At 36.7% G+C, this 57,671-nt stretch carries 45 protein-coding genes (1 of these 45 running past the window's edge); 30 read left to right on the top strand and 15 right to left on the bottom strand.

From position 1 onward, the window contains the following. Together FFM71_RS08970 and FFM71_RS08965 are read left to right on the top strand one after the other, a co-directional pair. Window positions 1-1,265, top strand: partial view of a KUP/HAK/KT family potassium transporter gene (locus FFM71_RS08970; RefSeq protein WP_137611841.1) — the 3' portion only. 763 nt of this gene lie to the left of the window's left edge; 1,265 of the gene's 2,028 nt are visible here — the last part of the coding sequence; the start codon falls outside the window, past its left edge; the stop codon is at window positions 1,263-1,265. Between the two features lie 143 nt (window positions 1,266-1,408). Then, window positions 1,409-3,481: a HelD family protein gene (locus tag FFM71_RS08965; protein ID WP_137611840.1), complete on the top strand. Its 2,073-nt coding sequence runs from the start codon at window positions 1,409-1,411 to the stop codon at window positions 3,479-3,481. Here FFM71_RS08965 and FFM71_RS08960 read toward each other — a convergent pair. The 3 genes from FFM71_RS08960 to FFM71_RS08950 all read right to left on the bottom strand — a co-directional run bounded on the left by FFM71_RS08960 (window position 3,478) and on the right by FFM71_RS08950 (window position 6,360). Further along, the gene (locus FFM71_RS08960) at window positions 3,478-4,038 is read right to left on the bottom strand and encodes a cysteine hydrolase family protein (protein WP_137611839.1); all 561 of its coding nucleotides are present in this window, start codon (window positions 4,036-4,038) and stop codon (window positions 3,478-3,480) included. The two genes, FFM71_RS08965 and FFM71_RS08960, sit on opposite strands and share 4 nt — an antisense overlap. A gap of 108 nt (window positions 4,039-4,146) precedes the next feature. Then, window positions 4,147-5,250, bottom strand: coding sequence for an SIS domain-containing protein (locus FFM71_RS08955; RefSeq protein ID WP_137611838.1), 1,104 nt, complete (start codon window positions 5,248-5,250; stop codon window positions 4,147-4,149). A 30-nt stretch (window positions 5,251-5,280) separates the two neighbouring features. Beyond that, the gene (locus FFM71_RS08950; protein WP_223876511.1) at window positions 5,281-6,360 is read right to left on the bottom strand and encodes a LacI family DNA-binding transcriptional regulator; all 1,080 of its coding nucleotides are present in this window, start codon (window positions 6,358-6,360) and stop codon (window positions 5,281-5,283) included. A 169-nt stretch (window positions 6,361-6,529) separates the two neighbouring features. Here FFM71_RS08950 and FFM71_RS08945 point away from each other — a divergent pair, with 169 nt between their 5' ends. The 4 genes from FFM71_RS08945 to FFM71_RS08930 all read left to right on the top strand — a co-directional run bounded on the left by FFM71_RS08945 (window position 6,530) and on the right by FFM71_RS08930 (window position 9,602). Next, complete coding sequence (locus tag FFM71_RS08945) at window positions 6,530-7,003, top strand: PTS sugar transporter subunit IIB (protein ID WP_137611837.1); 474 nt, start codon at window positions 6,530-6,532, stop codon at window positions 7,001-7,003. Window positions 7,004-7,010: 7 nt separating this feature from the next. Then, window positions 7,011-7,802, top strand: a complete 792-nt coding sequence (locus FFM71_RS08940; RefSeq protein ID WP_137611836.1) for a PTS mannose/fructose/sorbose/N-acetylgalactosamine transporter subunit IIC — start codon at window positions 7,011-7,013, stop codon at window positions 7,800-7,802. Further along, window positions 7,786-8,634, top strand: coding sequence for a PTS system mannose/fructose/sorbose family transporter subunit IID (locus FFM71_RS08935; RefSeq protein ID WP_137611835.1), 849 nt, complete (start codon window positions 7,786-7,788; stop codon window positions 8,632-8,634). The genes FFM71_RS08940 and FFM71_RS08935 overlap by 17 nt, the downstream gene beginning before the upstream one ends. Before the next feature lie 419 nt (window positions 8,635-9,053). Continuing rightward, complete coding sequence (locus FFM71_RS08930; RefSeq protein WP_137611834.1) at window positions 9,054-9,602, top strand: hypothetical protein; 549 nt, start codon at window positions 9,054-9,056, stop codon at window positions 9,600-9,602. A gap of 92 nt (window positions 9,603-9,694) precedes the next feature. On the opposite strand, the gene FFM71_RS08925 is transcribed toward FFM71_RS08930, so the two are convergent. Both FFM71_RS08925 and FFM71_RS08920 read right to left on the bottom strand, forming a co-directional pair. After that, complete coding sequence (locus tag FFM71_RS08925) at window positions 9,695-10,012, bottom strand: MazG nucleotide pyrophosphohydrolase domain-containing protein (RefSeq protein ID WP_137611833.1); 318 nt, start codon at window positions 10,010-10,012, stop codon at window positions 9,695-9,697. Between the two features lie 74 nt (window positions 10,013-10,086). Beyond that, complete coding sequence (locus FFM71_RS08920; RefSeq protein WP_137611832.1) at window positions 10,087-10,935, bottom strand: alpha/beta fold hydrolase; 849 nt, start codon at window positions 10,933-10,935, stop codon at window positions 10,087-10,089. 179 nt (window positions 10,936-11,114) lie between these two features. Between FFM71_RS08920 and FFM71_RS08915 the strand changes: the two genes are divergently transcribed. After that, window positions 11,115-11,819 carry a glucosamine-6-phosphate deaminase gene (locus FFM71_RS08915; RefSeq protein WP_137611831.1) on the top strand — a complete coding sequence of 235 codons (705 nt, stop codon included), beginning with the start codon at window positions 11,115-11,117 and terminating at the stop codon, window positions 11,817-11,819. Between the two features lie 53 nt (window positions 11,820-11,872). On the opposite strand, the gene FFM71_RS08910 is transcribed toward FFM71_RS08915, so the two are convergent. Further along, complete coding sequence (locus tag FFM71_RS08910) at window positions 11,873-13,219, bottom strand: Na+/H+ antiporter NhaC family protein (RefSeq protein ID WP_137611830.1); 1,347 nt, start codon at window positions 13,217-13,219, stop codon at window positions 11,873-11,875. A 169-nt stretch (window positions 13,220-13,388) separates the two neighbouring features. Between FFM71_RS08910 and FFM71_RS08905 the strand changes: the two genes are divergently transcribed. Then, on the top strand, window positions 13,389-14,219 hold the full coding sequence (locus FFM71_RS08905) for a hypothetical protein (RefSeq protein ID WP_137611829.1): 831 nt from the start codon (window positions 13,389-13,391) through the stop codon (window positions 14,217-14,219). 212 nt (window positions 14,220-14,431) lie between these two features. On the opposite strand, the gene FFM71_RS08900 is transcribed toward FFM71_RS08905, so the two are convergent. From FFM71_RS08900 to rpmH, 8 genes are all read right to left on the bottom strand, one after another. Continuing rightward, complete coding sequence (locus tag FFM71_RS08900) at window positions 14,432-15,607, bottom strand: chloride channel protein (protein WP_223876510.1); 1,176 nt, start codon at window positions 15,605-15,607, stop codon at window positions 14,432-14,434. A gap of 826 nt (window positions 15,608-16,433) precedes the next feature. Continuing rightward, a complete protein-coding gene (locus FFM71_RS08895) occupies window positions 16,434-17,342 on the bottom strand; it encodes a Gfo/Idh/MocA family protein (RefSeq protein WP_137611827.1) in 909 nt (302 codons plus the stop codon). Between the two features lie 15 nt (window positions 17,343-17,357). Then, entirely contained in the window at window positions 17,358-19,892 is a 2,535-nt protein-coding gene (locus FFM71_RS08890; RefSeq protein WP_137611826.1) for an excinuclease ABC subunit UvrA, read from the bottom strand. A 686-nt stretch (window positions 19,893-20,578) separates the two neighbouring features. Then, on the bottom strand, window positions 20,579-22,474 hold the full coding sequence (gene mnmG, locus FFM71_RS08885) for a tRNA uridine-5-carboxymethylaminomethyl(34) synthesis enzyme MnmG (RefSeq protein ID WP_137611825.1): 1,896 nt from the start codon (window positions 22,472-22,474) through the stop codon (window positions 20,579-20,581). A 385-nt stretch (window positions 22,475-22,859) separates the two neighbouring features. Then, window positions 22,860-24,248 (bottom strand): tRNA uridine-5-carboxymethylaminomethyl(34) synthesis GTPase MnmE, encoded by a 1,389-nt coding sequence (gene mnmE / locus FFM71_RS08880; protein WP_137611824.1) that lies wholly within the window; start codon window positions 24,246-24,248, stop codon window positions 22,860-22,862. Window positions 24,249-24,394: 146 nt separating this feature from the next. Next, entirely contained in the window at window positions 24,395-25,237 is an 843-nt protein-coding gene (gene yidC / locus FFM71_RS08875; RefSeq protein ID WP_137611823.1) for a membrane protein insertase YidC, read from the bottom strand. A 32-nt stretch (window positions 25,238-25,269) separates the two neighbouring features. After that, window positions 25,270-25,611, bottom strand: a complete 342-nt coding sequence (gene rnpA, locus FFM71_RS08870; protein WP_137611822.1) for a ribonuclease P protein component — start codon at window positions 25,609-25,611, stop codon at window positions 25,270-25,272. 67 nt (window positions 25,612-25,678) lie between these two features. Then, the gene (gene rpmH, locus FFM71_RS08865) at window positions 25,679-25,819 is read right to left on the bottom strand and encodes a 50S ribosomal protein L34 (protein ID WP_025085419.1); all 141 of its coding nucleotides are present in this window, start codon (window positions 25,817-25,819) and stop codon (window positions 25,679-25,681) included. 500 nt (window positions 25,820-26,319) lie between these two features. On the opposite strand from rpmH, the gene dnaA reads away from it, so the two are divergent. The 17 genes from dnaA to FFM71_RS08780 all read left to right on the top strand — a co-directional run bounded on the left by dnaA (window position 26,320) and on the right by FFM71_RS08780 (window position 44,967). Beyond that, a complete protein-coding gene (gene dnaA, locus FFM71_RS08860) occupies window positions 26,320-27,696 on the top strand; it encodes a chromosomal replication initiator protein DnaA (RefSeq protein WP_137611821.1) in 1,377 nt (458 codons plus the stop codon). Window positions 27,697-27,854: 158 nt separating this feature from the next. After that, complete coding sequence (gene dnaN / locus FFM71_RS08855; RefSeq protein ID WP_137611820.1) at window positions 27,855-28,991, top strand: DNA polymerase III subunit beta; 1,137 nt, start codon at window positions 27,855-27,857, stop codon at window positions 28,989-28,991. Window positions 28,992-29,230: 239 nt separating this feature from the next. Beyond that, complete coding sequence (gene yaaA, locus FFM71_RS08850) at window positions 29,231-29,440, top strand: S4 domain-containing protein YaaA (RefSeq protein ID WP_137611819.1); 210 nt, start codon at window positions 29,231-29,233, stop codon at window positions 29,438-29,440. Continuing rightward, window positions 29,441-30,562, top strand: coding sequence for a DNA replication/repair protein RecF (recF, locus tag FFM71_RS08845; protein ID WP_137611818.1), 1,122 nt, complete (start codon window positions 29,441-29,443; stop codon window positions 30,560-30,562). Next, the gene (gene gyrB, locus FFM71_RS08840; protein WP_137611817.1) at window positions 30,562-32,511 is read left to right on the top strand and encodes a DNA topoisomerase (ATP-hydrolyzing) subunit B; all 1,950 of its coding nucleotides are present in this window, start codon (window positions 30,562-30,564) and stop codon (window positions 32,509-32,511) included. The genes recF and gyrB overlap by 1 nt, the downstream gene beginning before the upstream one ends. Window positions 32,512-32,527: 16 nt before the next feature. Then, complete coding sequence (gene gyrA / locus FFM71_RS08835; RefSeq protein ID WP_137611816.1) at window positions 32,528-35,086, top strand: DNA gyrase subunit A; 2,559 nt, start codon at window positions 32,528-32,530, stop codon at window positions 35,084-35,086. Window positions 35,087-35,676: 590 nt separating this feature from the next. Beyond that, entirely contained in the window at window positions 35,677-35,973 is a 297-nt protein-coding gene (gene rpsF / locus FFM71_RS08830) for a 30S ribosomal protein S6 (RefSeq protein ID WP_137611815.1), read from the top strand. 37 nt (window positions 35,974-36,010) lie between these two features. Then, on the top strand, window positions 36,011-36,634 hold the full coding sequence (gene ssb / locus FFM71_RS08825; protein ID WP_137611814.1) for a single-stranded DNA-binding protein: 624 nt from the start codon (window positions 36,011-36,013) through the stop codon (window positions 36,632-36,634). A gap of 21 nt (window positions 36,635-36,655) precedes the next feature. Further along, window positions 36,656-36,892: a 30S ribosomal protein S18 gene (gene rpsR / locus FFM71_RS08820; RefSeq protein ID WP_137611813.1), complete on the top strand. Its 237-nt coding sequence runs from the start codon at window positions 36,656-36,658 to the stop codon at window positions 36,890-36,892. A gap of 215 nt (window positions 36,893-37,107) precedes the next feature. Then, the gene (locus FFM71_RS08815) at window positions 37,108-37,308 is read left to right on the top strand and encodes a helix-turn-helix transcriptional regulator (RefSeq protein ID WP_137611812.1); all 201 of its coding nucleotides are present in this window, start codon (window positions 37,108-37,110) and stop codon (window positions 37,306-37,308) included. Beyond that, window positions 37,298-37,840: a DUF3278 domain-containing protein gene (locus FFM71_RS08810; protein WP_137611811.1), complete on the top strand. Its 543-nt coding sequence runs from the start codon at window positions 37,298-37,300 to the stop codon at window positions 37,838-37,840. The genes FFM71_RS08815 and FFM71_RS08810 overlap by 11 nt, the downstream gene beginning before the upstream one ends. Before the next feature lie 130 nt (window positions 37,841-37,970). Beyond that, window positions 37,971-39,974, top strand: a complete 2,004-nt coding sequence (locus FFM71_RS08805; RefSeq protein ID WP_137611810.1) for a DHH family phosphoesterase — start codon at window positions 37,971-37,973, stop codon at window positions 39,972-39,974. Between the two features lie 18 nt (window positions 39,975-39,992). Beyond that, window positions 39,993-40,448, top strand: coding sequence for a 50S ribosomal protein L9 (gene rplI / locus FFM71_RS08800; RefSeq protein WP_137611809.1), 456 nt, complete (start codon window positions 39,993-39,995; stop codon window positions 40,446-40,448). Window positions 40,449-40,454: 6 nt separating this feature from the next. Continuing rightward, complete coding sequence (dnaB, locus tag FFM71_RS08795; protein WP_137611808.1) at window positions 40,455-41,840, top strand: replicative DNA helicase; 1,386 nt, start codon at window positions 40,455-40,457, stop codon at window positions 41,838-41,840. A gap of 22 nt (window positions 41,841-41,862) precedes the next feature. Continuing rightward, entirely contained in the window at window positions 41,863-43,149 is a 1,287-nt protein-coding gene (locus FFM71_RS08790; RefSeq protein WP_137611807.1) for an adenylosuccinate synthase, read from the top strand. 478 nt (window positions 43,150-43,627) lie between these two features. Then, complete coding sequence (locus FFM71_RS08785) at window positions 43,628-44,473, top strand: NAD(P)H-binding protein (protein ID WP_137611806.1); 846 nt, start codon at window positions 43,628-43,630, stop codon at window positions 44,471-44,473. A gap of 62 nt (window positions 44,474-44,535) precedes the next feature. Next, window positions 44,536-44,967: an Rrf2 family transcriptional regulator gene (locus FFM71_RS08780; protein ID WP_137611805.1), complete on the top strand. Its 432-nt coding sequence runs from the start codon at window positions 44,536-44,538 to the stop codon at window positions 44,965-44,967. Window positions 44,968-45,506: 539 nt separating this feature from the next. On the opposite strand, the gene FFM71_RS08775 is transcribed toward FFM71_RS08780, so the two are convergent. Then, window positions 45,507-46,433, bottom strand: a complete 927-nt coding sequence (locus FFM71_RS08775; RefSeq protein WP_137611804.1) for a hypothetical protein — start codon at window positions 46,431-46,433, stop codon at window positions 45,507-45,509. A gap of 72 nt (window positions 46,434-46,505) precedes the next feature. Here FFM71_RS08775 and FFM71_RS08770 point away from each other — a divergent pair, with 72 nt between their 5' ends. From FFM71_RS08770 to FFM71_RS08750, 5 genes are all read left to right on the top strand, one after another. Next, complete coding sequence (locus FFM71_RS08770) at window positions 46,506-47,801, top strand: hypothetical protein (protein WP_137611803.1); 1,296 nt, start codon at window positions 46,506-46,508, stop codon at window positions 47,799-47,801. Between the two features lie 9 nt (window positions 47,802-47,810). After that, window positions 47,811-50,522 carry a transglycosylase domain-containing protein gene (locus tag FFM71_RS08765; RefSeq protein WP_137611802.1) on the top strand — a complete coding sequence of 904 codons (2,712 nt, stop codon included), beginning with the start codon at window positions 47,811-47,813 and terminating at the stop codon, window positions 50,520-50,522. 754 nt (window positions 50,523-51,276) lie between these two features. Then, window positions 51,277-52,728, top strand: coding sequence for an amino acid permease (locus FFM71_RS08760; protein WP_137611801.1), 1,452 nt, complete (start codon window positions 51,277-51,279; stop codon window positions 52,726-52,728). A 714-nt stretch (window positions 52,729-53,442) separates the two neighbouring features. Continuing rightward, window positions 53,443-54,603 carry an LCP family glycopolymer transferase gene (locus tag FFM71_RS08755; protein ID WP_137611800.1) on the top strand — a complete coding sequence of 387 codons (1,161 nt, stop codon included), beginning with the start codon at window positions 53,443-53,445 and terminating at the stop codon, window positions 54,601-54,603. Window positions 54,604-55,714: 1,111 nt separating this feature from the next. Further along, window positions 55,715-57,259, top strand: a complete 1,545-nt coding sequence (locus FFM71_RS08750; protein ID WP_137611799.1) for an ABC-F family ATP-binding cassette domain-containing protein — start codon at window positions 55,715-55,717, stop codon at window positions 57,257-57,259. Window positions 57,260-57,671: the final 412 nt, after the last annotated feature.

Below are 57,671 nucleotides of genomic sequence, written 5' to 3'. Positions count from 1 at the left end.
TGATGTTGATGTTGAACTATCTAGGGCAAGCTGCCTGGATAATTTCTAATTATCAGAACCCTCAATACAATAAGATTGTCGGAATCAATCCCTTCTATCAGATGCTGCCCGATAATTTTAAAATTTTTGCCATTATTATCGCAACATTAGCCGCAATCATTGCTTCACAGGCTTTAATCACTGGTTCATTTACTCTGGTTCAAGAGGCAATCGGTCTAAAAATTTTACCAAGATTAAAAGTAAAATTCCCTGGTAAAATTCAAAGTCAACTTTACATCGGAACCGTTAATTGGATGCTCTGTGCTATCACCATCAGTGTCGTCTGGGGATTTCAGACCTCTGACCATATGGAGGCGGCGTATGGTTTAGCAATCACCTTAACAATGCTCATGACCACAATTCTATTACATCAATTTTTGATTATAAAAAAGCATCCTCTGTTTGCAAATATCTTTCTAGCTGTTTTCTTTGCTCTGGAAAGTCTCTTCTTACTATCAAGTTTAATTAAATTCGTGCATGGTGGATACGTAACAGTCGTTATAACGGTGATTATTTTGTTCATAATGATTGTCTGGTACTTTGGTAACAAGCGTCGTGACGCCTACATGGCTGAGAGTGAAAATGTCTCTCTCTTAGACTTTATTCCTCAAATTGAAAAACTCAGCAAGGATGAAGGCTACCCAACTTACGCAACCAACTTAGTCTATATGTTAAAAATGGGACCTAACTATTCTGTCAAACGTTCAATCATCTATTCAATTTTGGACCAAGATCCTAAACGAGCTAAAGTCTATTGGTTTATCACCGTTAATCAAACTAGTTCTCCCTATGAATGCACCTACACCGTTGATATGATGCATACTAGAAATGTGGTTAACGTTACGATAAACCTTGGCTTTAAGAAGTCACAACACGTCAATATTTACATTCGTGAAATCATCAACAGTTTGCTAGATCAAAATATTATCGATGACCAAACACCAAATTATTCTATGGTTCCAAAACGCCGTGTCGGATCTTTCAAATTCGTCATTCAGAACCAGCAATTCCAGGATCTGGGTGTCCAAGAATCCATGCGCAGTATTGACCGATTATTAATTGGAGGTCGTCTGTTGCTGCAAAACATCACTATTCCACCAACACTCTGGTATGGTTTGGAGTTTAGCGATGTTGTTGAAGAAAAGGTTCCACTCTTTCTTGGCAGTCATTCAGATCAATACTTAACTGAAAAAGAAGTTAAAAATAGTATTAAACCTGAAAACTAAAAAAAGCGATCGCATATGCGGTCGTTTTTTACTTGGATTCGTTCCTCATGTATATTATGAAAGATTTTTAACACCATTACAAGACTGTTATTTACAGATTTTACGTATTACTATTAGATACCTAATACACAGGAGGTAACGTCATGGATAATTCTTTCAAATTGGAACAAAAGCATTTAACACTCGTCCACCAGACACTTCAGGAAACTCTTGATAGCATCGATAAATCACTGTCCATCAATGCCAAACAGGCAAAAAATTTCAAGAAAATCTCCGGTAAAGAAACAGCCATAAATTTTGACAGTTATGCTGACAACCTAGATACCTTTGCTGCAATTGAAACTATGAATAAACAAATCGATTCCTTCAATAACAAACAGACTCAACTTCAAAATACCAAGAAAAATATCTTGCGATTACTTCCAGCCCCTTACTTTGCCCGAGTAGATTTGAAATATCCTGATGAAACCGAGAAAATTTCTTTTTATATTGGTTCAGCTGGATTTTCACCAACACCCGAAGAACCAATGGTCATCGACTGGCGTTCTCCGATTGCTGATTTATATTACAATAATCGTTTTGGAAAAACTAATTACATCGCAAATGAAAGAAAAATTACTGTAACGGTCTCAAAACGCAGACAGTTCCTACTACATAACGCCGTTTTAGAGGATGTTTTTGACACTGATGTTGCCATTCAGGATCCACTGCTAGTTAAGACTTTACAACAGCACCAAAATAGTCAAATGAACTCCATTACGGCCACAATTCAGCAAGAACAAAATGTCATTATTCGTGATATCAAGAGTCCTGCATTATTAGTAAATGGTATTGCTGGCAGCGGAAAAACCTCTGTCGTTCTACAACGGATTGCTTATTTATTGTATCAATATCGTGACAGTTTAATTTCAAGCGATATGTTGTTATTAACACCAAATACCCTCTTCACCACCTACATCAACAAGGTCTTACCTAGTCTAGGTGAGGATTCACCATTACAAATGACTTTCAATCAATTATTGAAAACATTTATCAGTAGATCAATGAGTTTGGATGCTAAAACTAGTCACGTTCAAGAACTAGACAAGAAGCTGGATAATATGGTTTTATCAATCAATGATTTCAAAAACATTAAGTTGAATGATCTAACTATTTTCAGTCAGAAAGACATTCACTCATTCTTCACCCAAACACCTGCAAAACTGTCATTATCCAAACGTATAACGGCGTTATCTTCTATTCTGACAGCTGAAATCGAATCACAAATTGAGAATGATTCAAAAAATGGAAAAATTCAAGCAGAGTTATCCGATTTAACTGATTCGCAGCAAGAAAAGATTTTTGGTCGTCTAATTTCGCCCAGTTCTGATATTGCTATTCAAAAAGCAACCAAGAAAATGTTATTGTGGCGCAATCGAAATCTTTTGAACCAGATTAAACAAAAGGATTGGTTGAATACAATTCAAATTATTAAATCAATTTTGAAAACTCAGAAAGTCAACTCATTAGACTACGCATTTACACGTTTAAAATTACTAAACCTGAGTCAAAATAATCTTAAATTCGTGATGATTGATGAAATTCAGGATTACTCTTTGGATCAAATTCTATTCTTACTAACAGCATTCCCGACTGCTCGTTGGACTTTGGTTGGGGATCAATTCCAATCGATTATTGAAACCAATCATCCCTTAACTTTTAGCAATTTGAAGGATATATTTGAACAACACAATATCCCAGTTACTCAACGAAATCTATACACTAGTTATCGTTCCAGCGGAGCTATAACGCATACTTTTGTCCAACACGGTTCATCTGATTTAATTGATAAGATTAATACGATTCAAATTGGCGGCGAGGAACCTGAATTGATTGAAAACAGTAATTTCTCAAAACTGATTATTAACTTAAAATCACAAATAACTCAATTCAATAACAATGAACTTTCGGCCATAATAACAAGCGATTCCAATCTATCTCAATCAATCCACGACGAAATAAAACAGACAGTTCTGGGCACCATTGCCGAGAAATTGCCTGTATCTGGAATTATAGTTTTACCCTTAGCTTTGGCTAAAGGATTGGAGTTTGATAATGTTATCATCTCTGACGTTACCGCTGAATATTATTGTGATTCGAAATTTGGTGAAAATCGCCTCTATACTGCTTTTTCTAGGGCAGCCAAAAGGCTCATCATCAACTCGCTTGCTAATTAAATGGAACTGATTATTTCAGCCCCTAAGCTATTTTTGAAGTGCTCCAAAGCCCAGTCATGTCCAGCCTGATTAAACGACGCTACCGCCTTCTCATGGACGACAATGTGATAATTCAAGTTATAGGCATCGACAGCAGTATGGAGTACACAAATATCAGTACAGACACCAACTAAATGTAAGGTGTCTATTTTGCGTTCACGTAATTTAATATCTAAATCAGTTCCCGCAAAGGCACTGTAACGCGTTTTGTCGAATAAACGCACATGCTCATCATCATTATTGACGTCAAACCATTCTTTTAGACCACCGTACAATTCCCGTCCCCAAGTACCGCGAACATTGTGGGTCGGAAAAAGTTTAGTTTCTGGATGGTACAGGTCATTTGGTTTGTGTACATCAGTTGGCAAAAGGACCCAATCGCCGTTTTTATGCATCTTTTCAGCCAAATGAATAATCTCAGCTTCAATCTCCTGCCCAGGTTTTCCGCAAGTTAAGGCACCTTTATCAGCAACGAAATCATTCGTATAATCAATAATCAGTAACGCTTGTGAAGACATAGTAATTCCTACTTTCTTCTAGTTATTTGGTTACACTGAAATTATTCATTAAAACTTCGTTTATAGTCAATTTATCTGCATATGAATGATTTTTTAGAATATATTATTTTATACATAATTTTGAACTTGAGTCTTATTATGAACCTCTGTTGAAAAATCATTAAAAATCAAATGTGATAAATCTATCCCATGGAATTGGGTTAAATACCACGCCATAACTTGAACAACGGTTGCACCCAAAATAGGTGCTTTATTACTATCTCTAATTTTATAGAGAGTTAATTCGTGTCTCTTTTCGGTTACTGAGTCATCCGAAAAATCGGTCAAAAATACGTGCGAAGTATACCTTGATTCATACTTTAATAATTCATTCATTTTAGTGACAACATCATCAGTTCCTACAGTTTTAAAGAACAATATTCGATGATTTGAGTTTACAGATAAATATGGACCATGCATATATGCCTCCAGTTCATATCCATGGGTTGGGATTCTTACTGTTTCGGTAAACTTTGTTTCTAATTCGTGGGCAATCCCAACCATTGGACCAAAAGCAATTGTAGAAAACTGATTAGCATTTGTTAACTCTTTTTCATTACGTTTAACAAAATATGTAGTTTCTGATATGGTTTGCTCAATTTTGCATACTATGGCCCTAAATTCTATTAATTCATTCGTTTCATCCTCTGCAGAAATTTTTTCCGTCAATCTAGCAACTCTTAAACCTAATAGCATTAAATTTAAGACAGTTGCGGAAAATCCTAATGAAACATACCCTACCTTTTCTCTGCCAATTAAAATATCAAGTGTCGTATCACAACATTGCGTGATTTCAGTTCCTGGAATACTAGTAACTGCCATACTTTTTATATTTTTTACTTTTTCAATTGCTCTAATAGCATCAATTGTTGAGGTACTCTGACCACTTTGTGATACACCGATAACAAAATCACTAGAATAATTTAATTCTTCAAAATGACTATAATTATAAGGCTGTTCAATTTCGATTTTAATTCCGGTCATTTTTTCAATATAGTATTTAGCACTTAGTGCAGCGTTATTACTTGATCCTGTTGCCAATATTAACCAATGATTCATATTTATTGGCATTCCCTTTAAAGCAGAATCTATATTTTGTGGATACTGATCCAAAATTTTACTCATTACTTCTTGTTCTTTATTTATATACGTTAACATCGTTGGATTCTTCATACGATTAGCCCCTTTAATAATAATTGCTAATCACTTTTTTAGAACATTACTATATTTTTTTTCTCCACACGACTCACGAATAACTAAATCTGGAAATTCACTTTCAGCTGTTAAGAATGGTTGCCCATTGAAACTCCTAATTAATTGTTCAACAGCTATTTTACCTAATGAATTATTGTGCTGATTAATTGTTGTAATACTTGGAATATAATAATCACTATCTGGAAATTGATCAGCACTTCCGATAACGATATCTTTAGGTACATTCATACCCATTTCATGTAATCTTCTCACTGCACCTAAGGCTACACGATCATTAATAGCTACAACTGCATTTAAATCAGTTTGATTGAGAAGTTTTTCAATTCCTTGGTACCCATCTTTTAAATAGTAATCATTCAAAAGAACTGATTTATCATCATAATCTGTATACATCTTTACTAACTTTTCAAATTCAGCCAACCGCTGCTCAGTCACTCTAACTCCAGGTTTGCCTCCCAGAAATCCAATTTTGCGATACCCTAGTGAAAGAATATGTTGAACAATTAAACGCATACCAGTATTTATATGACGCTGAACGAAAATACAATCACAGTTTTCAACCTTTTGAGCGATGATAACAACAGGAATTTGCTTATTTAATTCATTTAGTGTCTTTAAATACTGTGAATCAACGTTTACGTGATCAATTTCACCACCAATAATTACTGCACCATCAACATGTTTCTCCTGAATTGTATGTAATGCCTTCACCTCTGGATCGTCAACAGCATTCATCTTGTCAGCACCTGTAGACATGGTATTAATCAAAATCAAAGTATAGCCATACCCTTCACTCACGTGTTCAATCTCTTCAATTAGACCAATGAAATAAGGATTACTTACATCGGGTAAGACAACTGCCAATGTTTTTGTTTGTTTAGAATGCAAACTTCTGGCAATCATACTTGGACGATAGTTAGTTTCACGAATAACTTTTTCAATAGCCTGTCGCTTTTCAGTCGAAACATATCCTGATTCATTCAAGACACGTGAAACAGTTGATGTCGAAGCTCCAGAGAGCTTGGATATTTCTTTTATAGTAATGTCATGTTTTTTCGTAATTAACACCTCGCTAAGAAACACTTTTAGTTTATGGGAACGGTTCCACAAATAAAAATATAAACTATTGACAGGATAAAATCAATGGGGTTATGATGAATTTGCGCTGAGAGCGCTTAACATAAAATGTGGGAACGGTACCATATTTAAGCTATTAATTTATTTAGGAGGATTTCTCATGATTAAACTTGTCAGAATTGATCATAGATTATTACATGGTCAGGTTGCTTTTGCTTGGACACCAGAGCTTGGTGTAGATGCAATCATGATTGTTAATGATGCTGCAGCAACAAATGATACGCAACGTAGCATTATCAGAATGGCAAAGCCACAAGGTGTTAAATTGGCCATCAAAACGGTTGAAGATGCAATTACTACGTTGAAGAGCGGCAAAACAAATGACTTGAAGATGTTTGTTATTGTTGGAAACGTTGAGGATGCCGTAAGTTTGCAACACGGTTATCCAGAAATAACTCATATAAATCTAGGTGGGATGAAGGCACGTGAAGGAACACATAACCTTAGTAAAGCGGTCAACTTGCTTCCTAGAGAAGAAGAAGAGATTAAAGGATTAATAAATGATGGTGTTGAAGTGGAGTTAAGACAAGTACCTGGGGATACTCCAATACCAGCTCAAAAATTAATTAAATAAGGGGTGTATTAAAATGCAAGCGCTACTATTAGGGATAATTGCTTTCGTCGCTCAACTTGATTATGCAACTGGTGACAGTATGATCTCACGTCCCATTGTGACTGGTGTTGCTGTTGGTTTAGTTATGGGCAATCTACATGCAGGAATCATTATGGGTGCTACTCTTGAATTGGCATTTATTGGGATGTTCTCTGTTGGAGCTTCAATTCCTCCCGAAGTTATCACTGGAGGTATTTTAGGTGTTGCCTTTGCAATTTCTTCCAACGCTGCTACTTCTGCAGCATTGATTTTGGCCTTACCTATTGCCACATTAGCTTTAATTCTAAAGAACCTTTATTTAGGTATTTTTATTCCATATTTGTCTAACAAAGCTGGCAAATATGCTGATGACGGGGATGCTGATGGTGTTCAACGAATGCATTATATTGCTGGATTTGGACTAGCTCTTTTACTCGCCTTGGTTGTCGCTGGATCATTCTTAGTCGGAAGCCATGCTGTTAAATTGTTACTTGATATGATTCCAGCTTTCGTACAACACGGATTAACGGTTGCTACTGGCATCATCCCAGCATTAGGTTTTGCAATGTTAGCTCAAGTAATTATGACAAAATCAGTTGTTCCTTACTTCTTCTTAGGATTTGCTCTATGTGCTTATCTAAAGATTCCTCTAACAGGAATTGCTATTTTTGGAGCAATCTTAGCCGTAATTATGGTGCAAATCATGCATTCAAAGAAGAATAATGCTGAAAAAGTTGTTACTACTGATGATGGAGGTGTAGACAATGGAGACGACTTCTAAGGATAAGAAAACACAAGATAAAAATGTACAAAAGAAAGTGACACAAAAAGATTTAAATAAAGTATTTTGGCGAACATTACAAATGGAATTTTCTTGGAACTATGAACGTCAAATGAATCTTGGCTTTGCTTATGCTATGATTCCGGTTCTAAAAAAGCTTTATGGCGATAACAAAAAAAAGATGTCAAAAGCTCTAAAACGCCATTTAGGTTTCTTCAATACAACTCCATTTATCGTTACCTTTATTACTGGTATTGTATCGGCAATGGAAGAACAGAATGCAAACGATGAGGATTTCGATGAATCATCTATTGATACTATTAAAGCATCCTTAATGGGACCTTTAGCTGGTATTGGTGATTCATTCTTCTGGGGTACTTTGAGATTACTTGCTACTGGTATCGGTACTGCGTTAGCTATTAAGGGAAATATTTTAGGACCAATCCTATTCTTACTAGTATTTAACATCCCTACTATCATTCTCAGATGGTTATGCAACAACTGGGGTTACAAATTAGGTGCAGGATTCTTACAGAAGATTCAAGCTAATGGGATGATGGAGAGTCTTACTTTCGGTGCTGCTATTCTTGGATTAATGGTTATTGGTGCTATGACTGCTTCAATGGTATCAATTACTATCCCATTGAAATTTGGTACGGGTGCTGAGACAATTAAAATTCAAACCATTTTAAATCAAATCATGCCTGGCCTTCTACCATTGGGTGCCTTTGGGATAATCTATTGGTTACTTAATAAGGGAGCAAAGCCACTTGTAATAATTGCTGGTATTGCAGTTATTAGTATTCTTGGTGCTTGGGTTGGTATTTTCTAATTAATCTTATATTTAACACGTTGTACTAGTTAATAATCTATTTTTAAAAATCATTTCTTTAATAATTTTTAGGCATAAAAAGATTGTAATTGAATATCATTTTAATCGAATTTTATAATCCTTTTACTAAAGATTCACTAGTGAAAATAGTCGAGAAATATTTGTGGAAGTGGTGTTTGGAGGCTTCCTAGTCTATGGAAAGGCTTCCAACCAATGTTTGAGTCCTCTTCTCAGGCTCAGACCGGTCCTGCACAGTCCATGAATGTTTCTGGCATACTTAACTAACGACTAACGCATTGCACGTTATGCCAAATAAAATAAATATACGCTTCGACTACTAATGCCCTATTAGATCAATAGGAAAAAGCAGATTATGTTATAATCTCCCTAACAATTGACTAGTTAGGGGCTTGTAATTTATGCGTAAAGAACAACGAAAACCGTTTAATCAAAAACATCTGATTTTTGCCATTATTGCCGTCGTTATCTTTGCTGCGTTATTGTCAGTTCTGACACTTAGATCCCCCACTAAAACTAGTGATACCAAATCATCTAGTAATGTCCCCCAGAATGAATATAAGGCTATCCGAAGTAATCTCGACAAAAAATTTAATCAGAATGGCCGGGTTGTCGCTGTCAAAGAGGAACATAATATCAACGACAGTACTAGTAAACATCCCCATACCGTCATTATCGTTACCTTGACCGATTCACAAACCCAAAAATATCTCAAGACTACTTATGAGGCAGTCCAAAATGGTCAAGCTACAGATGTTCAAAAGCAGTACATTTATTCTATTCAAAAAATCATTTCTGATGAGGCTAAAAAATTAGACAACAACTATGACGTTATTCAATTTGTTTACAAGGATGGCAAGAAATACATACCCGTTGCTAGTTCACAAAAAAATAAATTCATCATTCAACCAGTTAAGATTACTCAACCCCAACAAAAGTCTGGGACATAGCTTTTTCCGTTTCATTCATTAAATATTAAACCCAATAAAAATGAGTTGTATCACACCTAATTATTTCTTTTAAGTGTGATACAACTCATTTTTTATTTTTGAAATCTCTTAGTTAACTTATTTTGACTACGTTGTAATAGTGTTTCTGGATCAATGTCATATTTACTGCTGATCATCAAAACTTGGTCCAAAACGTCAGCTAATTCTTCTTGAAGATTATCTTCCAATTCTGCCGGAGTTTTCTTTGATTCACCTGGATGGTCGCGACCAATTTCAATTGCACGAACAGCTCGAGATAACTCACCGACCTCCTCAGTCATAAAATTCAAATGAACAAACGTAGGATATTGATACCAACCACAGGTTTTGTAAAAATCAGTTAGCCAAGCTTGGTGTTCTTTTAAATTCAAAATAGTCTCTCCTCAAAGTTATTTTTAGAAATGGGACAAAAAAACATCAGATAATTTCTGATGTTTTGCGTTTATTAATTGACTGTTTCTTCTTTTTTAACTGTAGATTCATCGAAATCAATAATCATCTTAGCAACTTCTTCAGGCTTTTCCATCATTGCTAAATGACCGGCGCCCTTGATGTCTTCCATTTTCAAGTCAGGAACACGGCCAATAGTAGCTTTGGCATCCTTAATACCTTTGTCAGTCAAAATTTGATCACCTTCACCAAAGAGTGCCAATGTTGGGATATCAAAAGAACGTAGACGCTTGTTCAAAGCTTTTTCCCCTAAATAATCAACGGACATCTTTTGCAATTGTTTAGCAACCTTATGGTCAACCTTATTAGCAGCCTCATCAACTACCTTAGAATCTGTCAGACTACTGCGGTCAAAGTTCTTGTCAAAATACATTCCAGCTTTAACTGGTGATTTGGCTAGTTTACCTAGCAATGGAATACTAGCTACAGACGAATGAGCGTCCATATCAGCGTATTTATCGGTAGCAGGTGTATTTAATAGAATAAGTTTGTTAATCGTAAAGCCACGCATTTCTGCCATATTTACGGCAACCAAACCACCAACACCGTATCCAAAAACAACTAGCTTTCTAGTTATCTTTAAACGCGCCATTGCTTCTAATAAGTTCCATGCTTCCGAATCAATCGTATAATGATCGTTCTTAGAATTAGATGATTTTCCTTGACCCAGTAGATCAAGTGCAACAATTGTTTGATATTTACTCTTTAAATAGGGAATTATGTCATTGAAATACTCAATTGAACCATTGATCCCGGGAACAAGGACGATGATACTGTCGCTATCAACGGGACCGATTAGATTTGTATTTACACTACCCTCAGATGTAGATAATATTTTTTCCAAATTATTCTGCCTCTTTAGTTTTTTGCTCATACTAAAAATATACCTAACTTATGAAGATTTTGCATGATTTCTAACGTTTTTTAAAATATTTTTATTTAATGAACGTATTTCATTGACAATTTTCCAAAAATGATTTAGATTGGACTAGACCAGAAAGATAGAGATGGGAGATCAATACAATGAAGATAATTAAAGTTAAAGACACACAAATGGGTGGTAAGGAAGCTTTCAACCTTGTTAAAAAGGACATCGAAGACGGCGGTAAAGTCCTCGGTTTAGCTACTGGTAGCAGTCCAATCACACTTTACAATGAAATGACAAGTAGTGACCTTGATTTTTCAAACATGACATCCGTTAACTTGGACGAATATGTTGGACTACAACCAACTAACGAACAAAGTTACCACTACTTCATGAATGAACACCTATTCAACAAGAAACCTTTCAAGAATTCATACGTTCCTGATGGTTCAAATCCTGACGCTGAAGCTGCCACATCTGATTACGACAAGATTATTGAAGACAATCCTATCGACCTTCAAATTCTTGGTATTGGTAGAAACGGCCACATTGGCTTTAACGAACCAGGCTCACCTTTCGATGGCAAAACAAGAAAAGTTGGTTTGACAGAATCAACAATCGAAGCTAACACACGTTTCTTCGAAGATGAAAAAGATGTTCCACGTTTCGCTTATTCAATGGGTATCGGCTCAATCATGAAAGCTAAGAAAATCATCCTTCTAGCTTATGGTGAGAACAAGGCTGACGCTATTGCTGCTACAGTTGATGGTTTCGCTACAGAAGACTGCCCAGCAAGTGCATTGCAAAACCACCCTGATGTAACACTTATCATCGATGACGCTGCTGCATCAAAACTTAAATAATTTTGAAAATTAATAAAACCGGTAATCAATTTTGATTATCGGCTTTTTTGTGTTTAATTTACTAAATCTTCCTCGAAGTGATCATAGCCATTCTCTGGGGTAACTTTTACCTTCGGGAAATCCAAGAAAACAAACAATAAACTCATAATAAGGGTTAGATAGCAGTACCAGACCCATGGCACAATCGCAATTGGTGAAATTTTAGCCATTCCACCAGCAACTAACAATTGTCCAGCATAAGGAATCAAACCCTGAACGTGCGTTGCAAACATCGACAATAATGTTGAAACACGGGCGCGAGACAATTTAAACTTTCTACCAATTTCGGTTGCTAAGGGTCCGACCGTGATAATGGCAATCGTGTTATTTGTTGTCGCAACACACAAAAGTGTCACCAAAGCACCGATAGAAAATTCAGCGCCATGCTTTGACTTAGTCTGCTTACCCAACGTATCCATTAACCATTGAATCCCACCGAGATATTTCATCAACTCGACCAACCCACCGACGATAATCGAAATAATGGCAATATCTTCCATACTGACCATTCCCGATTGAACGTATTTCATTGAATCAATCAAATTAAAATCGCCATGGATCACACCAACTACAATTCCTGATGCCACACCGATAATCATAACTGGCATGACGTTTAAACCTACTAAGGACAACACAATTACTAAGATATAGGGAACTAAATCGACCAAATTCCAACTATACGAACCAGTCAAAACCACCGTTTTAATTGGATAAATAGCTAACAAAATAATATTGATAATAATCGCTGGTAAATAAGTAATAATATTTAATTTAAATTTTTCTCGTTGCTCAACACCTTGCGTTTGAACCGAGGCAATTGCTGTGGCGGAAATAAATGACAAGTTATCACCAAACATCGCTCCACCAACAACGATTCCAGCCATCAATGCAGGATTAACTCCTGTTTTAACAGCAACATCAACTGCAACTGGCATTAAAGCGGTAATAGTACCCATCGAAGTTCCCATCGCAAAGCTCAAAATACAACCGATAACAAAAATACCCGGTAAAATCATGTTGGATGGCAAAATACTTAATCCCAAATTAGTCACAGACGAGACTGCATGCATCTTCGAAGCCACACCTTGAAAAGCCCCGGCCAAAATAAAAATAACGACCATCATAATCAACGTAGGCTCACCACCGCCTTTGCAAAAGGTCATGACTTTTTCTGAAAATGACAGTTTTTTGGTACCCTTCGGTGGTGCAATCCCGAATGCCACTATTGACGCTAAAATCATCCCCACTAACAGTGGCATACTATCAAATCTTCCTGAGACGATTCCAGTCAATGCATATAAAATCAAAAATGCGATCAGTGGCAGTAATCCTTTGATACTGCCTTTTTTTATTTCTTTCATTATGAAGCTCCATTAATTTCAAAATAATTTTCGACAAACATACCTTAAAATATTAAGCCACCTCGATTAATTAGACAAGTCATTCTTCAAGGTCACTAACAATGACATAATATGACATGTCGTGTTGATACAATTATTTTTGCAATTAAGTTACAGAGGAGAATTATTCATGAAGAAAACAATTTTTATGTTCATGGGGATTTTTGTTTTATTAGGAATTTCTGGTTGTAGTAATACTTCTGCCAAATCAGCACAACAATCACATATCCAAACAGAGCACAAACAAGCCAAACCGATATATTATCAAAACTTAAAGATGGCTGATCAAAAGAAAGTTAACTTCAATTTCAAGGCCGATCAAAATGATTATGGCTATTTTATTTCAGCCAAAATCACTAATAAATCTAACAAAACTATCAAATTTAACCGTTCTAAATTTGCTCTACAATTCATTGATAATGAGGTACCAACTGCCCTAAGTGGCGCATTGATTTTGAAACCTAATCAAACTAAGAAATTGCCTAATCTATTTCAAAAACAGAACATCAACGAACTAATTCAAACTAATTGTTTTGTGACTTATTTCCATAAATTTAAGTTGGCATCCACTCGTTCAATGTTTTCAACTGCTGACATAAATAATCTAAGCCAAACAACTAATAATAGTTCGAACCAAACTAATGATACTAATGCACAAAATGAATCTAATAATACAAACGATTCACAAGCTGTATCTTCTGACAATAGCTCCTCAACTAATACAACTCAATTAACTGAAGCTCAGGCTCGTCAAAAGTTAGCTGATTCTGGCTATGGTGACACCTCAGATTTGACAGCAGAACGAGAAGATGGTTCTTGGGATCTCTATAATGGCCTTGGCACTTGGATCGTTTATGATAATGGTGATGTTTCTTATCCTGGTAATCGTGCTTTGGATCAATACTTAAAAGACCATCCTGATGCAAATACAGATAATTCTGACTCAGACGATGTCGAATAATATTCATCTAAAGGTCGAAAGGTGAAAAACTAATATAACCATTGTTGTTACTGACCTAGAGTTAATTTATTTAAATAATCAGGAGTTTTGTTTTATTGTTTTATTATTCCTTTCATTAAAAAGAACAACAAATGAATACTCTCAGCTCTGTAAACGACATACTTAATTAAACCTTCGACCTTTAGATATTCATAAAAAAAACTGCTGATCATTTATGAATTAGCAGTTTTTTTGAACCCAATTTTGTTTTTCAAATACATTAATATTGCTACCAGAATAATTATTGGTGTTAATTTCAAAGGGAAAAATAGCATAATGAAAATTCCCGCAACAACAGGAGAAATTAATTCACTCATAATGGTTGTTGCGACAATAGCTACAATGAACAACTGATCATAACCTGGCAATAATTGTGCGATTGCAAAACCTTCAATCATTGCGGCAAAGGTTATCGGAAAAATATGTCCCCCACGCCAATTGAAATTAAGACACCATGCTAAGAAAAGTAATTTTAAAATTCCCATCACCATCAAAAATAATGGTGACTTATTAGCCCAATTTCCAATTAACAAATTCAAACTATGCTGGCCTGAAAATAATAAATCCGGTGCCAAATAAGAAATCAAGATGATTGCAATTGCTCCCATCGATACCTTTAAAAGCAACGGTAAATTCATTCTATTTATCCACATGTGGAAAACTTTGTAGAACAGTTTACAGCTTTTTCCAAAAATTATCCCCACAATCATTAAAATCGGCAATATCCAGATATCCACAGGATGCCAATTTGATTCGCCCAATTTTATGATGAATGACGGTTGATCTGTTTGGCGAATTAACAATGTAAAGGCTAAAATTCCATTGATGATAAATACTGGATAAAGAATTCGTTTTTGTTTGATGATTGATGGTATTTTAGGCGCGGTAGCGCCGACGTATTTTTGCTGAAATTTGAAAGGATCAAACAAGCGTTTTAATGTTTCATGTAATGGTAATTTTTTTAATTTATCGTATTCAAAATATAAGTACCGTACTTTATCAGCCTGCCATATTGATAAGGAAATAATGGCACTCAACAATGCTGCTTCCGGTCCGACACCCGCTCCAAAACTAAGAATAATTAACGTTATTAGCAGGTTCAAAAAGACATCATGATAATCAATTGTTTTGTTAAGTTTTAATTCCCGCAGAGAATCTTGTGATGTTTTAGGTAAATTAGGCCAACGATTTAATAAAAGGTAAAGTATTAAACTACCGATAATTACCAATACGGCTTCAACTAATCGGTTATTACTCGACCAAACTGCCTCCGAAGTAATTCCTTCCAAAATCAGAAAAAGACCAGCAATTACACCAATAATCGCACTCAATAAAAATCCATAAATCACAAGCGCAACTTTTTTAATATCACTCACCCTTTCTTGCGTAAATAAATGACATCCATATTTGCAACAATAGTGAATATATCAATTATCCACCTTTCAACTTTCAGATAAATAACCACAGGTTGAAAGGTGAAAAATTAATCTAACCATTGCTGTGACAGTCCTAAATTCAATTTATTTAAATAGCAAAAAATTACACTTGGACATTCTTATTATTAAAAAACTAGTTGGAAGAGCTGAAGGTATTCATTTGCCACGAAAGTGACGTTAGAACTTTACTCTCAAACAAACTAAGATCCGAGATCGATTTTCGGCTCGAATCGTACCGCGCAACATATGAATACTTTCAGCTCTGGAAACGGCATCATGCATCAAACTTTCAACCTTTAGTAAATAAAAAAACAGCCCCATCCCCTAAGAGATGTGACTGAATGCTTATTCTAAGAATAAGACTTATTGCACTTTCGTGCACACGGACTCGAAGTCCAATAAATGACGTAGCATTTATATGTCTACTATAACGCTTTATTACATACTTTTGTAGGTTAAATTTTAGACAAAAAAAAGGAGAAATCTACACATCTGTAGATTTCTCCAGTGGTAAGGTGCGACAAGGTTTTCCAAACGCTTTCACGCCAACCGTCTACCCTTACCTCGGTTTGGCACCGTTATGTAGTATTGCACGAATGATGGTTATAAGTCAATCATTAAATATAAAAAAACTGAAACCATAATGGTTTCAGTCTTTTTCACTTCAATTGTTTCACATGGAACATATTGTATAAAAAACAGACGTTCGTCACAATATATTGTGGTACGTTCCACTTGACTATCTTTGTAAAGAATTTACAAGATCATTACATAACTTATGACTTAAAACGGCTGACTCTGGACTGATTGGATTAGCTGTTCCATGTGAAACAGCATCCAGAAAAGCTTTAATGATGGGGTCGAAGCCTCTTGTTACTAGTGTATTTTCCCAATCTGGACGTGATTCTTGTGTTACTTTTCCAGTTTGATATGTTTGTAATAAACTCAAGTTAGTTACAACCTGACGTGCCTGTGCACCTTGAACTGTTGAAAGTTCCAGATTGCTGCCTCCAACCATATTAGTTATAACTTGTACTTGGCTCGTAGCACCTTGCAAAGTTATGTATCCTTGTTCCAAATTACCATTTTTCGTAACTAAAAAGTTATTTACATGCTTAATTTTCTCATCCATCAGATACACTGCAGTATCGACTGAATGAATCATCAAATCATATATGGCAAATTTAGTTGGTTGAACAGCATTGTCACGAATTTTTTCCGAGACAATAGTCTGTTTATCGGGAATTCGTTTCAGCTCCTGATTAAACGGTACAAAGCGTCGATTAAATCCACACGTTAACAAGAGTTTTTTGTCAGCTGCCAATTTATATAAAGCCTCAACCTCATTCAAATCTTCAGAAATTGGCTTATCAACATAAACATTGATACCTGTATTTAATAGCTGTTTAATAATTTCAAAATGTGTTGCTGTTGGCGTATGTACGAAAACTGCCAATGGTTTTTCAGCAATCAATTCATCCAAAGTTTGGTGAAAATGATTGAATCCATATTTCTGTTCAAGCATTTCTCCCTTAGCTTCATTTCTGGTCGTTAAATGCCACTCATACTCATCTTGTAGTGTTGCCATAACGGGTAAATATGCCTTTTGCGCAATATTCCCTAGACCAATCACACCAATTTTTTCCATAGTCTCACCTCAAGTTTAATATTCGTCGAACAATTGGAGATGTTCTTTAAGATACTTGCCGGTTAAACTAGCAGGATTATCTGCAATCGCTTTCGGAGTACCTGTTGCAACAATTCTACCACCATTTATGCCACCCTCGGGACCTAAATCGTTGATATAATCCGCATTGGAAATAATATCCAAATCATGTTCAATCACAATGATCGTTGCATGCTTTTTCAGAAGTTTATTGAAGACATCTAGTAATACACCAACATCTTTAGGGTGTAATCCAACACTTGGTTCGTCAAAAATGAATAATTGATTCTTTTGGCTTCGTTTCATGTAAGTGACCAACTTCATTCGTTGAGCTTCACCGCCTGACAAAGTTGGAGTACTCTCTCCTAATTTTAGATAACTCAATCCAATATCAATCAAGACATCAAGTGTATTTTCAATCTTTGGTTCGTCTTTGAAAAAATCTGCCGCTTCTCTAACTGACATATCGAGAATTTCAGCAAGATTTTTATCGTGCCATTTAATATCCAAAATATCCTTTTTATAGCGATCACCGTGACATACAGGACAAGTTTGAACCATATCTGGTAAATACTGAATATCCAGCGTAATCACCCCTGTACCGCCACAATTTGGACAGGCACCTTGTTTGTTGTTATATGAGAAATACGTTGGTGTAAATTTTTGGGCTTTTGCAGCTGGTGTCTCGGAGAACAACTTCCGTAAATGATCCAAAATTTTCGTATAAGTTCCAACAGTTGAACGAACATTCTTCCCAATCGGAACGGAATCAAATTTTACGATATTTTTAATATCAGCTGTATCGACGTCTTTAACAAATCTAGGCAGTGGTTCACCAGCAATTCTATCGTCCATTGCTGGTAACAAACTGTCAAAAATCAAGGTCGTCTTTCCCGAACCCGACATCCCTGAAACAACATTGAGTGATTCTTTACTAAACTTAGCCGTCATATTGTGGATATTATAACGGTCACCAACAGCAATACTAATAGTCCCCTTTGCAAAAGGTTTAACTGGTTTGTGCTTGATAATATCGGCCTGACCACTCAAATATGGTTGAATGACTGAATTCTTTTCACCCTCGATTTGATCAACGGTTCCTTGACCAATAATCCGGCCACCGTCCTCACCAGAATCTGGGCCAATTTCAATCACGTAATCAGCGGCAGCAATGATACTTGTGTCATGGTCAACAACTATCAATGAATTTCCGAGGCGTACCAATTCCCGCAATATTTTTATCAAGCCTTCAACATTAGCAGCATGTAATCCAACACTCGGTTCGTCTAAGACATATAAAACACCGGTCATTTGATTACGAATCGTCCTAGCTAATTGAATTCGTTGTAGTTCACCGGTCGACAGTGTATTTCCGGCTCGCGAAATCGATAAATAATTCAATCCTAAGTCTACGATTGGTGATAATAAATCCAATAATTCATTGGTTAAATTTTTGCCTAATGCTTGCATATCTTTTGGCAACCAGGCCATGATATCTTTACAAAAGTCTTGTAACTGAGAAATTGTAAAGTTAGAAACCTCTGCAATATTTTTACCAACCAATTGATTGCTGAATAATTTTGGATTAAAACGACTTCCCTGACAATCTGGACAAACTTTTACAGAATAAAATCTCTCTAGACGTTTTACAGCATTCTCATTTTTGGCATTTTTAAGGCTATTTTTCACTGCTGTAACGGCATTCTCGTACAAGGCATTCAATTTAAATGACCGGCCAGTCTTAGTAGGAACAATAACCTCTCGTTTTAATTCCTCACCATTAACGATGACATCTTTTTCATGTTCATTTAAATCTTTAAATGGCACATCAGTTCTGATACCTAATTCTTTAATGATATCCTTCTGTAATGCGCGCCCTGGTAGATTCCAAGACCTGATAGCTCCATCGTCAACTGAGAGTGTTTCGTCTGGAATGATTTTTGACAATTCAATATCCTTTAAGAAACCAGTCCCCTGACAAGTTGGGCAGGCTCCGTCCGAATTGAAAGCAAAATCTTCGGCACCAAAAGCCATGAATTTAACGCCACAAGTCGGACAAGTCATCATTCCCATTGCTTCATCAGATGCTGGTAAATCCATCACTTCAGAAATTTTCAATGTTGGATCCAAGCGGTGACCATTGGGACAAACTATTGATGACAATCGCGAAAACATCAATCTCAAAATATTTAGACTTTCAGTCATTGTACCAACAGTTGAACGTACACTCGGAACAGTTGGCCTTTGGCGCAAAGCAATCGTTGAAGGTAAATTCTTAATGTCCTTGACGTCAGAACGTCCAACTTGCGTAATTCTTCTACGTGTATACGTCGACAGTGCATTGAGATACTTTCTTGCTCCCTCAGCATAGATCGTATCCATTGCTAAAGAAGATTTTCCAGAACCAGATACACCCGTAATAGCTACAAATGAATTCAATGGTATTTTAACGTCAATATCCTTGAGGTTATTAGCATTAGCACCAGTAACTTCGATGTCATCTGGAATGTAGTTTTTATGTCTTATCGTCATAATTTCCCCTTTCAATCAATGTGTCGATTATAACATTGCAAAGGTTAGTTTACTGGGATTAGCAATTGGATGATATAACGGCGTTATATGCAATTTAAGACATCGTTATAATGATGAAATCAAATTCGATTTTTGTTTATCAATTGATATACAAAATATTTGTTAGAAAAAAAATCCGTAACCTCTTTCTATCTGGGGTTACGGACCTTCTATTTTTTATATCCAAAGTTTGAAAGTTGAAAAGTTAATATATATATATAACATTGTCGTTACAGGCCTAGAGCTAATTTATTTAAATAATCAGAAATTTTCATTTTACTGTTCCCGCTATAAAAAGCAAACTAGTTGGAAGAGCTGAGAGTATTCAATTGCAGCGAGAGTGGCATTAGGACTTTAGCTTACATCACCTGGGGTGTTGAAGACTCGCGGATTTTGCGGGGCCTCAACCGAGGCTCGAGACCGTACTTTGGCTCGGACCGTTCCGCGCAGTAAATGAATACTCTCAATTCTGGAAACGGCATGCTTAACTAAATTCAACCTTTAATTATATATTCAGTGGCTCTAAAACGAGTTCCGACAGGGCAACTCCTTCCGCTTTTCATAGATTTGTAAATCGCCCGCAAATTCGGCGTGCAATTCACAAATCTACGAAAATGCTCGGGAGCTGACCGCCCTGTCTCCACTCTCTACTTCTTTGCAATCTTTCCTTGTTCAATATAAACACTCAAAATTCCAACGTCAGCTGGATTAACTCCACTGATTCGGCTTGCTTGAGCAATTGTTTCAGGATTGATTTTGCTGAGTTTTTGAACGGCCTCAGTAGCCAAGCTTTCAATCTTTGTATAATCAATGCGATCAGGGATCTTCTTTGATTCCATCTTCTTCAATCGCTCGATACGCATCTGTTCTTTCTTGATATAACCATCGTACTTAGTTGCAATTTCAACTTGTTCAGATACTCGATTATCGACTGGAAAATCGGCTTCACCAACCATGTCAATAATATCTGAATAGTGTACTTCTGGTCTTCTCAAGAAGTGGTCAGCCAAAATTCCATCTTTCAATGGTTTCAAATCATGTGCCTTCAAGAATGGTAAGGCCTGTTTTGGTGTGATCATCTTATGTGCTAAACGATTAAGCTCCATTTCAATAGTTGTTCGTTTAATTTTGAAGCCGTCATAACGCTTGTCGCTGATCATACCTAACTTATAACCGTAGTCTGTCAATCGCAAATCAGCGTTATCATGACGCAAGATCAAACGATACTCAGCACGACTTGTTAACAGACGATATGGTTCATTAGTTCCTTTTGTTACCAAGTCATCAATCAAAACACCGATATAAGCTTCATCACGGCGCAAGATAAATGGATCTTTTCCTTGGGCACGTAACGCTGCGTTGATTCCTGCCATCAGACCTTGTCCGGCAGCTTCCTCGTAACCTGATGTTCCGTTCATTTGACCAGCTGTAAAGAGATTCTTAACGACCTTTGTTTCCAAATTCAACTTCAATTGCCATGGTTCAATGACGTCATATTCAATTGCGTAGCCGGGACGCATCAACTTAGCATTTTCTAGTCCAGCAACTGAATGTACCATCTTCAATTGAATCTCTTCTGGCATTGATGTTGAGAAGTCTCCAACATAATATTCTTGGGTATCTCTACCTTCTGGTTCAAGGAAAATTTGGTGCCTTGGCTTGTCAGCAAAACGAACGATTTTGTCTTCGATTGAAGGACAATATCTTGGTCCAACACCTTTAATTACACCAGAGAACATTGGAGCACGGTCAAGATTTTCACGAATGATCTTATGTGTTTCAGCATTTGTATAAGTCATCCAACAAGAAACTTGGTGTTGAAGATAACTAGAATCTGGCGTCTCAAATGAGAAATGGTTTGGTTCTTTATCGCCAGGTTGTTCAATTGTTTCATCAAAGTTGATTGTATTTTTATTAACACGTGGAGGTGTCCCTGTCTTAAAACGAGTTAACTTGAAACCATTCTCTTCAAGATTTTCAGAAAGCTTGATTGAAGGAATACTGTTATTAGGACCGGATGAATACATCAATTCACCAATAATGATCTTACCTCGTGAAGAAGTACCAGCAGTAAGTACAACAGACTTAGCGTGATACTTTGCACCAGTTGCTGTAACGATACCTTTGCAGACACCATCTTCAACGATTAACTTTTCAGCCATCCCTTGACGAAGTGTTAAATTAGGTTCGTTTTCCAAAACATCCTTCATTACACGGTGATACATGTTCTTATCAGCCTGAGCACGTAATGCACGAACGGCGGGGCCTTTACCAGTATTGAGCATACGCATTTGGATGTATGTCTTATCAATATTGCGTCCCATTTCGCCACCTAAAGCGTCAATTTCACGGACAACGATACCTTTAGCAGGTCCACCAACTGAAGGATTACATGGCATGAAAGCCACCATATCCAAGTTGATCGTTACGAGCAATGTTTTTTCACCCATTCGGGCAGCAGCCAAAGCTGCTTCAGAACCAGCGTGGCCGGCACCTACAACGATGACGTCATAAGTTTCTGAATCAAATTCCTTAATTTCCATTTCCTACTTCACCTTTACTTAGTTTTACATGTTGCACTAATTTAACTATTAATAAAATATTACTTTCAATTACATATGAACGATACTAATTAATTTATTACAAATATTCACATCAATTATATTCGGCAAAATAAATTTGAAATCTTAGTTTTATTGTTCCTACCAAAAAAATAAACTAGTTGGAAGATCTGAGAGTATTCATTTGCAGCAAAAGTGGCGTTATTGCTTCAGCAATTACACCACCGGTCGCGTTGAAGACTCGCGGGTTTTGTGAGGCTTCAACCGAGGCTCGAGACCGCTTTCTGGCTCGGGCCGTCCCGCGCAGCAAATGAATACTCTCAGATCTGGAAACGGCATACTTAACTAGCAATACGCAATATATAAACTATTTTCCTAAACAGAATTGCGAGAACAATTGTGTAATTAACTCATCTGCATAACTTTCACCAGTAATCTCACCGAGAGTGTCCCAACAAGCCGTCATATCGATTTGTACGAGGTCGATAGGCATTCCTGCTTCAATTCCCGAAATAACGTCATTGAGGCTGTTTTTAGCCTTACGGAGCAAACCAGCTTGACGAGCACTCGTAATGATCACGTTACTGCTGTTATCTTCAATTCCGGCGTTAAAAATCTGACTGATTGTTTGCTTAATTGTTTCAATTCCATCGTTTTTTATGGCTGACGTTTGCAAGATAATATCATCAGCCTTCAATTGGACAACTGAATTAGGAGAAATAACTGGCATCAAATCATTCTTGTTAAAAATAACGATGCGGCGCTTATCTGCTGTCGCATTCAGTAACTCTATATCGTCCTCTTCTAGTTCGCGACTAGAATCCAAGACAAGAATCACTAAATCGGCTCCATTCAAAGCCTGTTTGGAACGTTCAACACCAATTTTTTCGACCTTATCATCAGTATCACGAATACCAGCAGTATCAATCAATTTCAAAGGAACACCATCAATATTGATGTACTGTTCGACAACATCACGAGTTGTTCCGGCAACATCAGTAACGATTGCTTTTTCCTCATCCAAAAGACGGTTCAACAAACTAGATTTACCAACGTTTGGTTTTCCAACAATAGCAGTAGCTAAACCGTGTTGCAAGATTTCTCCACTGTCAGCAGTCTTCAAAAGACTGTCAATTTTACCGCTGACCATTCGTGCCTTCTCCAATAGTAATTGTGTTGTCATCTGATCAGTATCATATTCGGGATAATCGATATTAACTTCGACCTGAGCCAAAGAATCCAAAATTTCTTGACGTAAATTACTGATTAAGTGGTGTAAATTACCATCCAATTGATTGACTGCAACTTGCATTGCCTTGTCAGTTTTCGCACGAATCAAATCCATAACAGATTCAGCTTGTGTCAAATCGATTCGACCGTTCAAAAAGGCCCGTTTGGTAAATTCACCTGGTTCGGCCATTCGAGCACCATAACCCAACAATAATTGGAGTACTTTATTAGTAGCAACTATACCCCCGTGGGTATTAATTTCGACGACATCTTCGCGTGTAAATGTCTTTGGTGCCAACATTACTGAGACCATAACCTCGTCGACTAAAGAACCGTCGGCAGGATCGATAATGTGTCCGTAATTGATGGTGTGACTGGCAACTTTTGTCAAATCACGACCCTTGAAAATTCTCATAGCAACTTTTACAGCTTGATCTCCGGACAGACGCACGATGGAAATAGCACCTTCCCCAGGAGGAGTTGAAATGGCTGCTATCGTGTCATATTCCGTTACTGAACTTGGCATAATAAGCTCCTTTTCTCGATTTTTAGGCATAAAAAAAGTGCATAATCCGCCAATGAATGACGGAAAAGCACCTTGACTACTTTTCTATATATAAAATATATGAACAATTTCTAAAACATCTTAACGACATTTTTGAAAATTGTCAATTATTTACGATTTTTATAGACACGCTTCTTAGCTTTTCTAAGACGACGTTCTTTTTCTTTCTCAGCCTCTTCAGCTTCGCGTTGTTCACGACGATACTTGAATGGGTTTTGGAAAGCCAATGTCTGAAGAACTTGGAACGCATTAGTGATAACCCAGTAGATTGTAATAGCTGATGGGAATGTCAATGCTGGTACGAAGATAAAGATAGGCATGACCCAAGTCATGATCTTTGTCGTCGCATTTTGTGTTGGCTGTGAGTAGCTTGAAATGTATGTACTTAAGAAAGTAAATACAGCTGCTAGGATAGCCATGATGTAATATGGATCGGCTTTACCAAGTTGCATCCATAAGAATGTACCATCACGCAATTGGGTGGTCTTATAAATGGCTTGATAGAGAGCGAACATAACTGGCAACTGAACAACTAATGGTAAACATCCAGCAACCGGGTTCACTCCTGCTTCACTATATAGCTTCTGTGTCTCTTCACGCAGTTTCTGTTGTGTATCCGTATCTTTAGCTGAATACTTCTTCTGAAGTTCCTGCATCTGTGGCTGAATCTTCATCTGTTTATTCATACTTCTGATTTGGAACCAGTTAAGTGGTAACAGAATAACTCTAATAATCAATGTGAAGATAATGATTGCCCAACCATAACTGTTATGAACCAGTGAAGCTAACCAAAGGATAAATTGCGAGAAACTATACAAAATATAGTGATCCCAGAATCCGGTACTGTGGCTAGTAATTGGCTCGTTTAGGTTTGAACATCCAGCTAGAACCAAGACAACACTAAGTAACAGAGCGATACCTATGTATTTCTTTAAGCTTTTCTTATTCACTTTTGCACCTATATTAATTAATATTTTGTACCCTAATTTAATACTTTACCTAATTTCAATAAATGTACAATATTTTTCTTGGATTCAAACATATCTAAATCTACCGCCGGTTTTCTTGCAATAATCAAGAAATCCAATTCTGAAGGAATTTCAGGCTTCAATTCCAAAAGAGATTGGCGGATGTATCTTTTAACACGATTACGTCCGACTGCAGTATGTGAAACTTTCTTTCCGACAGAAATTCCGACACGAAAATGCTTTTGCCCCTCTTTAGGCATCGTGTACAAAACAAAATTACGGTTTGCTACGGATTTTCCCTTGGAATAGACATATTGAAACTCATTTTCTTTTTTTATTCGATAACTTTTTCTCATATGTCACCAGTCTACTCTCGTTCTGTAATAAAAAAAGACCACCAAATTGTTTAGTGATCCTTCAAAACTAAGCTGATAATACTTTGCGACCCTTTTTACGGCGTCTTGCTAAAACTTTGCGACCATTACTTGTGCTCATTCTTTTCATGAAACCATGGACGCGTTCACGGTGACGCTTCTTAGGTTGATAAGTTCTCTTTGTAGTCATCAATAAACCTCCTGACTCTTTTTTATATTTAAAATATTCACTTCTTCAGACAATTGCTTAACTATAATAGCATGTTATGCCAACTTTTTAAATAACTAATTTCCTATAAAAGCAAGTTTTTTTATAATTTTTTCGCAATTTAGTTTGTGGATAATTTGTGGAGTAATTTTACAACTTATTTTTTCCACAAGAGTATAAACAAACTTTTCCAACGAATCATTTTACTGTGTTTAGGTTTTCCACAGGTATTGTTAATTTCTTGTTTTTTGTTTGTAACGCCTGATAGTATTGACTTTTATTTCACACAATCTGTGGATAACTATGTGGACAGTTTTTATCAACAGTCTTTTTCCACAAACCTGTGGATTTAGAAAATACCCGTTGTTATTTCTTCAAAAAATAAACGTGTGTTCTGTGGAAAACTATTTAATAGAATGATAAACTATACTCTGTCATTTTAGGGACAAATTTATCCACAACCACAGATTGGGGGGAAATAATTGCAAAATATAAATAACTCAGCTGATCCAAAACTAACCGAATTTTGGGACTATTTTACAAATAAACTTAGATCTCAATTAACTTCTGTCAGTTATTCAACTTGGGTTGAAAGTGCCAATCCTTTATATATAGATGGTAATAATATTTATATTTCAGTCCCAACAAAACTACACAAAGATTATTGGGAAAGAAATTATACCGAAAAAATTGCTATTTATTCATATGAGTTAAATGGAACAGAACTGAATCCAATCATCGAAAATGATGAAGAAAACAACAAAAAAGAGGAGCAAACAGTTGCTCCTCAAGCTGAACAGTCTACAGATACTGCTCAGCCAAAGCATATTTTCCATAATTCACATTTAAATCCAAAATATACTTTTTCTTCATTTATTGTCGGTAGCGGAAATCAGATGGCACATGCAGCAGCTCTGGCTGCTGCCGAAGATCCGGGCGGGGTCTACAATCCACTCTTCATTTACGGAGGCGTTGGTTTGGGTAAGACTCACTTGATGCAAGCAATTGGCCATCAAATGATCAAACTCGATCCATTAGCCAAAGTTAAATACGTAACGAGTGAAACCTTTGCCAACGACTTCATCAACTCAATCCAGATGCGGACTCAAGACGATTTCAGACAAGAATATCGAAACGTCGATCTACTATTAATAGATGATATTCAATTCTTCGCTGAAAAAGAGGGTACACAAGAGGAATTCTTCCATACTTTCAATGAGCTCTACGAAAATGGTAAACAAATCGTTATGACATCAGATCGTTTACCTAACGAAATCCCTAAACTACAACAACGATTAGTTTCCAGATTTACACAAGGCTTGTCAGCTGATATTACAGCACCCGATCTTGAAACTAGAATTGCTATCTTACGCAATAAAGCTAAAGCAGAGCATCTTGAAATTCCAGATGACACACTTTCTTATATTGCCGCGCAAATTGATACCAATGTCCGTGAACTTGAGGGTGCTTTGATTCGAGTTCAAGCTTATTCGACGACTAAAAATACTGATATCACTAAGTCAGTAGCCGCTGATGCACTAAAAATCTATAAACTATCCAATGACAAAAACGGCATTTCAATCGCGAAGATCCAAAATAAAGTCGCAAAGTATTATCGTGTTACGATCCAAGACTTAAAAGGAAAGAAACGTGTCAAATCGATCGTTGTTCCACGACAAATTGCTATGTATCTATCCCGTGAGTTGACTGACAGATCACTTCCACAAATTGGAATGGAATTTGGCGGCAAGGACCACACAACGGTTATGCATTCGTGCGATAAAATATCCGAATTACTGATTAAAGATGACGATTTAAAGCGGTCTGTTAACGAACTCAAAGATGACCTTAGAAATTAACATGTTTATAACTTTTAGTTTTTCCCACAGTTATCCACAGCTGTTAATAACATAAAAATTTCAACTGTTATATATCTTTCTAATAGTTTTCCACAGTTTTAACAGCCCCTACTACTACTTCTATCTTTATATTAATTAATTAAAAAAGGGAGTTACCTATGAAATTTTCTATTGATCGATCAAAATTCATTAATCAAACAAGTAATGTTCAACGAGCAATTTCGACAAAATCATCTATTCCTATTTTGACAGGAATGAAATTGGATCTTTCGGAATCAGGCTTAACAATTACTGGTAGTAACTCAGATATTTCAATGACATCATTTATTCCTACAGAAGATGCTGATAACGATTTGAAAATTGAGAGTACCGGTTCAATTGTGTTACCTTCACGATTCTTTAACGAAATTATCAAGAAACTTCCTGGCGACAAATTTGAATTAGAGGTTTTGAACAATAATCAAACTTTAATTAAATCAGGAGTTTCAGAATTTACTATCAACGGCTTAGATGCTGTAAACTATCCACACCTTCCAGACGTTGAGGCTGATAATCAACTTGTCTTCCCAACCGATCTTTTTAAAGAAGTTGTTAATCAGACTGTTGTTGCTGTTTCAACTCAAGAAAGTCGCCCAGTACTAACTGGTGTCAACTTCCTGATTACAAACGAAGGTCTAACAGCCGCCGCTACTGATAGTCATCGTCTTTCACAACGTCGAATCAATATCACTAGTGAAGAGGATTATAATTTGATCATTCCAGGTAAGAGTTTGACCGAATTAGTTAGAACTATCGGCGATTCTGTTAAAGAAATCTCAATGTCTATTTCTGAAAATCAAGTATTATTCAATTTTGACAATATTATGTTCTACTCAAGATTACTTGATGGACGTTATCCAGAAACTGACCGCTTGATTCCGGATGATTCAAATACTCGTTTGACATTCGACTCATCTAATCTGCTTGCATCAGTTGAACGTGCGTCATTACTTTCTCATGAAAGTCGCAATAATGTTATCAAGCTTGAAATCAAAGCTGTGGATAAAAAAGCTACACTTTATGGAAACTCACCTGAAGTTGGTACTGTTGAAGAAGTTCTTGATTGTGAAAATATTGAAGGGGACGACCTAGAAATTTCCTTCAACCCTGATTACTTGAAAGATGCTTTGAGATCATTTGGCAGCAATACCACAATTGAAATGAGTTTCACATCAGCATTACATCCATTTACTTTAAGACCAGTAGAAAATCGTGATAATTTTGTCCAACTTATCACTCCAGTACGAACTTTTTAATGTGAAATCGCAAAAATAGATTGAACTTTCGGTTCAGTCTATTTTTTTTTGCAATATCAGCCAAAACGCCGTAATTTAGCGTAGAAACTTTTTTGAGATGATTTTAGTGGGTGGATACTCATTATTTAAAAAATTGCTCAAATCGCCTGATATTTAGTTCTGAGTTGTCTTTTATTGTGAAAACAACTATAATATTAGTATGTCATTAATGGATAAATCTAATAAATAGGGTGTTAACAATGTCTGAAAAAATTAAGTTAGAAACTGAATTTATAACCTTAGGTCAAATGCTAAAAGAGGCCGGTATCATTGAAACTGGTGGTAAAGCTAAATGGTTCTTACGTGAAAATTCAGTCCTTCTTAACGGCAGTCCTGAAGATCGTCGTGGTAAAAAATTACACTCTGGGGACGTCGTGGTTATCGGTGATCAAACTTTTGAAATTGAATAGATGTTTGTAAAAGAACTCAAACTTCAAAATTATCGTAACTACGAATCCTTAAAGGTCGATTTTTCACCCGCAATCAATGTATTTTTGGGAGAAAATGCTCAAGGCAAAACCAATTTATTAGAAGCTATGTACTTTTTAGCTTTGACGAGAAGCCATCGAACCTCAAATGACAAGGATTTAATTAGGTGGGGCAGTGATTTTGCAAGAATCTCCGGTACCGTGATCAAAGATAATTCCAGTCGTTTGAAATTGGATTTGGTCGTTAGTAAATCTGGAAAAAAAGCCAAATTGAATAATTTAGAACAACGTAAATTATCCAGTTACATTGGTAATTTAAATGTTGTTCTTTTTTCTCCAGAGGATCTTTCAATTGTGAAAGGTAATCCTGGGATTCGTCGTAAGTTCATTGATATGGAATTTGGCCAAATGTCGGCTCAGTATTTGAAGACAATGAGTCAATTCCGGTCAGTTTTAAAACAACGTAATGCATATTTAAAAAGACTTCAGCATCACCAAGCGAACGATATGATTTATTTAGATGTTTTGTCAGATCAGTTTGCGGCGTATTGTGCGGAAGTTGTTTTTTCACGTTTACAGTTTTTACAAAAATTGCAGGTTCATATTGAAAAGATTCATGCAAACATTACTGAAGATAATGAAAAACTAGAAATTGTTTACAATACGTTTTTCAAAACTGATGGAAAAACTCTTGAAAATATTTATGATGTTTTCAAAGATAATTTCAAGAAAAACTACCAAAAAGAGATACAACGTGGTGTGACATTATTTGGGCCACATCGCGATGATATTAAATTCCTGGTCAATGGGAAAAATGTTCAAGATTTTGGATCTCAAGGTCAACAGCGATCAGTCGCATTGAGTTTGAAATTGGCGGAAGTCGAATTGATTAAAGACCAAGTCGGAGATTATCCAATTCTTTTATTGGATGATGTTTTGTCGGAATTGGATCATAAACGACAGACCCATTTGCTGTCATCAATTAAGGGTGGCATTCAAACTTTCATCACAACGACTTCGATCGATGACGTTGATCCAGAATTAGTTAAAAATCCTAATATTTTAAATATTAAAAATGGCAAAGTTCAACAGGAGGAGATTTAATGGCTGAAGACAGAAAAGCTGAGCTGGAAAAGAAAGAAGAAAAAGTCGAAGAATATGACGCGAGTCAAATTCAAGTTCTTGAAGGACTAGAGGCTGTTCGTAAACGTCCCGGTATGTATATCGGTTCTACTAGCAAACAAGGTTTACACCATCTTGTTTGGGAAATTATTGATAATGGTATTGATGAAGCTTTAGCTGGTTTTGCTACAAAGATCGAAGTTACTGTTGAGCCTGATAACTCCATTACTGTTACCGATGACGGACGTGGTATTCCAGTTGATATTCAAAAGAAGACTGGAAAACCAGCTCTTGAAACGGTTTATACAATTTTGCATGCCGGTGGTAAATTCGGCGGTGGCGGTTATAAAGTATCTGGTGGACTCCACGGTGTTGGTGCCTCTGTTGTTAATGCATTGAGTAGTGAATTGCAGGTTGAAGTTGTTCGTGCTGGTAAACGTTACGGCATTGACTTTGAACGTGGCAAGGTCAAGGACGAAATGCATATCATTGGAGACGCTGGTGAGTTTAAACATGGAACTAAAGTACATTTTGTTCCAGATCCAGATATTTTTACCGAAACAACAGTTTACGATGACAAAGTTTTAACAACTAGAATTCGTGAACTAGCTTTCCTAAATAAAGGTTTGAAATTAACTTTTACTGATAAGAGAGCTGATACAGCTGAAAAATTAGTTTTCCACTACGAAGGTGGAATCAAGAGTTATGTTGAATTCATGGACAAGGATAAAGAGGTTCTCTTTGATGATCCAATTTATCTAGAAGGCGTACAAGATGGGATTACTGTTGAAGTTGCCCTCCAATATACTGATGAATATCACACTAACTTGATGACGTTCGCTAATAACATCCACACCTATGAAGGTGGTACTCACGAAGTTGGTTTTAAGACCGCTTTAACACGTGTTATTAACGATTACGCTCACAAAAATAAATTATTAAAAGATACTGAAAAATTGTCCGGTGAAGATGTTCGTGAAGGGATGACTGCGGTCGTTTCAATCAAGCATCCGGATCCACAATTCGAAGGTCAAACAAAGACTAAACTTGGTAATAGTGACGCTAGAACAATTACTGATCGTTTGTTCAGTGAACATTTCATGAAGTTCTTAATGGAAAATCCTAACGTTGCTAAGAAGATTATTGAAAAAGGTTCTTTGGCTACCAAAGCTCGTCTAGCTGCTAAACGTGCTCGTGAAGTAACTAGAAAACAAAATGGTTTGGAAATCAGTAATTTACCTGGTAAGTTAGCTGATAATTCAAGTAAAGATCCCGCAATTTCTGAATTATTCATTGTCGAGGGTGATTCAGCCGGTGGTTCTGCTAAGACTGGTCGTTCACGTTTAACACAAGCTATTTTGCCTATTAGAGGTAAGATTTTGAATGTTGAAAAGGCTTCAATGGACAAAATCTTGGCTAATGAAGAAATCAGAACTTTGTTCACAGCTATGGGAACTGGTTTTGGTGAGGATTTTGATATTTCTAAGGCAAGATATCACAAGGTTATTATCATGACCGATGCCGATGTCGATGGTGCCCATATCAGAACCTTACTTTTGACACTACTTTACAGATACATGCGTCCAATTGTTGATGCAGGCTATGTTTATATTGCTAAGCCACCTTTGTATCAAGTTCGCCAAGGTAAGATGATGCAATACTTTGATACTGATAAACAAAAAGATGAATTTGTTGAACAATTAGCTCCTAAACCAGAACCAAAGATTCAACGTTACAAGGGTCTTGGTGAAATGGATGCTGATCAATTATGGGAAACAACTATGGATCCTGACAAGAGAAGATTGGACCGAGTTAACCTCGATGATGCCATTGAAGCTAATGGAGTTTTCTCAATGTTGATGGGTGACAAAGTTGAACCTAGACGTGAATTCATTGAAGCAAATGCGCGTTATGCAGAAGTAGATTATTAGGGAGGATGGCAATTTAATGGCAGAGCATAGAATAGAAAATGTTAACTTGACAGAAGTCATGAAGAATTCTTTCGTGGACTACGCTGCTAGTGTTATCGTGTCACGTGCGTTACCTGATGTTCGTGACGGCCTAAAACCCGTTCATCGTCGTATCCTTTACGGTATGAATGAGTTAGGTGTTACACCTGACAAACCATACAAGAAGAGTGCCCGTTTCGTTGGTGACATTATGGGTAAGTATCACCCCCATGGGGATTCAGCCATTTACGAATCAATGGTTAGAATGGCTCAGGATTTCAGTTATCGTTACCCATTAGTTGATGGACACGGAAACTTTGGATCAATCGATGGTGATCCGCCTGCTGCTATGCGTTATACCGAAGCTCGTATGAGCAAGATGGCAGTTGAAATGTTGCGTGATATTAACAAAGATACTGTTGATCTTGTTCCTAACTATGATGGTGAAGAAAAAGAACCAATGGTTTTACCAGCTCGTTTCCCTAACTTGTTAGTTAATGGTGCAACTGGTATCGCGGTTGGTATGACAACAAATATCCCAGCGCATAACTTGAAAGAAGTTATTGATGCCTTGCACATCTTGATGAGAAATAAAGATGCAACAGTAGCTGACTTGATGAAAGTTATTCCTGGACCTGATTTTCCTACTGGTGGTATCATCATGGGTCGTTCAGGTATCCGAAAAGCTTATGAAACCGGTAAAGGTACAATTATCCTTCGTGCCAAACTTGACGTTATAACGAAGAAGAGTGGCGCTGAACAAATCATCGTGACTGAACTTCCTTACATGGTTAACAAAGCTAAGTTGGTTGAACGTATCGCTGAATTAGCACGTGAAAAGAAACTCGAAGGAATCACTGATCTAAACGATGAATCTGATCGTGAAGGTATGCGTATCGTGATCGATATTCGTCGTGACGTGAGTGCTTCAGTTGTTTTGAATAACCTTTATAAATTGACTCAATTACAAATTTCATATGGTATCAACATGGTTGCCATTGTGGGTAAGACTCCAAAGGTCTTTACACTAAAAGGTGTTCTAGTTGAATATCTAAAGCATCAAGAAGTTGTTATTAGAAGAAGAACTGAGTTCGAATTGAAACGTGCTCAGGCTAGAGCTCATATTCTTGAAGGATTGAGAATTGCCTTGGATCATATTGATGAAATTATCAGTATTATCCGTGGTTCTCAGACTTCCGCAATTGCAAAGCAAACTTTGATGGACAAGTTCAAATTATCTGACAAACAATCACAAGCTATCCTTGATATGCGTTTGGTTCGTTTGACAGGTTTGGAACGTGAAAAAGTTGAAGCTGAATATCAAGAATTATTAGTTAAAATTGCTGATTATGAAGATATTTTGGCTAAACCTGAACGTGTCGACAAGATTATTTATGACGAATTGCTTGATATTCAAGATAAATTCGGTGACCCAAGAAGAACTGAAATTCGTGCTAGTGAAGTTGCTAACATTGAAGATGAAGATCTAATTGAAGAGGAAAATATTTTAGTTGTCTTGACACATAACGGTTACATTAAACGTTTGTCTGCGGACGAATTCCGTGTTCAAAATCGTGGTGGACGTGGTGTTCAAGGAATGGGTATTCATGATGATGATTTCATTGAACAGATGATTTATACATCAACGCATGACCGTCTCTTGTTCTTTACGAACGCTGGTAAAGTTTATCGAATCAAAGGGTACGAAGTCCCTGAATATGGCCGTACAGCCAAAGGAATTCCCATTATCAACCTTTTGAACATCGAGAAGGGCGAGAAAATCGAAACTGTCATCAATGTTGATAAGGATGTTGATCCAGACAACTCATTCTTATTCTTCGTTACTAAATACGGAACCGTTAAACGGACTCCAGTTAGTGATTTTGCCAATATCAGACATTCCGGTTTGCGTGCCATTACCTTGCGTGATGAAGATGAATTAAACAATGCCTTCTTAACTGATGGCAGTAAAGTAATTATCATCGGAACTCACAAGGGCTATGCCGTAACCTTTAGAGAAGGCGATGTTCGTCCAATGGGAAGAACAGCTGCCGGTGTCCGTGGTATCAAGTTGCGTGATGAAGACTATGTAGTTGGTTCATCAATTGCCGAAGCTAGCCAAGAAATTTTGACCATCTCAGAAAATGGTTATGGTAAGAGAACTGCCGTAACCGAATACCCAATCAAGGGTCGTGGTGGTAAAGGTATCAAGACTGCTAACGTAACTGAGAAAAATGGACCAATCGCTGGTTTGACAGTTGTTGATGGCGATGAAGATATCATGTTGATCACTGATAAAGGTGTCATGATCCGTTTTGGCGTTCAAAGCGTCTCTCAAACAGGTCGTGCTACACTTGGTGTCAGATTGATCAAAGTCGATGACGATTCAATCGTTTCAACCATGGCTAAAATAGCTGATGATGAAACTGAAACTGATGAAGATGCTGAAGTTAACGACAACACCGATGATTCAACGAATGAAACACCAGCAGATAATCCGATTGATACGGACGACTCTGGTGATTCAAATGATTCAGATTCAGACGACAATGAATAAATAATAATAAATAGTAAAAAAACTAATCATTTCTGCGTACTTTAGATATGTACCCCAAATAAGGGATGCGTGTCAGGCAGAAATGGTTTTTTTTATTGCCGCCTCCGGGTTTGAGGTTACTGATATCTATTTTATATTAGCTAGTTATCTAAGCATTCTTGGTAATTTATGTACATAATTAATTATTAAACATATCAGCAGTAATGTTCTAAAATTTAATTATGTTGTGATAAAGATGACCAAAGAATAAGCAAGGAACTTAGGCGGAGGTTGTCAGAAATATAGTCATGCAATGGGGGTGGCGTTATGGCTTTAGCCATTACACCACAGGGCGACTTTGGAGACTTGCCGAACTGTGGCAAGCCTTCAAATCGAGAGACGAGACCTTGGCTCGGCTCGGTCCTCATAGCAGGACTATATTTCTGACAACCGGAGACGGCATCTCCAATATTTTTCAAATCAAAATTATTCCTAGTAATTACAGACGACTTATGATAGAATTATCATTCGTGAGTATAAAATGTAGTTAATTTATGCTCCTTGTTCCTTCATTGAGAAGGAACCATTAGACCATAAGGAGGTGTACAGTCATGGCTGAAGCACATTACGAAATCACATATATCATTAAACCTGATATGGAAGAAGACGCAAAGAAGGTATTGATCGATCGTTTCGATAAGATTCTTACTGACAACGGCGCCAAAGTAATCGACTCAAAAGACTGGGAAAAGAAACGTTTAGCATATGAAATCGCTAATTACAAAGAAGGTATTTACCATATCGTAAATGCTGAATCTGATAACGATGAAGCAATCAACGAATTTGACCGTCTTTCAAAGATTGAAGATAACATTCTTCGTCACATGATCGTTAGACGCGAAAACTAGACTTGTTTCACGTGAAACATTTTAAGGAGGCAGATAAATGATTAATCGAGTAGTTTTAGTTGGACGCCTGACACGTGATCCCGAATTGAGATATACTTCTAGCGGAGCTGCGGTTGCCAGTTTTACAGTTGCTGTAAACAGACAATTCACAAATTCTCAAGGAGAACGTGAAGCCGATTTTATCGGTTGTACTATTTGGAGAAAAGCTGCCGAGAATTTTGTCAACTTCACTAAGAAGGGTTCACTTGTCGGTATTGATGGACGTATTCAAACAAGTTCATACGATAATCAACAAGGGCAAAGAGTCTACAGAACAGATGTTATTGTAGAAAACTTCTCCTTGCTTGAATCTCGTGCCGAAAGTGAAAGACGTGATTCTGGTTCTGGTAGTGCTAATTATTCAAATAATAATCAAGCACCTAGCTACAATAATTCCAATCAATCAAATCAGTCTCCGGTAGGAAACAATAGCAACAGTAATAACAACTTTGGCGGCAACAATGCCGGTAACAGTAGTAATTACAACAATAGTAGTAGCAATACTACCAACAACAATAATAATAACAATAATCAATCTAACAATAATAACAGCAGTAATGCTGATCCATTTGCTGACAACAGTAAGCCAATCGACATTTCTGATGATGATTTACCATTTTAATATAGAAGGGAGCAATTAATAATGGCCCAACAAAGAAGAGGCGGACGTAGAAGACGTAAAGTTGACTTCATCGCTGCTAACCATATCGAATACATCGATTACAAAGATACAGATTTACTTAAGAGATTTATCTCAGAACGTGGTAAGATTTTACCAAGACGTGTTACAGGTACAAGTGCTAAGAACCAACGTAGCTTAACTGTAGCTATCAAGAGAGCAAGAATCATGGCTCTACTTCCATTCGTTGCTGAAGACTAATTTTTTGAAAATTAATTAAAGATCACTTTTAGGTGGTCTTTTTTTGAACCCTAAAAAAGCGAAATCCATTCTTGATCCTAATGTCCGTCATGAATTGACTGATCTTAGGGTCTATTTTTATAACGTGAATGTCATATATAATTGACATAAATACGTTTATATTCTACAATCCAAGTGTAATATATATATGACACTTTAGAATGAAGGATAAATGAATGAATCATGTTCGAGAATATCGTCGTAATCTAAAATTATCGCAAATGACACTAGCTGAGAAGGCCGGTGTAGCTAGGCAAACCATTAATTTAATTGAGAACGATAAGTATAATCCGTCTTTGGATTTATGTCTGAAATTGGCTTGGATACTAGAGACTGATTTGAATACGCTTTTTTGGAGGGAGAATAATGAAGATTAAGTGGGACGATAAAATCATCAAAAAGTTTTTTGGAATTCCTGGAATAATAGATGAACGTGTCAAAAATGAAATTGGTCAGAATTCAATAAAAACGATAATCGTCTTGTTTGTATTTGAATTTCTATTTGTCATTGGAACATTTATATATGCCGCATCAGGATTGGTAGATGATTTTGAAAATTTCTTCTATGTAAGTACATTGATTCAATTGTTAGCGATTTCATGGATTGCGGTGTTCTTTTCAATGATTCCATTGCGTCGTCTTGGTTTGATTGATCGAGAAACTACTGATAAAAATAAACCACAAAAAATCAAACAAATTCGTTTAAAATGGCTAAAAATGTTACCTTTAGATTTTGGTTCCTTTTGGGTAATTAATTCACTATTAGATTTTTCTAATAGGAACTTTTTAACTGTTTTATTAAATCATCAAACAATAATTGAGGCATTAATTTTTACTATTTTTTTCAGTGGAATTATGTATTTATGGGAAAGCCATCTTATTCGTGTTGTCAAAGAAGATACATTTTGAATATCTTTGATTAGATAAGAAATCCTAGTTAAAATAGCCGAAAATATTTAATTAGCACTACGTGTTATATATGGAGAAAGAAGAAGTCGCCTGTGATAAAATTAAAGGGTATATCTAAGAGGGGACTATTATGAAAAAGATAAAAGCTAATCTGGAATTCTTCCTTTCACGAGTTGATCATTCAACTCAACTTACGGCGGTCTCTTTGATTGTTATGTTATTTTCGATTTTAATAGTTGGTTTGATCCATGGCTCTGCAGTCGGTTACATTCAAGCTATACTAGTAATTATCTCGTTAATATTATTTGTTTATTTATTCCTATTATTAGGTGAAAAAGCAGGTAAATATACTAACAATTTGCAGTATCGAATAGATCGGGGAACAGATAACAGTTTTGTAGAGTATCCATTAGGAATACTGCTATATGACACTGATAAACAGATTCAGTGGGTAAATCCGTACTTTGTTGAAGAGACAGGATTTAATCCATCTAATAACATGACTATCGGCGATGTATCAGCTAAATTAGCTAGTATGATCGATAGTGAAGATCCTGCGGGGAACCAGACGATTCAAATAGATGACAAGTATTATTTAGTACAAGTTCAAACGGAACTTAAAGTTATCTATCTGATGGATATTACACATTACACTAAAGTCGAAAAGAGATATGAAGAAAATCGTTCTGTTATCGGACAAGTGTATTTAGATAACTATGCGGAAATTACTCAGTCGATGAGTGATCGTGATATTTCCAACTTGGATAATTATATTACCAACGAATTGTCAAATTGGGCTTCAGAACAGCAAATGTTCTTGAAACGTATCGATGACGATCATTTCTTTATTATGGCCTATACAGGTCGGATTTTTGAAATGGAAAAAAATGGTTTTAAAATTCTTGATGTTATCCGTGAATACACATCACAACAGAATGTTCCTTTGACACTAAGCATGGGCTTTTCATATGGTATCGACGATTTACATAAATTGAACGATGAAGCTCAAAAGAATCTTAACTTGGCTCTTGGACGTGGTGGTGATCAGGTTGTTGTTAAGGAAATTGGTGAAAAAGCTCGTTTCTATGGCGGAAATACTGATCCAATGGAAAAAAGAACACGTGTTCGTGCTAGAATGATTAGTGAGGCACTCCAAGAGTTACTCAAAGATAGTGATCAGGTTATTGTTATGGGTCACTCGCATCCTGATATGGATGTTTTGGGTTCATCCCTTGGTATCAGAAGAATTTCAATAATGAATAATACTCCATGTAAGATCGTCATTAATCCGAATACTTTGCACTCTGACGTTAGCCGATTGCTTGGTATGATCGATGAAAATCCTAATATTAAAAAGGATATTATTTCACCTGAGGAATCTGAAGCTATCAAAACACCAAGAACATTGATTGTCATGGTTGACCACTCGAAACAGAGTATTTCCATCAATCCTGATTTGTTTAAAGGTGATAATAATAAAGTTGTCGTTATTGATCACCATAGACGTGGCGAAGAATTCCCAGAGAATCCAATGCTGATCTATATCGAACCATATGCATCATCAACAAGTGAATTGATTACTGAAATGCTTGAATATCAGCCTAAGAATAAAAAAGCGGTCGAGAAAATCGAAGCTACAGCGTTATTGGCTGGTATTACAGTTGATACCAAATCATTTTCACTCAGAACTGGTACCAGAACCTTTGATGCGGCCAGTTACTTGCGTTCTGTGGGTGCTGACGAGACGGTTATTCAAAATGTCTTGAAAGAGAACATCGACTCCTTTATTCAAAAGAGTCACTTGATTGAAACAATTACGATGGTCAATGGCAACATGGCGGTGTGTTTTGGTGAAGAAGATCAATCATACGATCCAGTTATTGTTGCCCAAGCGGCTGATACATTGTTATCATTAGATAATGTTGAAGCATCATTTGTTATTAGCAAACGTCCAGATGGTCGAGTTGGTATTTCGGCTCGTAGTTTGGGTAATGTTAATGTTCAAGTCATTATGGAGAAACTTGGCGGTGGTGGACACTTGTCTGATGCCGCAACTCAAATTTCTGATTCAACGGTCGAGGATGTCAAAAATCAGTTGATTGATGTATTGACTGAATCTAATAAGAAGAACTAAGAGGAGGATTCATATAATATGAAAGTTATTTTCCTAGAAGATGTTAGAGGTAAAGGTAAGAAGGGTGAACTAAAGAATGTTGCTGACGGTTATGCCCAAAACTTCCTAATTAAGAATAAAAAGGCTATTGAAGCAACAACTGCCAATATGGCTAAATTAAAAGCTGAACAAAACCGTGAAGCAATGGATTATGAAGCTGAAAAAGAAGAAGCTAAGGTTTTGAAAACTAAGATTGAAGACGACAAGACAATTGTTGAAATTTTAGCCAAAGCAGGAACTGATGGCCGCCTATTCGGTTCAGTTACAACTAAGAAGATTGCTGAAGAACTCAATAATCAATACGGCATTAAAGCCGATAAACACAAGATGACACTAGCAGATGGTGTTAAGGCACTCGGATACATTAACGTCCCCGTTAAATTGTTTGAAGGTGTCGAAGCAACCATTCGTGTACACGTTGCTGAAAAGAAGTAGGAATAAATGAATAATGATATAACGTCAAGAATACCGCCCAATGATAAGGATGCCGAGCAAGCCGTATTAGGAGCGGTTTTTCTTAGTCAGGATGCTTTAATTGAAGCAATGGAATACGTTGAAGCTGATGATTTTTATCAACATGCTAATCAATTAGTATTTCAGGCCATGATGAATTTAAACGATGAGGAAGAACCTGTCGATGTTGTTACGGTTCAAAATGAACTTGATCGTTTGAATCAAATTGAGGATATTGGCGGGGTCAGTTATTTGGCTGAATTAGCTAGTGCTGTACCAACAGCGGCCAATACAACTTATTATGCCAAAATCGTTAAGAACAAGTCGACTTTGCGCCGTCTGATCAACGCTGCTACAGGTATCGTTCAACGGAGTTTTGAAGGTGACGATGATGTAGATAGTATTATTGATTTATCCGAAAAAGAGATTATGGATGTTTCTGAAAACCGAAATCACAAGGGCTTCAGAAGAATCTCAGATGTTGTAAAATCTTCATTCGAAGAAATCGATAAGCTCTATGACCAAGACAGTGATGTCACTGGGCTTTCAACGGGATACAAAGATCTTGATGCCATGACGACTGGGTTACATAAAGATGAATTAGTCATCTTAGCCGCTCGTCCTGGTGTTGGTAAGACCGCTTTTGCTTTGAACTTAGCTCAGAATGCGGCGACAAAATCTAACGCAACAGTAGCCATTTTTTCATTGGAAATGGGTGCTGAATCGTTGGTTAACCGTATGCTCTGTTCAGAAGGTAGTATCGATGCCAATTCATTGAGAACTGGTCAATTGGATGAAAATCAATGGAACAGTCTTGTCGTTGCCATGGGTAGTCTGTCACGAACGAACGTCTATATTGACGACACCCCTGGTATTAAGATGGCTGAAATTAGATCAAAATGTCGTCGACTTTTAAAAGAGAGCGGCAAATTAGATTTGGTTATTATTGATTATTTGCAACTTATCGAAGGTACCGGTCAAGAAAATAGACAACAAGAAGTTTCGGTTATTTCTCGTAATTTGAAAAAATTAGCAAAAGAATTACATGTACCAATAATCGCATTGTCACAGCTTTCCCGTGGTGTTGAAGCTCGTCAAGATAAGCGACCAATGTTGTCAGATATCCGTGAATCTGGTTCAATTGAACAGGATGCGGATATCGTAGCTTTCCTTTATCGTGATGATTATTATCGTGATGAAGATGGCGATGACAATAATAATAGTGAGCCACAAGAGGAACCGGAAGATCAAGATGTTGGTGAGGTTGAAGTCATCATCAGTAAGAACCGTTCGGGTCCTCGTGGGACTGCCAAGTTATTGTTCGTGAAATCTTATAATAAGTTTTCATCGATCGCGAATATTCCAGAAAATTAAATAGTGTAGGTGTAGAAGAAATATGACAACAGTTGTTGTAGTAGGTACTCAATGGGGCGATGAAGGTAAAGGAAAGATTACCGATTATTTCAGTGGTGAAGCTAACATTATTGCACGTTACCAAGGTGGAGATAATGCTGGACATACCCTCAATATCGATAATCACGTTTACAAATTGAGATCTGTTCCATCAGGTATTTTGTATTCAGATAAGACTAGTGTTATTGGAAATGGAGTTGTTTTAAATCTTGAATCACTTCAAGAAGAGCTTGGTCGTCTGCACGAACAAGGCGTTGATACAACTAACCTAAAAATTTCTAACCGTGCACAGTTGATTTTGCCTTACCATATCGAACTAGACAAGCTTCAAGAAGCTGCTAAAGGTGATTCTAAGGTCGGAACAACTAATAGAGGTATTGGACCAGCTTATACTGACAAAGCATCACGTGTGGGTATTAGAATGGCTGATATTCTTGATAAAGAGTTGTTCAAGGAACTTTTGACAGAAAACCTTAAGCAAAAGAATGAACTATTTACTAAGATTTACGGTGCCGAACCAATGAATTTTGATGATATGTTTGAAAAGTATTATCAGATTGGTCAAGATTTAAAGGATCGTGTTATCGATACATCTGCCTATTTGAACAGAGAATTAAAGAACGGGAAAAATGTTTTATTTGAAGGTGCACAAGGAATCATGCTCGATATTGACCATGGTACCTATCCTTATGTAACTTCATCAAATCCTGCTGGTGGTGTGACAACCGGAGCCGGAGTCGGTGCGCCATTGATCGATAAAGTAATTGGAGTTGTGAAAGCTTATACATCACGAGTTGGTGCAGGTCCATTCCCAACCGAACAATTAAATGATACAGGGGACTTCTTGCGTGAAGCCGGTCATGAATACGGTACAGTAACACATCGTCCTCGTCGTGTCGGCTGGTTGGATCTAGTTGTTCTAAAACATTCATGTAACGTTTCTGGAGTAACACATCTATCACTTAACTGTTTAGACGTGTTAACAGGATTAAAAGAAATCAACGTCTGCACAGGATATGATTTGAATGGAAAAATCATTGATGAATATCCAGCAAACTTGAACGTTTTAGCAAAATGTAAGCCAGTGTATAAGACATTCCCAGGATGGGAAGAAGATATGACACAAGCTAAGAGCTTAGATGATTTACCACAAGCAGCTAGAGATTATTTGGACTTTGTGAAAGACCAATTAGGCGTTGAATACGCTACAGTTTCAGTTGGTCCTGATAGAGAACAGACGATTGAAGTAAATGACGTGTGGACTAATTAGAGAGAGCGGAACAAGGGCGGTCAGCTCCTGAGCATTTGCGTAGCTTCACGAATTATCCGCGTACTGTGCGGATGATTTGGGAAGGTATGCAAAGCGGAAGGAGTTGCCCTTGTGTAGCTCGTTTTAATTAGAGAGAGAAGCAGGCCCGGGAATTTCCGAGCATTTGCGTAGCTTCACGAATTATCCGCGTACTGTGCGGATGATTTGGGAAGGTATGCAAAGCGGAAGAAATTGGCCTGTGTAGCTCGTTTTAGAGCCACCGCATATATGAATCAACCGAACCAACCAAGTTTTCAAATCAAAAACTAAAATAACTAAACTAAATTCAACAACAAACTAAATCGGTCCTGAGAGGAAAAATTCTTAGGACCGATTTTTTATTTTCCAAACATAATTCTTGCATTCTAAAAGCAAGATGTTATTATAATCATAACAAGTTAACAATAAAGTAACATCTAATAGAAAGTAGGATAAATTTATGACAAAATATGCAATAACTGGCGTTACCGGACACTTTGGAAAAAATGCGATACAAGAATTGGCAAAGTTAGTATCACCAACAGACATCATTGCTTTGGCTCGTAATACTGAAAAAGCGGCAAAAACCGCACCAGCAGGTGTTGAAGTACGTCCGGGAGATTATACTGATGAAAAGCAATTAGAGGCATCGCTTAAAGGCGTTGACCGACTACTATTAATTTCATCTCAACCAGGTGGACCAGTGGCACGATTGACTCAACACGAGAATGTGATCACGGCTGCCAAAAATGCTGGTGTAAAATACATAGCTTATACAAGTTTTCCTCATGCCGATAAGGCAACAGTTCCTTTAGCTGCTGATCATATTGCCACTGAAAAATTTATTAAGGAATCAGGTATGAATTATTCATTTTTACGTAATAACTGGTATTTAGAAAATGAAGCAGCCAGTTTAAAAGCTGCCGCTAATGGTCAACCGTTGGTTTATTCAACTGGTGATAGTCAAGTAGGGTGGGCTTTGGAAAGTGAATATTCTGAAGCTGCGGCCAAAGTTTTAGCTACTACCAAGACTAAATCAGTCTATGAATTTGCTGGAAAAGGTCGGACATACCAAGACTTAGCAAATGCCTTAGGTGATGTCAAAACTGTCTCCATTAGTGATGAAGAATATCAAAAACAACTTCAAACAGCAGGAGTAGATGCAGGAACAATTGGAATTATTATCTCGATTCAAGATTTAATTTCTGAAGGTGCCTTGGAAGAGAAAACTGCTGATTTACCAGATGTACTAGGACGAGAGTTGGAACCACTGAAACAGGCATTACAGACAGTTATTAGTGAATAATGATTGTCATATATGTACCAAATGCTATGATATTAAAAGGTATTTACTAGGAGGCGAAAAATATGAAATTTTCCAATAAATTGAGCGATGGAGTCCATATTCTGGCTTATGTCGATATTTGTAAAGATGGAGATTTATCCAGCGCTGCGATTGCTAGTAGTATTGAATCAAATCCTAGTTTAGTTCGTCGGATGATGTCACGGTTAAGTAAAGCTGGGTTGCTAATAAGTCGACCAGGTGTAGTAGCTCCAAAATTAGGACGTCCAGCGTCTGAGATTACCCTTCTAGACGTTTACAGAGTGATGGAGGACAACCAAAATCTACTACATATTGACGAAAAGACTAATCCAGCCTGTATCGTGGGTGGAAACATTCAAGAAACTTTAACGGACATCTATGATCAAATTCAAAAGAATGCTGAAGATAGTATGGCACAAGTATCCTTACAAGAAATTATCGATAGTATATTAGTTAATAATCAAAAGAAAAAATAAAAGACAATTCATTTTCTGAAAAATCAGAAGAGGAATTGTTTTTTTGTTTAATAACTGAAGGTTTAGGTAAGTATGCCGTTTCCAGAGCTGAGAGTATTCAATTGCTGCGCGGAACGGCTCGAGCCAGAAGGCGGTCTCGAACCTCGGTTGAAGCCTCGCAAAACCCGCGAGTTTTCAACACGCCCGGTGGTGTAATTGCTGAAGCAATAACGCCACTTTCGCTGCAAATGAATACTCTCAGCTTTTCCAACTAGTTTTTGCTTTTTATTTGGTTTGAATCTCTTCGTACGAAAGACCCAAATTGAACGTTGCGAGTTAGTTAATGTCAATCAATCCATAAAATAACAAAGAGTCGGAAGAGCTGCGAGTATTAACCAGCTGTGGATGTGGCGTAATGGCTAAAGCCATTATGCCACCGGGCGAGTTTGGAGACTTTCCGGTCTATGGAAAGGCTTCAAACCGAGGTTCGAGACCGTACCTCAGGCTCGGACCGGTCCGCATAGCAGGTTAATACTCGCAGCTCTGGAGACGGGAGAAAACTAATTATTAGTATCAGTAGAAATAATCCCCTTCTGGAAATTAATAAAACGTCCGCTATTACGACTGAATGTTAATGTATAGTAATAACTATTATCTTTGCTCAATTGTTTAATATAAACCCGAGTATATCGAGGTACATCTGCTATTTGATAACCGACGATACTAGAATTGCTGACACGAGCGTTAGAATTTTTGGCTAGGACATACAAACCATTGTTACTATTATCAGGGTTCAATCCGAGATTGATTGAAATCTGGTTGAAATTGCCCGGCTCATTAGCATTAGTGGCCGTCAAATTGGAATTAATAATGGCTGTCTTTAGAAGTTGCATGAATGCTTTAGCTTGATTGTTACCAGATTTACCCAGAACGATGTCTTTTATAACAAACTGGGGTGGATACTTGTTAGACTTAGTATTAAGATACTTAGCTGATTTGATAGTGTCGCCCTTGTAATAGAGACGATAACGGTAACTGACAATAGTTTTGGTATCATCGTAGCGATTGCAGCTGATAGTAATGTATTTTCCAGTGGCATCTTTACCGAAATTGAGTAAGGTCATTTTGGCAATATAACGATGTGGTTTGGCGTGAACCTTTTTTAGTAAATTATTTTCTTGGTCATTTGATAAAAATGAAAGTTCTTTAGTATTATCATAGTCATCATTAATAGTGCTGACTAAGTTGATAGCTTGCTGTTTTTCCTTGGTCATGTCGCCATCATTGATATCAACTGCTTTGGGGGCAATATCTTCGTCAATGTTCTTAGGATTAACAATCAGAGAGAACGGAATGGTGATTGAAGCAATGCCATCGACCGTTTTATCTTTGATTTTTCCTAAATTAAGGGCATATGAGGATACAATTATTACTAGCAATAGTAAGATAATGATCCATTTAATATATTTTTTGTTTAATTTTTTCAAAATTTCCACCCTTTATTTGCAGGATAATTTACTATAATAATAACAAGATGAACTAGATATTTGGGGAAAATAATGAAAGATAAGAAAGATTTAAAGAGTAGGACGAAATCAGAACATTATTTGATGTTAAGTGCTGGCGTTGTCGGAGTAGTGACAGCTATCATTTTTTTTATCATGCTTTCACGTGGTGTTGTCAATGCCGTAGTGACTTCAAAAATATCTAGTCAGTATCAGGACAAAGAATTAGAGGTTTTAAAGACTGATTTAAATTATCGGTCATTGGATTTTATCGGTAAGGTAATCAATGTCAGTGATGGCTATGTTATTACAAAAAGTAATATTCAAAAGTATCAGGAATTAGAAAACTATATCCAGGCGCGTAAGGATCGAACCAAGGATGTCAATGCACTATATGACGGCAAGAGTGATTATCGTGATGATGTGACGAGTGATACTATAAATAATTTGGATAAAATGCTGCTGAAAGAGAAGAATCAAGATATTTATCAGAAGCAACGTAATAAATTAGATACGATTCAGATTTGGTATGAACAGACTCAAGATGCTGACAAATATTTGAGTAAGACTTGGGATGCTTATACTTCGGATAACTCAAGTTTGAGTTTTAAGAAAATTTCGATGGTCAATACGTATTATAAACTGATCAAAAATAAGACTGTTAAAAAACGCTGGAATGACGCAGTTACGAAAATGGACGACTATTTTGCCAATCATCAGGGGGAGAGTTCCCGAGTAGCAGCGGTTAAGCAGGAATTAGAAGCATTAAGAGATTCGCCTTTAACTGAGAAGTATACTCCAGCAACTGTTGATATTGTTTCAAGTCTCAATTCAACCACTGGTGCTTCAGATGCCTTAACACAGGCAGGAATTACTGGAAAAAATGTGCTTTACTACAATTCAAGTAAGAATACTTTAGCATTGATGACTAAAGTCAGCGGTAAATATGTGGCGCAAGATGGTTACATTAATGTCATCAGCTCTCAAGTTAGCTCGGGCAAATACACGATTAAAAAGCTCGTCAGTGCTGGTAGTTCAGATGCCATCGTTACAGATAGCAGCAACAGTGCCTTTGGACAATATATTTCAAATGCGAGTGACAGCGACTTTACTTCAATGGATATTACTGATCCAGATAATACAACAGCTGATTTCAATTCGGCTACACCAGTATTTTGGTTTAAGAATAATTCGGCTTTGAACAGTTCAATTTACTTTGGCAATGGATCAACACTCGGCTTCATTTATGCGGGTGGTACAGGCTACAATAATGGTATGCAAATTAGTTCATCAGACTTGTCTAATTTGATGTCACAAATCTCTTCTGGAATAACATTCTATGTTAATTAGGGGCTAATTATGCGTAAGAAAAAAATGGAACACAGATTAATCAGGAAAAGAAAGAAGTGGCCATGGATACTATTAACAATTGTTCTATTAATTGTTTTGAGTGTCGGAGCTTTTTGGTGGAAATATGGCTATGATATTAGAAACACGATTGCAGACGGTTATTCATACAGTCAAGGATTGAAAAAGTCAGATTTTCATCCTAAGAATTCAACCGTTATATATGACCGTAACGGCAAAGAAATTAAGAAACTATCACAGTCAAGTTCAAATTATACTGATATTAATGCAATTAACCCCAATATTAGTAAGGGATTGGTAGCTGTCGAGGATCAACGCTTTTATATTCATCACGGTGTCGATTTGTATGGTATTCTTCGATCAAGTGTTTCAACCGTTTTACACCATCGAACTGAAGGTGGATCAACCTTGACACAACAGCTAGTTAAGAATGTTATCTTGCAAGATCAATCGCAGAATCTGACACGTAAGTTGAAAGAAATGGTTATTGCACAACAATTAGAGAAAAAATTTACTAAGAAGCAAATTCTTGAATTTTATATCAATGATGTCTACATGGGACATGGTTCATATGGGTTCAGTGCGGCTTCAGATTATTACTTTTCACAGAATCAAAAAGATTTATCAATTGATAAACTAGCGGTGCTAGTCGGCATCCCTAATAATCCGGTTTATTATGACCCAGTTGCGGCTCCACAACGAACTGTAAAACGTCGTAATATGATTTTGTATATCTTTTACCAACGTGGATTGATTTCTAAAAAAACTTATCAAACGGCTCGTAAACGTCCACTAGGATTGAAGATAAATGAGAAGCGTTATGACAATGATGTTTCCAATAATTACGCCTTAAGCTATGCGGTCTTTAATGCGACTGAAGAATTGATGAAATCAGCCGGCTTTACAATGCGTTATGACTTTAAAGATGATGCCGACCGTAACGCCTATAATACTAGTTACCAACAAGCTTACGAACGCGCTCATGGTCAATTAATGGATGGTGGTTATACCATAAGAACTACTATTGATGAGACGGTTCAAAATAAGATTGAAGAATTGGTCAACAATACCTATAAGGCTTATACAGGTAGGGATGTTCATGGAAAACTAACTCCTCAAGTATCAAGTACTGTGGTCGACAATAAAACTGGTGACGTTATAGCGATAGTTGGTGGACGAACGACTAATGGAGACCAAGTTAATCGGGCGATAAGTGGATACCGTCAACCTGGTTCAACTGCTAAGCCTTTAGTGGCGTACGCACCAGCATTTGAGCGAGGGTACTTCCCTCAAAGTACCGTGATTGATTCAGCTGTCGGCAGTCCGGTGATTCATAACTGGTACAGCGGCTATACAGGCAGTAATACTTTGCGACATGCTTTGGAAAATTCAATCAATACTATTGCATATAAGTTGGCTGCTTCTGATACTAAGAATACTTATTATGATGATTTGGTTAAGATGGAATTTGCTCGTTTGAGTCCTGATCAGAAAAATGATCCACGTTTGGCTATTGGTTCATTCAAGTACGGTACAACAACAACTGAAATGGCATCCGCATATAGTTCTTTCTCACGTGGGGGACAATTTATTCATCCAAGTAATTTGTCGAGTATTTACGATAAAGACAATAATCGTTACATTTATCAAAATACGCACATGCAAAAGTCTGTCTATACGAAGAATGCCAGTTATATGATGCTCAATACCATGCAGTCAGTTATTACTGATGGTTTGGGTAAAGCTGCTTCATTAGATAATTACAAGTACACAGCTGGTAAAACTGGTACGACTGATGATACGAAGGATTCTTACTTTGTCGGCATGACACCTAATTTCACGATTGCTAACTGGACGGGTAATGATGTGCCATCAACTTTGACTCAGAGTGAAGATGCATTGACGATGCAGGCGTTCAAAGCTGAGGGTCAATATTTGGTCGATTATACGAAGCAAAAGGAAACTAATTTCAAGAAACCAAGTACGATCACAGTCAGTGGCAGTAATATTTCGGTTAAAGCAAGTAATGAGAAGCCAAGTATTCAAGATATTATTGATACTGACTTTTCGAAGTATAATACTGACCAAGAGAATAAGAATACGAACCGACTCTACAACCTTGATTATCGAATTATCTATCATTTGACTAAGAAGGAAGAATTTAGTCGTGAGGATAAAGTTCAAAAAGCCATTGATAAGTATAATGAGTCGCAAATAACTAAAGAATCTCAATACAACGGTAAGTTAAGTGAATTACAGAAGATTCGATATCTCAACGCTAACGTTAAGCGTCAAAGTGCCAAGATTGATTTCAATAAGCAGATTTTGGAATTGCAAAAGGATCTGAATATGAGTCAGGCTATGTTTCAAGCAGCTAAGGATAATAAGAAAGTTGCAAAATATGAAGCTGAAAAGGAAACAATCGAGACGGAACGGGCCCAAAAACGTCAATCAATGGTTGATAAGCTGATGCCACAATATAATTCGCAGTTACAAAAGGTAAAGGATGCTTATAAGAATGATGATTCTGATAAGGCTGATCAAAAGCAGAAGCTGGTTGATATTATGAATGAAATCAGAAGTTATGGTGGCAATGTACCAGATGTTAAAATCGATTCTAATGGTTCTAGTTCTTCTAGTTCTTCGTCTTCTTCATCATCATCTTCTTCTGATTCAAGTTCATCTTCAAGTTCAAGTGATTAGAGTGTATTGAAGGATTCCGCCTGAGGTTGCCAGCAAATTTCGCCTGCTGTGGGACCGGTGCGAGCCAAGGTCTCGCACCTCGATTTTGAGCCTTGCAAAAACCGCAAGTCTCAAAAGTCGTCCATATTATAAGAACTTGCGTCCTTATAATATTTTCACTGCTGGTGAAATTGCTGGCAACCTCAGGCTTGGGTTATGGTTTTTGCCAATTAAAATAGTTATTTGAGATATAAAAAAGTAGACTACTAATAGGGTTACTTCTCAATTCAAATATTAGGTTCCATATAGATTCAAAATAAAATAGATCAGATAATTTCGGAAAATAAAAATCCGATTTATCTGATCTATTTTAATTAGCTATTCTTATCTAAATGATGAGGGATGAAAATCTGACATGACTATTACTGTGGCAAGTTATATAAATAATCATAGTTTATTCATCTAATTTGAAAAAACTAGTTGGAAGAGCTGAGAGTATTCATATGCAGCGAAAGTGGCGTTAGAGCTTCAGCTCTTACACCACCGGGCGTGTTGTAGACTTTCCGGTTCTTGGAAAGGCTTCAACCGAGGCTCAAGACCGCACTGTGGCTCGGGCCGTTCCGCGCAGCATATGAATACTCTCAGCTCTGGAAACGGAATATTAAAATCTTTTTGTCAAAATATAAAGTCAGATATAATGAAAAAACTATCTTATTATTTTTGAGTTTTAATTCCTGATTTCCTGTATAATCACCTTCGTAGGAGGATTTGAATAATGTCAGATGCAAATAATGCAAAGACGTTTAGATGGTGGAACATAGCCTTACTAGGGTTTACTACTGTTTGGGGTCTTAACAATGTTATTAACAACTTTGCCAACCAAGGTTTAGCTGTTATAACTTCATGGATTTTGATCATGATTCTATACTTCGTCCCATATACTTTAATGGTTGGACAGTTAGGATCAGCTTTTCAAGATGCTGGCGGGGGTGTCAGTTCTTGGGTCAAAGCACTTTCCAATAATAAGTTAGCTTACTTCGCTGCTTGGACTTATTGGGTTGTGCATGTTCCATATCTTGCTCAAAAGCCACAAATTATCATGGTTAGTTTGAGTTGGTTATTCAAGGGAAATGGTTCGTTTATCAAAACTAGTTCCCCAATATTAGTTCAAGGAGCCAGTTTGGTTATCTTTCTAGGTTTCGTTTGGTTAGCTAGTAAAGGTACTGCCACACTAAATAATCTTGGTAGTATTGCCGGTATCGCAATGTTTACTATGTCAATGCTATTCATTATCTTAGGTGTCAGCGCTCCATTTATCACTCATGTCCAAATTGCTACACCAAACATGACTGATATTCACACATATATACCGAAATTCGACTTTCAATACTTTACGACGATTTCCATGTTAGTCTTCGCTGTTGGTGGTTCTGAAAAGATTTCACCATACGTTAACAAGACTAAGAATGCTTCCAAAGAATTCCCACTTGGTATGATTATTTTAGCTGTTATGGTTGCTGTGTCAGCTATTCTAGGATCATTTGCTATTGGTATGATTGTTAATTCTAACCATATCCCAGCCGATTTGATGGCCAATGGTGCTTACCAAGCTTTCCAATTCTTAGGTAACAGTTTCCATGTTGGTAACTTATTCGTTTGGGCGTTCGCTATTACGAATACAGTTGCTTCAGCCGCAGCACTTGCTATTTCAATTGATGCTCCATTGCGTATGCTTTTAGGGGATGCTGATTCTAAATTCATTCCTAAGGCACTTTCAAAGAAAAACAAACGTGGTATTGCTATCAACGGTTATAAGATGACCGCAGTTCTTGTTTCTATCTTGATTATCGTTCCTGCTCTTGGTATCAACGGTATGAATGATTTATATAACTGGTTGTTGAACCTTAATTCAATCGTTATGCCTATGCGTTATTTATGGGTATTCTTCGCCTTCATGATGCTATCAAAACATATCGACAGTTATCAATCAGATTATATGTTCATCAAAAATAAATACGTCGGTTTTGGACTAGGTCTTTGGACTTTCTTCTTAACAGCCTTCGCATGTATCTTAGGTATGGTTCCTAAGATGAACATGGCACAAGATCCATCATCATGGTGGTTCCAATTAGCACTTAATATCATCACACCAATTGCCTTGATTACACTTGGTTTGATTCTACCTGCTATTGCCAAACGTACTAATAAAGATTTAGACGAAGCTTAAATTTAATTGCCTCTCTGCACAGGTGATTTGATAAGGAACTATCAGGAAATATTCAAACTAACAAAATGAGTTGTATCACACCTAATTATTTAGTTATTTAAGTGTTATACAACTCATTTTGCTATCTAATTTACATATAATAAAAAATCTGAATTCATCAGAAAACATTCTGTTTAATAAACTAAATATTCTCAAACTTAGAGATAGAATTTATAAATCAACTGATGAAATTTTATATTGCTGAAGGTTGAAAGGTGAAAAAGTAAAATAAACATTTCTGTGACAGTCCTAAATTCAATTTATTTAAATGGCAAAAAAATCACAATTGGACATTCTTATTATTAGAAAACTAGTTGGAAGAGCTGAAAGTATTCATTTGCCGCGAAAGTGGCGTTAGAGCTTTACTCTTACACCACCGGGCGCGTTGGAGACTTACCGGTTTTTGGTAAGGCTTCAACCGAGATTCGAGACCGCCTTTTGGCTCGGATCGTACCGCGCAACATATGAATACTTTCAGCTCTGGAAACGGCATAATACATCAAACTTTCAACCTTTAGTTATATTGTTTGAAGGGCCTCAAACTCCAGTTAAATCAGTATCTTTGTTAGAAAAGTTTTTAATCATGATAATTAAGCTGTATAATTGCATTCTATCTACTATAATATAGAGAGAATTTGTTTGAAACGTAGATAGCAAATCAAACGGAGTTTATTTATGGATAACAATAATAATAAAAACAAGATGTCAAGAGAGCACAGGCAAAGAACCCGTAACAGTGCCTTAGCCTCTGATGTTAGCGGTAAGATAAAACGTCCATTTTTGAAGATCTTAGGTCTAGTACTATTAGTCATGATTTTCGTGATGGGTGCTTATGGATTTAGAATTTATGCTCAAACCCAAAATTCTTTGGGTAAGACTTACAAGGCTTTGGATGGTAAAAGTGTTTCAACTAAAATCAGTGATAAGAAGCCAGTTTCCATTTTGCTCCTTGGTGTTGATACGACTGATGATGGGGTCCGTGATACTGAGAAAGATTATCATGGTAACTCAGATACAATGATAGTTGTAACAGTCAATCCTAAGACTAATAAAACCACAATGATGTCTGTACCAAGAGATTCCATGTCTCAAATTTGGAAGAGTAGCACTAATAACACTAAGAAAATTCAAAAAATCAATTCGGCTTATAACATTGGTAACGAAGAAAGTGCCGTTGCTACAACGGAGAAATTCTTGAATATACCAATTGATTATTATGTTAAAGTTGATTTTAATTCATTGACTCAGATCGTTAATTCTGTTGGTGGTGTTGATGTTGATGTACCATTTAGTTTCTCATATGGTGATACTGGTCAAAAGGAATCCCATTTCACAAAGGGTAAGATGCATTTGAATGGTAAGCAAGCACTTGATTATTCGAGAATGCGTTATGAAGATCCGCAGGGTGATTATGGTCGTCAATTGAGACAACGACAGGTTATTACAGCAATTATTAAGAGTGCTGCGAGTGCCAAGACGTTTACACGTTATCAAAAAGTGTTGGATAGTATTTCCAGTTCAATGAAAACCAATTTGAGCTTTAGTGATATGCAATCAATGTTCTTGAATTATCGTGGTGCAGCTAAGAGTATTGGTTCTGATCACGTTCAAGGCTATGGCTCAATGATCGACGGTTCTTCGTATGAAGTAATTCCTACTAAGGAACTACAACGTGCATCCAATAAGCTAAGGAAACAATTAGGCCTATCTCAAGAAGAGTTGGATAATGAAGAAACAAGGTTAAATACTTTGAATGAAGATAATGGTTTCTCCTTTAACAGTGAGAACACTAACCAAAACTATACAATCTTTACACGAAATCAAACGTCCGAGTAAGGATCTGACTAAAGGCTGAGACAATAGTTTCGGCCTTTTTTATATGTTTTTATGCTAGAAAGTACACCTTTGGTTAAGTTGATAACATGGACTAGTTGGTTCCTGGGTGATAACATGTATTCTTGTGTGTTTTATCAAAAAGCATGAGTAAATGGATGATTTACTACTATAGTAATGAGTTGTGCGTAACGATCTAAGCCGTGGGGATGTAATTGTTAAAGCAATAACGCTACTTTCACTGAAAATTAATACTATCGGCTCTTCCAACTAGTTTATTTTTATTTCAGGAACAATAATGGTTAATTTTTCATCTTTCAGTTATCAAAGTAAAGGTTGAAAGTTTAGTTAAGTATGCCGTTTCCAGAGCTGAGAGTATTCATTTGCTGCGCGGAACGGCCCGAGCCAGAAAGCGGTCTCGAACCTCGGTTGAAGCCTCGCAAAACCCGCGAGGCTTCAACGCGCCCGGTGGTGTAATTGCTGAAGCAATAACGCCACTTTCGCTGCAAATGAATACTCTCAGCTCTTCCAACTAGTTTTTTTAATGGGCGGAACAATAAAATGAAGATTTCTGAGTATTTAAATAAATTAGCTTCAGGCCTGTAATAGCAATTGTTAGATTAATTTTTCACCATTCAACCTTTAGTTATCAAAGTAAGAGTAAGTTCTATAAAGAGGTTATTAACTAGCTCAATGCATTACCTAATAAGTATGGTGCTAGGCCGATAATTAGTTACAAATATTCGTATCAATTGTATTTTAGAATTTGAAATAGTCTGGATATAAAAGCAATTGAATATTTTTACGTTCAATTAATAACGATTAATTAGTCGGAAGAGCTGGGAAATATTTGTGTGCCGTGGAAGTGTTGTTATGGCTTTAGCCATTACAACACCGGGCGTGTTTGGAGCCTTGACGAACTATGTCAAGGCTTCAAACCGAGGTTCGAGACCGCTTCCCAGGCTCGGACCGGTCCGCACAGCTAGTGAATATTTCCCAGCTCTGTAGACGGCATATTTAAATAGCACCACACAGATTACCTAATATATAATTCGAAACATTAATAAGATTACTAATAATAAGACGGCATAATTCAATAAAAGAGGAGATAAATATGAGTGTTTTAGAAGTACACGACTTAACGCAACAATTTTTGGATAAGAGATTGTACGATTCAGCCGATTTACAGGTTAATAAAGAAGATCATTTAGGTATCATTGGTCAAAACGGTGTTGGTAAATCAACTTTCATCAAGATATTGACTGGTCAAATTGAAGCTGATGAGGGAAAGATCTCTTGGAAGAAGCATTTAACTATTGGTTACTTGGATCAACAGGCAAAATTAGCTGCTGGAATGACGATTTACGAGTACCTTAAAACTGCATTTTCAAAGTTATATGAAACAAGTGATAAGTTAAACGATATTTACATGAATAATCCCGATGATGAAGACCTTGAAAAGGCTGGAAAGCTTCAAGAAATCTTGGATGCCAATGATTTTTATGAATTGGATACAAAGATTCAACAAGTTGCGACTGGGTTAGGACTCGATGCGATTGGATATGACCATGACGTTTCCAAACTTAGTGGTGGTCAACGTTCGAAGATTATTTTGGCTAAAATTTTGCTAGAACAACCAGATATGATTCTCCTGGACGAACCTACTAATTACTTGGATACTAATCATATTGACTGGTTAGCTGATTATTTAAATAACTTCGATGGTGCTTTTATCGTAATTTCCCATGATTATGGCTTCTTAGACCGCATTATCAACTGTGTAGCTGACTTTGAATTCGGTAAGATCACTAAATATACTGGTTCATTGAAGCAAGCCCTCAAACAAAAGGCAGCTAATAAGGAAACATATATGAAGGCGTACGTTAAGCAGCAAGACCAAATTTCTAAGACTAAGGCTTATATTAGAAAGTTTAAGGCTGGTTCACGTTCTAAGAGTGCTAAGAGTAGAGAGAAACAATTGTCCCACATGGAAGTCCTCACACCCCCAGGGAACAAAACTGCGGCTAGCTTTGGCTTTCCATATATCGAAGTACCTAGTTCACGGATGTTACTAGAAGTAAATGATCTTAAAGTTGGTTATGATGGAGAAGCTCTATTTGATAAAGCTTTGAATTTCTCAATCGTCAGTGGCGAAAAAATGGTTATTAAAGGGTTCAATGGTATCGGTAAGTCAACATTGATCAAGACACTACTAGGCATTATTCCACCTATTGAAGGAAACTTTGATTTCTCAGAGACAGTGAAGGTCGGTTACTTTAAGCAAGATCTCGTTTGGAAAAATAACCTTGATTCACCATTTAAGTACATTAGTGAAGAACATCCAGATAAGGATGGTAAGGAAGTTAGACGTGTATTAGCTAGAACTGGATTGACCAATCAACAAATCATGTCTCAAATGCGCTCACTATCCGGTGGGGAGCAGACTAAAGTCAAAATTGCTGACTTGATGTTCGATAATACTAATTTCCTATTCATGGATGAACCAACAAATCATTTGGATGACGAATCAAAGGCTGCACTTCGTAAAGGGCTCAAGAACTATGATGGATCAATGATTCTCGTAACTCACGAGGAGGATTTCTATAGTAGTGATTGGATCGATAAGGTCCTAGATATTGAAAAGATAAAAGAAAATTGATTATTTTCAAAAAAATATGAAAAAGTACTTGCATTGGTTTACCATTAACGGTAAGATATTACCTGTTGTCACGAAGAGTTAACAACGCCAACGGCTAAGCAATGATTTTGCTTGAATGTTGAAATAATTATTTCAAATAAGTTCTTGACATTATGTTTTGAACTTGTTATGATAATTAAGTTGACTCGCAAGGGACAATGCGTAAAAATTTAATGATTCATTTCATTAAATTTTTACAAAAATTATTTTAAAAAGTTCTTGACATTCATTTGTCAGCTTGATAAAATAATTAAGTCGCTGATGAGCGTAAGCACTTAATCAGCTGGTAGACCTTTGAAAACTGAACAAAGTTTTAACACTAAAATTGTGTAGGCCAACATTAATTTGTTGGATTTACAACGAAGTCAATTCG

Origin of the sequence: Companilactobacillus huachuanensis, from assembly GCF_005404815.1 — a bacterium.
Taxonomy (GTDB): Bacteria; Bacillota; Bacilli; order Lactobacillales; family Lactobacillaceae; genus Companilactobacillus; species Companilactobacillus huachuanensis.
Note: the sequence above shows the minus strand (reverse complement) of the source record. Positions and strands in the feature narration are given on the sequence as shown.

Bases quoted from the DNA above. Each gene is read 5' to 3' on its own strand.
- rnpA (WP_137611822.1), bottom strand. From the start codon at position 25,611: ATGAGAAAAAGTTATCGAATAAAAAAAGAAAATGAGTTTCAATATGTC.
- gyrA (WP_137611816.1), top strand. From the start codon at position 32,528: ATGGCAGAGCATAGAATAGAAAATGTTAACTTGACAGAAGTCATGAAG.
- FFM71_RS08935 (WP_137611835.1), top strand. From the start codon at position 7,786: ATGGAGACGACTTCTAAGGATAAGAAAACACAAGATAAAAATGTACAA.
- FFM71_RS08905 (WP_137611829.1), top strand. From the start codon at position 13,389: ATGAAGAAAACAATTTTTATGTTCATGGGGATTTTTGTTTTATTAGGA.
- FFM71_RS08915 (WP_137611831.1), top strand. From the start codon at position 11,115: ATGAAGATAATTAAAGTTAAAGACACACAAATGGGTGGTAAGGAAGCT.
- rpmH (WP_025085419.1), bottom strand. From the start codon at position 25,819: ATGACTACAAAGAGAACTTATCAACCTAAGAAGCGTCACCGTGAACGC.
- recF (WP_137611818.1), top strand. From the start codon at position 29,441: ATGTTTGTAAAAGAACTCAAACTTCAAAATTATCGTAACTACGAATCC.
- FFM71_RS08760 (WP_137611801.1), top strand. From the start codon at position 51,277: ATGTCAGATGCAAATAATGCAAAGACGTTTAGATGGTGGAACATAGCC.
- FFM71_RS08785 (WP_137611806.1), top strand. From the start codon at position 43,628: ATGACAAAATATGCAATAACTGGCGTTACCGGACACTTTGGAAAAAAT.
- FFM71_RS08805 (WP_137611810.1), top strand. From the start codon at position 37,971: ATGAAAAAGATAAAAGCTAATCTGGAATTCTTCCTTTCACGAGTTGAT.
- FFM71_RS08790 (WP_137611807.1), top strand. From the start codon at position 41,863: ATGACAACAGTTGTTGTAGTAGGTACTCAATGGGGCGATGAAGGTAAA.
- FFM71_RS08960 (WP_137611839.1), bottom strand. From the start codon at position 4,038: ATGTCTTCACAAGCGTTACTGATTATTGATTATACGAATGATTTCGTT.
- rplI (WP_137611809.1), top strand. From the start codon at position 39,993: ATGAAAGTTATTTTCCTAGAAGATGTTAGAGGTAAAGGTAAGAAGGGT.
- FFM71_RS08815 (WP_137611812.1), top strand. From the start codon at position 37,108: ATGAATCATGTTCGAGAATATCGTCGTAATCTAAAATTATCGCAAATG.
- rpsR (WP_137611813.1), top strand. From the start codon at position 36,656: ATGGCCCAACAAAGAAGAGGCGGACGTAGAAGACGTAAAGTTGACTTC.
- FFM71_RS08890 (WP_137611826.1), bottom strand. From the start codon at position 19,892: ATGACGATAAGACATAAAAACTACATTCCAGATGACATCGAAGTTACT.
- FFM71_RS08810 (WP_137611811.1), top strand. From the start codon at position 37,298: ATGAAGATTAAGTGGGACGATAAAATCATCAAAAAGTTTTTTGGAATT.
- FFM71_RS08945 (WP_137611837.1), top strand. From the start codon at position 6,530: ATGATTAAACTTGTCAGAATTGATCATAGATTATTACATGGTCAGGTT.
- FFM71_RS08930 (WP_137611834.1), top strand. From the start codon at position 9,054: ATGCGTAAAGAACAACGAAAACCGTTTAATCAAAAACATCTGATTTTT.
- FFM71_RS08755 (WP_137611800.1), top strand. From the start codon at position 53,443: ATGGATAACAATAATAATAAAAACAAGATGTCAAGAGAGCACAGGCAA.
- FFM71_RS08895 (WP_137611827.1), bottom strand. From the start codon at position 17,342: ATGGAAAAAATTGGTGTGATTGGTCTAGGGAATATTGCGCAAAAGGCA.
- ssb (WP_137611814.1), top strand. From the start codon at position 36,011: ATGATTAATCGAGTAGTTTTAGTTGGACGCCTGACACGTGATCCCGAA.
- rpsF (WP_137611815.1), top strand. From the start codon at position 35,677: ATGGCTGAAGCACATTACGAAATCACATATATCATTAAACCTGATATG.
- FFM71_RS08965 (WP_137611840.1), top strand. From the start codon at position 1,409: ATGGATAATTCTTTCAAATTGGAACAAAAGCATTTAACACTCGTCCAC.
- FFM71_RS08955 (WP_137611838.1), bottom strand. From the start codon at position 5,250: ATGAAGAATCCAACGATGTTAACGTATATAAATAAAGAACAAGAAGTA.
- dnaN (WP_137611820.1), top strand. From the start codon at position 27,855: ATGAAATTTTCTATTGATCGATCAAAATTCATTAATCAAACAAGTAAT.
- mnmE (WP_137611824.1), bottom strand. From the start codon at position 24,248: ATGCCAAGTTCAGTAACGGAATATGACACGATAGCAGCCATTTCAACT.
- FFM71_RS08770 (WP_137611803.1), top strand. From the start codon at position 46,506: ATGAAAGATAAGAAAGATTTAAAGAGTAGGACGAAATCAGAACATTAT.
- mnmG (WP_137611825.1), bottom strand. From the start codon at position 22,474: ATGGAAATTAAGGAATTTGATTCAGAAACTTATGACGTCATCGTTGTA.
- gyrB (WP_137611817.1), top strand. From the start codon at position 30,562: ATGGCTGAAGACAGAAAAGCTGAGCTGGAAAAGAAAGAAGAAAAAGTC.
- dnaB (WP_137611808.1), top strand. From the start codon at position 40,455: ATGAATAATGATATAACGTCAAGAATACCGCCCAATGATAAGGATGCC.
- FFM71_RS08780 (WP_137611805.1), top strand. From the start codon at position 44,536: ATGAAATTTTCCAATAAATTGAGCGATGGAGTCCATATTCTGGCTTAT.
- yaaA (WP_137611819.1), top strand. From the start codon at position 29,231: ATGTCTGAAAAAATTAAGTTAGAAACTGAATTTATAACCTTAGGTCAA.
- FFM71_RS08765 (WP_137611802.1), top strand. From the start codon at position 47,811: ATGCGTAAGAAAAAAATGGAACACAGATTAATCAGGAAAAGAAAGAAG.
- FFM71_RS08750 (WP_137611799.1), top strand. From the start codon at position 55,715: ATGAGTGTTTTAGAAGTACACGACTTAACGCAACAATTTTTGGATAAG.
- FFM71_RS08910 (WP_137611830.1), bottom strand. From the start codon at position 13,219: ATGAAAGAAATAAAAAAAGGCAGTATCAAAGGATTACTGCCACTGATC.